Below are 42,316 nucleotides of genomic sequence, written 5' to 3'. Positions count from 1 at the left end.
AATGATTTGAGACAGGCTGGGCTGCAATTTAGTGGAGGATGCGGCTCACCTGACGATTGAGTTTCAGCGGCGGTCATTTGATGTTGCAACCATCGATTCTCGATTGTGATGCGTTTGATCCTTCTCTTTCGAGCGCGAGATTGTTCGAGCTCTCGTGATAGCGACGACGATTGTAGTGATCGACGAAGGCGCTGATCTTCGCATTCAGGTCGCCCGGCAGATAATAGTTTTCGAGCAGGATGCGGTTCTCGAGCTTGATGCCAGCGCTCGATCTTGTTTTGGGTCTGTGGATGCAACGGCGCGCCGACATGAGCGTCGATCCAGTCAGGAAGCGTCTGCGTCCAGCTCGCTCTCGCGAATGTGAGGCTCGACGCGCCCAGCACCGCGACGAATATCTGCCCCATGCGCACTTCGCCGGTGAGCCTGTCGACGACGACGGGAACGCCGTCGCCGGCGTAATCGACGAACAGGCGCTCGCCGGCGGCGTGGGTCTGCCGCATGGTGACGGACAACGTCCTCGCGAAGGCGCGATACAGCTCGCAAGAGCGCGAATAGCGATAGCCGCCGGGGTTCTCGGCGATGTATTCGTCCCACAGGATCGTCAGGGTGACATGCTTGCGCTTCAGCTCGCGATGCACGTTTGCCCAGTCCGGCTCTTCGACGCGCCGGTGACCACGCTTGCTGCGCCGGTTGCCGTAAAGCGCCGCCTCCAGCGCGTCGTCGTTCATTCCCTCCGGCAGCGGCCAGGAGAGCCCGGCGCCCTCCGCGCGTTTGAGCGCTTCCCGAACCGTCGAACGCGGCATGCCGAGACGCCGGGAAATCTCGTGCGCTGAAACCGACGCGGTCTTCAGCCGAATAATCTCGCGCGCCTGGCGCATCGTAATCCGCTCCGCTGGCATGAATCGCTCCCCCTTGGATTGACAAAGGAGCGACTTGATCAGGCCAACGGCGGCGGTGAGCCACTGCACGAAATCACCCGGGCGGGATCATTCCGTTGCAGGGGGGCGGGATCATCTCCGAATCGGGGGCGCCGTCATTCCGTAACGGGTGGGCGCCTTCATCTCGTTTTAGGGGGCGCCATCAAGCGGAATCAGCACAATTGAGCTACCATGCCGAGAACGGTCATGACGATCCTGCCGGGGAGGCGGCTCACCGAAAGGGACGTGACGGCGGCAAAAGCGTTGCTCGCTGACGGCTGCCTCACGTCCAAAGAAGTGGCCGCCCGCTTCGGGGTCTCAAAGGCACGCTCAACCGCTATCTCGACTAAAATCCGCTATTCCAGAATACATTTTCCTGTTGCAAGAATTTAATTCGAAATTCCAGCGCGCCGCTTTGACTTTTTTGGAAATAAAGAATCATCATGCTGGCGATTCGGATGCGCAGGAGAAAATAATGTCCGACGCCGACAACCAAGCGCTCGTCGCTCAAATATTGTCGTCTTACCTCTCGAATAACAGCGTCAGTCCCGCCGACCTTCCTTCGGTCATCGAAACGGTGAAAAGGGCTTTCGGCGGCGGCGCTGAAACCCCGACAGTTGCACCGACGTCTGAAGAGACAAAGAGCTGGCAACCTGCAGTTCCGGTCAAAAAGTCAGTCGCGCCCGACGCCATTACCTGCCTGTGCTGTGGCCAGAGGTTCAAATCTCTCAAGCGCCATCTGAACGCTGAACACAAACTCACGCCGGACGAATATCGGGCGGCTTTCGGCCTTAAGGCGGATTATCCGATTGTCGCGCCGAACTATGCCGCACAGCGCTCTCAACTGGCAAAGTCCCTCGGCCTCGGACGTGTCGCCGGACAAAGGCGCGGCGCAGGCGCAAAAAAGTCAACTCGAGCCGCAGCGAAGAAGGCCGCCGAGTAGCGCATGAGAGGGACAAAAAGCGTGGTTTCGCCTTATTTTCTCGGCGACTCCGCGCTTATGCAAAAGCTTTGATTTTCGCACGAGGCAGACTAGGAATAGGCCCCTATCGAAGTCCCCACATTTCTGCTGCGTTCGGGTCAGTCCGCTTTAGTATCCGAGCCTGCTTCTCTCCGTGCCGGATCATGCGAAGCAGGACTCTCGTCCGCTCACGACCATCTTCAGTATCAGCCTCCCCAGCCTCGCGCCTTAGTGCTTCTATGGTTCGGCCTTGCGGGTAAGATTCCAGCGCCCTCCTTAGACGGCGTCTCATCAGCCAGTTTGTTGTTGTCGACAAGCCGAACGAATGAACATGTTTCAGCCATCCCCAATCCATTTTCGTAGCCCTCTTGCTGCATTCGCACAGTGCCGAGATACTCTATCTTCGCCGGCCCCATGATGGCACATCGCGGGAACACTTTAATGGTCAAACAAAACAAGGCTTGGGTTGCTGAGCAAGCTGACGCGAGGCTCACAATTTCGGTCGTCTCACTAATTAAGAAAGCGTCAAGGTTGCTCTCGCTGATTTTTATTGCTCCACTTATTTTACAAACAAAAACTGTCATGGCAAATGAAATGGAATGGGAGAAAGTTCCTGGAATGGACGCCGTATCTCCAAACGCATATTATGTAGATACTAAAAACATACAGAAAAATGGAAACAAATCTTTTGGATTACTGCTTGTAGATTTTACAAATTCAAAAGATAAGCAAAAGTCTGGTGTCTTCTATTTAGAATTTGACTGCGCGAAAAACACGGTCGCTACCAAGCATGTAGCTCTATTTACAGGGCATAAGGGCGAAGGCGAGCGTTTTTTGAGCATGCCTCGCAATACTGAGATACCTGTTGCAGCGGGCTCGGAATACTCCTACTTCCAATACAAGTTTTGTTCAAAATAAGTTGGCCTACGCTCCTGCCCCGCCGACCCCGCCAAGACGCTGCCGCGAGGCAGGCAAAGGCGACGCAAAGCGCTTCATGAAAACGCGAAAGGAAAAGCGGCAAGAAAAGCTGAAGCAGCTCTACCCGAACAATTCAGAACGGCTTTGTGAATCCCCGATTTGCGCGGGCGGCCGGCGGGCAAGATCATTGTGCGCGCTTTCGGCTGATTCTGTCCGAGCATTACAGATTGGCGATTGACGGACAGCGACGATGGCGATGGGTCGTGAGAGCGAGGTCCAGGGCGACCTCATGGTGACATGGAAAGAGATGCCTCGCTCGCCCGGCCATGTGTTTTACGACCGTCTCCAGCAGCTGTTGGCCGACGCCGGCTTCGACGCTTTCGTCGAAGAGACCTGCACGCCATATTACGCGCCGAAGATGGGCGCTCCGTCGTTGCCGCCTGGTCGTTATTTCCGCATGCATATGATAGGTTATTTCGAAGGGCTCGACAGCGAGCGCGGCATTGTCTGGCGCTGCTCGGATTCGAGATCGCTGGGAGATTTCATTCGGCTCGGCAAGCGCGACAACGTTCCCGATCATTCCTGGTTGTCGAAGACGCGCAGCCGTCTGCCGCACGAAGTGCACAAGAAGGTGTACGCCTTCGTCCTGAAGCTCGTCGCCGAGCATGGTCTGGTGAAGGGCGAGCGGCTCGGCGTCGACGGGTCGACGATGGAAGCCAACGCGGCGAGATCGTCGAACGCAGTTTCGCCCATGTTCTGGAGCGCGGCGGCATGCGCCGAACATGGTTGCGCAGTCGCGAAAATGTCCACAAGCGCTACCTCGTTCATGTCGCCGGCTACAATCTCGGCGTTTTGATGCGCGCGCTGTTCGGCGCCGGCACGCCGAGGGAGGCCGCAAACGCCAGATTTGCGTTCCTGGTCATCATTCCAGCCGCCGACATGATCGCATTCGTGATCCTCGCCGCGTCCGACGCGGAGACGGCGGCGCTGATCGTCGCCGTAACATGCGAAGCCGACTGATCAAATCCCGACATTTTCAACGGGCTGATAAGGCCCATTATGGAACCCGAACGAAGGGCTGGAAATGGCGGATTGTGTTGAAAAACTCGATTGTTGCCGGGAGCCGTGGGTCGTGATTTACTTTCTCTGCTGATTTGCAGGAGAAGCGGCGATGATGGGGACTCAGTCAGCAGCCGCTCGGTTTTTCTATGATTTTTGCCTCGACGATCATGTGCCGTAAGCGCCTTTCCCATCACCTATGCGGCGAGGGTTGACGCGGCGACGAAGCTCCACGGCGTCAGTTCGTCGATGCGGCTTTGAGGATGTCCGTCGAGAATGGCTTGCAGCGTTTTGGCGATGTAGGCGACGGGATCAACGTTGTTCAGTTTGCACGTCGCGACGATATCGGCGTGCGGCGTTCGTTGGGGATCATCGTCGAGGCTCAGCGGAACGAACGCAGGCGACGCGACATCTTCCTTCGGCGCGGCCAAAAGACCACGCCGAAAGCGCCGGCGCCAATCGTAGGATCTGCCAGCGCGTCGGTCCGTATCGGCGAGCGAACTCGGCCACGATGGCGTTCGGCGTCAGACTCTCGGCGGCGATCCGAGCCTTCTCCGCCTCAGAGCGTCGCCGACGGCCCGTCGGGCCGGCAAGCACCTCAATCTGTCCCGCGTAGCCTTCCTTCGAGACGCCCAATTGGGCGTCCAATTTGACGTCTCTGGTCATATAGCCACCCTCGAAAGCAGAGGCTTCTTCGCATGATCAGAAAATTTTCGGCAGAAGGGGATCGGCTAAGCGCTTACGAAGCACCATGCTCAAACTGGCTTACAACTCGGTTCGACCGGCTGTGGGCTGATCTTTAAGGATTTCAGTTCTGAAAGGAGCGGCCACGGCCCTTCGTCGGCGCCCTCTTTGCTGACTTGTTGTCGGTTTGCGGAAAAGCGGCCCTCACTAAGTCGGAATACATTTCTGCGATCTTTGTGCTCTGAGCAACGTAGTCTTCATATGCAGACTTAGCGAAATCAGACTGAAGCTGAACCGCGTCCTCGACGGTCGCTACCCCGGCCAACCTTTCGAAGTGATCGCGGCCCCTTTCGAATGACTTCTTTGTATAATCCGTCGTTTCGGCACTGATAGCCCCAAACTTCGTAGCTGCTTCTCTTGTTGGTTTCGTGAACGCCTCAAAGGGGCTCGCGAAGGGGTCAGAAAAGAGTGACTGCATATCTTTGAAGTTATTAAACATACGACATCCTTTTTCTAGGGCACGGCACCCAGGAGGCATTAGGAACCCCGTATTTAGGTGCGTTGCACAAAAAATTCAAGAAACGTGCTGCGATGCAAAAAGTCAATTCTAGGCAAAATGAGAAAAAAGGCTCGCGCCCAGGCGGCCTTCCAAAGCCGGCAGAGATTGGAACGAGCATGCGCCCAGGCTAATTCATGCGCCCTGGTAGAATTTCCAACTCGAAAGCTGCGCCAGTTCATCCTCCGTCAATTTCCATTTTTCGGTTTGGCTGGTCAACTCGGCAAGGTTCTCGTGCAAAATGCTTCGCGCTACCTTGGTTATGTCTGCTTCATCATATTCGTTCTTCTTTACCAGAACCGGGAAACCAAAGCTGCCGGATCCGTTGTGAATGCGGAATGTCACCTGAGCAAAATCCCCATCTGTGGCGGGAATTGTCTCAATTCTAGAGACCCTAATTTTGAATTGTCTCTTCATGTCGTCCCTGATTTTTTGTGAGCGATTTTGGGGGTCTCGAATCAGTCTAACGCGTGCTGTTTCTGCCCTCCGGTGTAGCGGATTGAGCCCATCTGGCGACGAGAGATGCCGAAGGCTCCAGCCAAGCAACCAAAGAGAAACGGGCCTCTGCCTAGCGACCACGATGCATGGTTGCTGCGGGTACCGGACAGTCTGCTCCTGGCCAGCGCAACTGCAATCGTGCGGCTGATTTGCCCAAGTGGGAATGAGAACGCTGCGTCGAAAGCATCGTCGAGAACGTCATGAGCACGGTGCGGCGCGTCTGCCGAAACGTCAAATACTGGCGCTCGCCATCGATGGCCATGCGCTGGCCGCCGCCACCATGCAGGAAGCAAGGAAAGGCTTCCGGCGATTGAAGGCGCACAAGCATCTGGAAACTCTCCGCGCCGCTCTCGTGCAGTGAAACGCAAAGGCCGCGTCAGCGGCGCACCTTGTTCAAACTGCAGAGAAGCTATTGAATTTCGGTGAAGCGGCGACGCAGCATCCTACCTTCGCCCAGGAATTACCCCGCTTTGTGGCTGAGGTGAGAAGCATCTTCTCACCAGAGGAGCTGCATTCGGAAATCGACCGCGTTACAACGCCATCTTAAATTTTTTATTTCAGTGGCACCAGAATTATGCACCGGAAAAGCCCTTAAATTTCAACGGCAAACATTTTGTGCATAATTCTTGATTTAATCCAATGAGGACGCAAACCGAAAATGTTGGCGTTGCCCATCAGGGCTGGTCCTCGCCATCAAAGTAATCGAGCATGCTGTCATAGATGGTGATTCGGCGCGCTGCTCGCGGGTCAAGTCATATAGCGCGTGCGAGGCGCCTCTCCTTCGACAGACTCGGTGAGGTCAGCGCCTCGCAGATCAATCCAGTCATTCAGCGGGGCGAAGCCCGGGTTCGCGGTTATGAGTTAAGGCCCAGCGCAGGGCGGCCATAAGGCCCACGAACCCGATGGCGTAGAGGATGTAGTCGATCTGATTCCAGAACGTCGCCAGCCCAATTGTCACCGCCTTCTCGCCCGTGAACGCAAGCCCCGTCTTGTCTAGAACTGTCACGACGACCTTATATCTACCAGCGGCAGGGACGTCGCGCTCGACGGTTAGGATGCCGTTAGTATTCGGCTTTGGCTCGACGGCGAAGACAATACCTCTCTTCTCATCGACCAGTTTCAGTCCAAGCGGCAGATCGCGCGCGTTGGAGTCTACAGGCGTTAACCCAAAGACTGTCGCACCAGTTTTGAAGATGTCGTCACAGGCTTCCTGTTCCTCACCGTAGCGCTGATATGCGCTGAAATGGACCGCGTAGGGACCTGCCTGAACCGTGCAGAAGTCCTTTTCCAAAGCGACCCCGTCATGCGCCCAAGCGCTGGACGCAAAAAGCATGGCGGCGACTGCCATGAAGATGGTTTTCATGTTGCACTCTCATCGTCTCAGACACCCATTTCCGAGCGTCGACGACACGTGGATGTCGAAAAAGGATATCGCTATCGTCACGTTCGTTCGCAAGGAGCCTGTTTGTCGCAGAGAAATGCTCGTTGGCGCAGGCAGCCGCGATCCAAGCCGCCTGTAGTTTTTCGTAAGCCACTCCGTGGATGACCTCCCGATTTGCGGGACGGCGTGCGGCATGGCGCCGGCGCGGCAGTGATGATCACCGATGAAAATCCGACTTTTCGACAGTTGAAGCTAAGGAATCATGAGCAATCTTGAATGATCGTCTATTAGCTCTCCACTAAAGAGGTGCGAGGTCGCTCAAGGAGCTAATCCGAATCTCGAGCCGACGGCTTGCTCCTCGCGTTCGCTGGCAAGAACGCGATAGACGTGCATCCGAGAACAACCTAACGCCTTCGCAATCGCAGCGGCCCCGTGCCCGGCGTTGGCCATGCCGACAAGCTGCTTACGGTCGAGTCGACGTTTGCCTCCTCGGTAAACGCCGTCAGCTTTCGCCTTTTCAATACCTTCGCGCTGACGCTCTTTGATGAACCGCCGTTCCAATTGAGCCACCATGCCGAGAACGGTCATGACGATCCTGCCGGTTTCGCCTCGCGTCGTCACGTGTGGATCGAGCACAGTGACGAACGCCTGCCGCTGATCGCACTCATGCACAATGTTGAGCACGTCTCGGGTATCGCGCCCCAGCCGGTCGAGTCGGGTAACGACAAGTTCGTCGCCTGGCCGCAGGAATTCGATGATCGTCATCAGCTCGGCGCGGCCTTCGCGGCTGCCGCCTGATACTTTCTCAGAGCGGATAACGCCGCAACCCTCGGCCTTGAGCCTGACAAGTTGCGTGTCGAGGTCTTGGTCAATCGTGCTGACGCGGGCGTAACCAACTCGGGCCATGGCGTGTCACCTCAAGGTTTAGGCCCGACCCTACAGTGTCACAAATAGTCGCCGTCAACCCGGATGTTACATAACGGTGTTCGCCCCGGGTTACGTCGTATCAGGGTATACCTTGAGGTTGCTCGCCAACTTTGGGGCCCGAGCTCTTAATAGACTTTTCGCCGCCTGACGACGAAATTACAGCATGGAGGACGGATAGCCGAGGGAAGAGATGATTATCTGGCAGATGACTCGTGAAGAGTTTCTTACGCCTGGTCCCAATATGTCTAGCGACGTGGCGGTGTCACTGGGAATGTTCCTGGACACCTTAGAGTCGCCGGGAGGGCATGAGGGCACTGAGGTAGAGATCGAATCTCATCCAGGATTTGCGACCGCCGCAGTAAAGCAGCCTGGCATGCCGGCTCATGTCAACGGCGGAGAAACCAGGCCAGATGAACTTTCCGCGGTCGAGTCGCTTGGCGTAGAGCGACAGGCCGATCCCGTCATGCCAGAGGATTTTGGCGAGATCGCCGCGGCGCCCGCGGAAGATGTAGAGATCGCCCGCATGCGGGTCGCGCTTCAACTGCTCTTGCACCTGAAGGGCAAGACCCGCGTCGCATGTCGGTGTGGCCGGTCGCGATCCAGACCCGGCAGCCCGCTGGCAGCGGGATCATCGCCGCAGCGCCTTCACGACCCGCGACAGCGCTGCTGCGGCGAGCAGGTTTGGTGAGGAACGCCTGTCCTCGTCTTGATGTGCGGGCAGTGTATGACTGGATAGAGAAGAAACGTCCAGGATTACCCTAACATGACCGGTTTCCATGCCGAGCCTTGAGCACAGCGGCGCCACACAGCAAAGCGACGAACTTGCCTTGTGCTCGCCGCCGTGGGGGAAGCTCGGCCAAAGCTCGCTGCTCGGACGCGAGCAGTCGCTTGCGGGCCATTGCCGGGACGTCGCCGCCATCTTCGTCGGACTACTTCGGCTCGAAGGAATCAGGAAGCGGCTCGCCCGCCTTGCGAAGGTGGACATATTTCATGACGTCTGGATAGAGCGGCTCGGCTGGTTCGTCTTCCTGCATGACCTGGGCAAGGTAAACACAGGCTTCCAGGCGCGCCGCGACCCCAACGCGCCTCGCGTCGGGCACATAGCCCCAATCGCCGGCGCGAGCGAAGAAATTTTCGCGCGACTGTCGCCTGAAAGGCTCATGAAATGGGGTGAACAGACGCTGTTGAGTGAGTTCTTCATCGCAGTTCTTTCTCACCACGGCAAACCTTGGGTGCCCACCCAGGACAAGAATGAGGTCGCGAAATTTTGGAAGTACTGGGAGCGCAAGGCCGATTACGACCCGCTGAAGGAAGTGGAAGCCTTGCGCCTCGTTGCGGATGCGATGTTCTCAGGCGCTTTGACAGATGGCGGCCCACCTCTGCCGCTCACCAATCCTCTCATCCATGCGCTCGCCGGGCTCACAATGCTCGCCGACTGGATTGCCTCTTCCGATTGGCCGAACAGTCCCTCGGGGCACGTCGTTGAATCATGGGCCAAGGGATGGCTCTCACGCATCGGTCTCGACCCCGCTCATTGGCGAAAGGCGCTCTCCGATGAGCCAGTTGATTTCGAGCGGGCGTTCGGCTTCGCTCCCCGGCCGGCGCAAGCCGCATTTTTTAATGTGGAAGGCCCGTTCGCAATCCTCGAATCCGAAACCGGTTCGGGAAAGACCGAGGCGGCTCTCTGGCGGTTCGTCGAACGTTTTCGAGCCGGCCGGGTGGATGGGCTTTACTTTGCGCTTCCGACGCGAACCGCGGCGGTCCAACTCTTTTCGCGCGTGGATAAACTATCCCGCGCTCTCTGGCCGACATGCCCGCCTTCCTGCGTTCTGGCCGTTCCCGGCTATCTCGATGAGGGTGGCGAGGGCGTATTGCCGAACGCCGCCGATGGGTTGGACCAAGTTGAGGGCGATGCGCGCGGCGCTCCCGTTTGGGCGACGGAGCATCCAAAGCGATACTTCTCCGCGCTCATATCGGTTGGGACCATCGACCAAGCCCTGCTAGCGACGCTCAGGGTCAAACATGCGCATATGCGCGGAGCCGCGCTAATGCGGCACATGCTAGTGGTCGACGAGGTTCACGCCTCGGACGCCTACATGTCGGGTGTCTTAGGGCAATTACTCCGAGCCCATCGCGCGGCCGGCGGCGAGGTGGCGCTCCTCTCGGCCACGCTCGGCGCCGAGGCCCGCATGCGCTACCTCGCGGTTGGCGAACAGACAAACCTCGCTGACTTCCGCCCTCCAAGTCTGACCGAGGCGATAGACGCGCCTTATCCAGCCATTAGCGTTCCCGCAAGACTCGCGGGGGTGAAGGCGGGAGAGCGCACCAAGACGATTTCCATTGCGGTCGCCCCACAAATTGATGACGTTGGCGCCATCGCCGCCACAGCGCTCGAAGCAGCAAGAGCAGGCGCGAAGACGCTCGTCGTCCGCAACACGGTGATCGGCGCAATCGCCGTGGCGGAGGCTCTGGAGACCCTCGCGGGCTTGGACGCACCGGAATTGTTTCGCGTCAACGGCGTTGCGACATTGCATCACGGCCGCTTCGCTCGGGAGGACCGGCGGCTGCTCGACCGAGAGGTGGAGATAGTGGTTGGCAAGAATCGACCACCCGGAGGTCTCGTTCTCGTCGGAACGCAAACTCTCGAACAGAGCCTCGATATCGATGCGGATTTTCTAATCACCGACCTCGCGCCCATGGATGTGCTCTTGCAGCGCATGGGCCGCTTGCACCGTCACATCGCCGAGAAAGACGGTGCGCCTCGCCGTCGCACGCAGGAGTTCAAAGAGCCAAGAGCCATCATCCTGACGCCCGTCGACGGTCTGTTCAGCTTTCTCAGTAAGCTGACGAAGGGACGACGGCGACATGGCCTCGGACCGAATCGAACCGACGGTGTTCCGCGCGGCGTTTACCCCGACCTTCTCACGCTCGAAGCGACCCGCCGCCTCTGCCTGCAAAGACCTGTCTGGCAAATTCCCGTGATGAACCGAGAGTTGGTCGAAATGGCGGTTCACCAGGATGCGCTCATAGCGCTCATCGAGACTTTGCCGGCGGGCGAAAGGGCAGAGTGGAAAAAGCACTTCAATGAAATCGCCGGAGCGAAGCACGCCGACAACGTGTTCGCCAACCTCGGCGTCCTGAACCGCGAGTTGTCGTTCACGGACGAGAAGAACCTCTTCTTGGATGACGAGCATATCGCCACGCGCCTGGGCGACCAGAGCATGATTGTCAACATGACTGAGGGCGTCATCGGGCCCTTCGGAGAGAAAATTCAGAGACTGAACATACCGGCATGGTGGCGCCCGGCAACCGGCGCGACCCCGGAAAATTTGGTGGTGGAAAACGGTTCGCTCCGGTTTGAGTTCGGATCCCTGAGGCTGTGTTATGGTCGCAGAGGGCTAGACAGGGCGTGAGGATATAGGTGCTGGAACTTAATCTCCTGACTGAGGCTTTTCTCACGACTTCTGCGGGCGGCGCGGGCAAAATCCGGCGGACCCTGCCTGGGGTTTTTGCCGCCCTGACGCGCGGTGAAATCGATGACTTTCCCCGCGTCAGACCTCACCAGCGCCATGTCTGGCACGCTTTTCTCGTCCAGGCGGCGACGCTCGCTCTCTCTGGAAGCTCGCGGAGCGCCTTACCCGATGATGAAGAGACATGGCGTAACCTCCTCACGGGCATGAGCCCTGATGATCCGCACGGCGTGGCTTGGTCACTGGTCTCCCCACCTAACCGGCCCGCGTTCTTCCAACCACCCATCCTTGGCGTCGACCTATCCGGCTACAAACGGGTTTTCGAAACACCTGACGAGCTGGACATGCTTGTCATGGCCAAAAATCACGACCTCAAGGCGGGAGCGTTGCCCTCCGATGACCCGGAGCTCTGGGTCTACGCGTTGGTGAGTCTGCAAACTCAAGAGGGGTTTCTCGGGCAGGGAAATTACGGAATCAGCCGAATGAATGGTGGGTTCGCCAGCCGGCCAGCTCTGGGGGTGGGCCCAGATGGCGGGGCTTCCGAACGATTTCAACGCGACGCCAAACGATTGTTGAGCCTGAGGGCCGAATTGAGCGCTCGATATGGGTACCCTTCCAAGGGCGGGCTTGGCCTGCTTTGGCTAAATCCCTGGGACGGGACAACGTCGATGTCGCCAAAGGACCTCGACGTGTTCTACATCGAGGTCTGCCGGCGGGTGCGGCTGGATCGGCAAAACGGGCAATTGCTGGCGCGGGCCGCCGGCTCAAAAGTCGCTCGCATCGAGGCGAAGGCGATGAAGGGCGTCACGGGCGACGCCTGGACGCCGTTGGTCATCGAAAAAAATGACGCCAAGGCCCTCACGCTCGATGCTCGCGGCTGGACCTACCAGCAACTCGTCCGGCTCCTTTTCCCTCACCTAGACGAGAAAGGTGCGGGGGTAGAGAGCTCTCCACTCCAATCCATCGCTCCGACTGACCCCGAGAAGGGGCTCTCATTTATCGCTCGCGTCCTCGTGCGCGGACAGGGAAAGACGGAGGGCTTCCATGAACGCCGAATCCCGGTCTCAAAGGAACTGCGCGGTTTTCTCGGGACCGCCAAGGCGATGGAGGAGGCGGCTAAGGTCGCTCATGACCGCGTTGGGGACGCCGGTAAGTTCGCTCGCAAGGTTCTCTATCCCGCCATCATGACCGTCTTCACGGGCGCTCCGCGCACAGACGCCGGCGAGCGGGCGCGCGACGACCAGTCGGCTAAGGACCGCGCTAATGCGGCTCTAAAGCGCTACGACGCTTGGCTGGACCTGCGTTTCTTCGAAGACCTCGACAAGGAACTCGCCGTTCTCGATGAAGAGGGCGAAGCCGTCCGTGTGCGCGCCTATTGGATTAGGGACGTGCTCAAACCTCTCGGGAAGGATGTCTTGGACGACACAATTGCCGCCGCCCCAGACGCCGCCGCTCGCCACTGGCGCGTGAGGGTGCGCGCCCAAGAAGTGCTCAACGCCTGCTTTCGTAGGGCGTTCAATGACCAAGTAGAAGCCGCCCTGGGGAAGGAGCCGAACAACGCGTTGGAGGACGAGAGTACATGAACCACAATCCCGAACGCCAGCAGATCACATTAAGGGCGCGCATAGCGAAAATAGGCGCCATTGTCTCTAGCGAGCACTTCGGCCCCGGTAATCTCGCTAGCCTCCGGCGCAACGACCGATTTCAGGTGGCGGGGCAACCGGCGTTTCATCGGCTCTTGGCCGATATTGACCAGTGGGCGAGCGAAGAGGAGGCCCCACGCTGGGCCACCTTGGTTCATGTCATCGCCATTACAGCACGAAATGCTCGCAGCCTACCCGCCGGCAAGGCGCTCGCGGCCGCCAATTTATCCGAAGTCCGTTTCGCTAAGTTGATGGCGGCCAGGAGCGAGGCGTTCCTCGACCAGCTCGCCATCGTGGCTCGCTATGTCGCCGCCAAGCAAACGCCCATCGATTGGGCCGATTTCGGCGAACTTCTTTTCGCGGAAGGGCGAAACGAAAAATGGGCGGAACGGCTTCGGTTTCGAATAGCGCAGGACTACTACCGAGAACTCGCCAAAGGCGACCGACAACAGAAATCCGCTTGATACGTTTTCAGAGAGAAGTCCATGACGACGCCGCGTTTCCTGCAAATTCATTCACTCGTTTCGTATCCCGCCGTTCTTCTCAATCGTGATGACGCCGGGCTCGCAAAGCGGATATCCTATGGTGGCGCCGTGCGCACCCGCGTCTCGTCTCAATGCCTAAAACGACATTGGCGCACGACAGAGGACGAATGGAGCCTCGCCCATACCGGGCTCGAACTCTCCGTCCGTTCCCGCGAGATTTTTGAATACGAAATCCGGCCCAAGGTCCTCAAGGCTCTGCCTGAGGCGGACGAGGCCGCCGTGGATATGGCAGGGAAGGCGCTCTCGCGAGCAATCTATGGCGAAAAGGCGGACGAGGTTCGCAATCGGCAGGCACTCCTGCTTGGCTGGCCCGAACTTAACTTCCTGACCCGCGAAGTCGTCGAACTCGTGCGCGCCCATGGGAGCGCCGAAGCAGTCGCAAAGGCGGCAGAAAAGCGCTTCAAGGGCAAGGACGCCAAGGCGAATTTCGCAGCTATGAAAGCGACTGCTGGGTCGCTCGCCGCCGGCCTTGAAGCAGCGCTCTTCGGCAGGATGATCACGTCCGACCCGTCCGCCAACACCGACGCTGCTATTCATGTCGCTCACGCGTTCACGGTGAACGCGCAAGAATCTGAAACTGACTATTTCACGGTCGTCGATGACCTAAAACAGCGCGAAGAAACGGAGGACTCCGGCTCCGCCGGCATTTTCGATACGGAGCTGACCTCGGGTCTATTTTACGAGTACGTCGTAGTCGACGTGCCGCTGCTCATCTCCAACATCACGGGCGTGGAAGCCACAGCCTGGAACGCGGAGAACACCGAGCGCGCCATGCCGGCCAAAGTGGTGGAGCATCTCATCCACCTCATCGCAACTGTTTCGCCGGGCGCGAAGAAAGGCTCTACCGCGCCATATGCCTACGCGCGCACGCTCCTGATAGAAGCGGGCTCACGCCAACCCCGTTCACTCGCCTCGGCGTTTGAGGCGCCGGTTCGGGCTGACAGAGATGGAAGCCTCACCGCCAAAGCCGAAAATGCGCTCTTCGACCAGTTCGCTGCTTTCGACAACTCTTACGGCGCGCAAGAGGCGCGACGTTATCTCTCGGTGGGCGGTCACGCTCGCGACGGCGTGACGGGGCCCGAAAGCCTCGACGCACTCGGCGTCTGGGCGAGGGAAGTCGTCGAACGTGCCGAGGCATAAGCATGCCACGTTTCCTCATTTTGCGCCTGGAGGCACCGCTTGTCGCTTTCGGCGATGTGATGGTTGATGCCTTTGGTCCGATATCCGACCTGCCCTCGGCGTCCCTGTTGACCGGCCTTATTGCGAACGCCCTTGGTTACCAACGGAAAGAGCGGACGCTCCATCAACGTCTCCAGGACCGACTGGTTTACGCCGCGCGGCTCGACCGGAGAGCGGGACGATTTACCGAGTTCCAGACAGTTCAACTGGAAAAGTCCGATAAAGGTTGGACCACTCGCGGCAAGCCAGATGAACGCGCCGGCGGCGAAGGGACCTATTCCGCCCCGCATATCCGTTATCGCGACCACGACGCCGACGCGAGCGCACTCGTGGCTATCTATCTCACTCCATTAGACGAGACGCCCGACATTGACGCGATTGCGGCCGCTCTCAGGGAACCGTTCCGGCCCCTCTTCATTGGGCGAAAGCCCTGTCTTCCCTCAGCGCCGATTTTCGACCGCTTCGTGGAGGCGGACACACTGCTCGACGCCTTGAAAACCGTTCCTTTGGCGCCGGAACGCAGGGGCCGAGAGACCGACGTCCTCGTCGAATTACCAGCGAGCGATCATCGGCCCGAGCGGTTCCGCGCCATCCACCGTTGCGACAGTCGCGACTGGGTTGCGGGCGTCCATGCCGGCGACACTGTGCGCTGGTCCGGCAGCCTGCCACGAACGGCATTTACCGGCGGATAGAGTTTGATGAGCCTTCATCTCCTCTCCTTCCGCCCCGACTTCGGCCGACTGGCTCGCCTCGCGGCGCGTGAACGCCTCCTCCCGCCCGGCGATGATGCGGGTTACGCCGTGCACGCAGTCTTCGCCGCGAGTTTCGGTGACAGAGCGCCGAAACCATTCCAGCTCTTTGCGCCGGGGGAACCAGGGGGCGGCCCCTCTGGTCGTCTTCTCGCGTATTCCTCCGCGTCTTTGGAAGATTTACGCGCTCATGCTGCCGCTTTCTCGGACCCGACCTTTTCGGGCGTTCTGAATCTCGATGAGGCGGAGGCCAAAGTCATGCCGCACGACTTTGCCCCTGGAACGCCTCTGGGATTTCGGGTCCGCATCCGTCCCGTGCGACGAACAGGTCGTTCGCGAGATGGGCAAACGGCGGCGAAGGAGCGCGACATCTATTCGGGCGTGCGGGCGGGAGAAGCAGCGTCTGCTACGCGCGGCGACCTTTATGGTCGCTGGCTCAAAAAGCAATTCGCGCGCTCAACTGCGGCCGAGGTCGAGACCTACCAAATAGAGGCGCTGCGCCAAACGCGGCTAATGACGCGGAATCAGGGTGAGCGAAGGTCGGTCAGCATTTTGGTCGGACCGGACGCGACGTTTTCGGGCGTCCTGCGTGTGAAGGACAGCTCCGCATTCGCGGAATTACTCCGACGCGGCATTGGACGTTTTCGTGCTTTCGGTTTCGGGATGTTGCTACTGAAACCGCCGTAAGGAGAATGTGTCAGTGCTTCTCGGACGCCTCGGGTTGGAATCGGCCCGTCTCCCCCATTCGGACCGGCATGGACTTATATTTCTCGACCGAGGCGGCCTTTCGGTGGAGGATGGTTGCCTGCGTTTCACCTCGGCCGGTGGAGGAGCAGTTCAAGCCGGCGAATACACGATTCCCCATCAGTCGATATCGCTTGTCCTCCTAGGGCCCGGTTCGACCGTAAGTCATGACGCGTTGCGGTTGCTGGCGCGCCACGGCGTTGGGCTGGCGGCGGTCGGAGATGACGGCGTGCGGCTCTACACGGCGCCTCCGCTCCTGCCGGATTTCTCCAATCTCGCGCGCAGGCAAGTGACGCTATGGTCAGATGAGAAACGCGGGCGGCTGCACGTGGCGCGTCGGATGTACGCTTGGCGACTTGGCGAGATATTACCTCATCGCGACATCGCGGTTCTGCGCGGCATCGAAGGGGCGCGAGTGAAGGCGCTCTACTCAAGTCTGGCTAACCGCTATGGCGTCGAATGGCGGGGACGGCGCTATGACAGAACCAACCCTAACTCCGCAGATGTTCCGAATCAGGCCATCAATCATGCAGCGAGCGCAGTGGAAGCCGCAGCGGCCATAGCAGTGACGGCGACCGCGACCGTTCCCCAGCTCGGTTTTATCCACGAGGACTCCGGCCAAAGCTTCGTGCTGGATGTCGCGGACCTGTTTCGAGACACCATCACGATACCGGCGGCCTTTAGGGCGGCAGCCGCATTCAAGAAAGCACGCGAGTTAAGCGTCGAGCGCCTTGCGCGCCGCACGACCGGAGAAATCCTGCGCCGGCAGACCGTAATCTCATCGATGATAGACCGGATTAAGGAACTCTTCGAAGGAAGTGCGGAAGGCGAGAGTGGCCCTCGCCGACCCCGAAAATCTACCCCGGCCAATTTGGCCTGTCTTCAAGCCGATGTCGAACAGAGTATCGGAAATGCCGACGACGATAATCGTGACCCGTGACGTCGCGGACCGCTATCGCGGTTTTCTCGCATCCGTGATGCCCGAAGTCGCTCCGGGCGTCTATGTTTCGCCGGAACTTAACAAGGGGGTGCGCGACAGAGTGTGGAGCGTGCTGACCGATTGGTGGCGCACCTTGCCCGGCGGTTCGGTCGTGATGGCTTGGAAGGACAACGCGACGATAAGTGGGCTCGGACTTGAGACCCTCGGGTTGCCGGCTGTGGACTTGGTGGAACTCGATGGGGTTATGGTCGTCAAGCGCCGGCCGCCAAAGACTAAAGACCGGTCTATTTCGACTTAACGCTCCCGGAGCGTCGCGCTATCGTGCGTCGCGTGTTGTTTGAAATCGTGAATGATGCGAATAACTTGGACCCAAGAGGCGCCCCCGCATGCGCGGGGATGGACCCGTCATGACGAGCATCTTCGCGAGCCTTGTTAGGGCGCCCCCGCATGCGCGGGGATGGACCCACCTCGATCACGCTGAAGGTCTCGGACAAGAAGGCGCCCCCGCATGCGCGGGGATGGACCCCGCAAGGGCCAAGTTCCCTACACGACGCGCCCGGCGCCCCCGCATGCGCGGGGATGGACCCAATACAGCCAACTGCTCCTCACTATTCCTAACGGCGCCCCCGCATGCGCGGGGATGGACCCTCAACGGACGTGTTTACGTTGGGCATGATCGAGGCGCCCCCGCATGCGCGGGGATGGACCCGCGTAGTTGATCGTCGTGTGATTGCGGTTGAAGGCGCCCCCGCATGCGCGGGGATGGACCCGCCACCTGACGCTGACCGCTCAGAAACCTTGGGGCGCCCCCGCATGCGCGGGGATGGACCCTTGTTCTTGCCCCAAGACTGCATGTCGGCGTTGGCGCCCCCGCATGCGCGGGGATGGACCCGCATAGCCACTGCACATAGCCCAGCGCCGCAGGGCGCCCCCGCATGCGCGGGGATGGACCCGCCCCATACTCGCGCCCAGCGTTGTAGAGCGCGGCGCCCCCGCATGCGCGGGGATGGACCCCCACCAGGACCGCGCCGGGGCGGCAGAAATCCGGCGCCCCCGCATGCGCGGGGATGGACCCTCACGCTGCGCCAGTTTGGGAAGGGAATCGAGGGCGCCCCCGCATGCGCGGGGATGGACCGTAGACGATTTCCGCCGCCGTTCCCTTGCCGGAGGCGCCCCCGCATGCGCGGGGATGGACCCGTATCGCTGATCCGGGGCGCGAGCATCGCCATGGCGCCCCCGCATGCGCGGGGATGGACCCCTCTCCACCTCTGCCACATACCACGCGACGCCGGCGCCCCCGCATGCGCGGGGATGGACCCGTCATATCTCTGAAATCAGGGTCGCCGAAGTGGGCGCCCCCGCATGCGCGGGGATGGACCCGTCGCCTTCGACGGCAACTCGTCCAACGTGCTGGCGCCCCCGCATGCGCGGGGATGGACCCTGTTCATGCCCTGTCGGCGTTTCCCCCAGCCCGGCGCCCCCGCATGCGCGGGGATGGACCCGTCGGGAAAGAACTCGCAGCGGCGCAGAAGGAGGCGCCCCCGCATGCGCGGGGATGGACCCGCCATGATGATTACGAAACAGGCCAGCGGGACGGCGCCCCCGCATGCGCGGGGATGGACCCTACATGCACGTCTCCTATGTCGAGCCGAGACAGGCGTCCCCGCATGCGCGGGGATGGACCCACGCCTGCCGGCTATGAAGTGCGCGGCGGCAGGGCGCCCCCGCATGCGCGGGGATGGACCCGCGACGCTACCGTGGGTCTACGACGTGGACGAGGCGTCCCCGCATGCGCGGGGATGGACCCTGTTCAGGTCGCGGAGCTGTTGCATGATCAGCGGCGCCCCCGCATGCGCGGGGATGGACCCTTCAACGTGCTCTTGTCCGCGCTGATCATGCAGGCGCCCCCGCATGCGCGGGGATGGACCCGATTGGAGTTACGCCGCAGCGAGCGGAGGCATGGCGCCCCCGCATGCGCGGGGATGGACCCAGCGTCTGTGCAGCGTGCCCAAGTGGCCGAATTCATCCGGTTCAGTCCAGGAAGAAATGTTGGTTAAAATGTTGGCTCAACGATTTTAATGTTATTGAATACCATATTATTACAACAGTATACGTAGGAGATCGACAGTCCACACGTCCTACGCGTCCTCTCTCCGATCTGGCTATCGAAACCCGAAACGGCGCGCCGCGTCCGTCAGCGGATAGGCACCATATTGAGCTAGGCGGGGGCGGCGGCGCAGAACCAGCCGGAGCCGAAGGGTAACTAGCGGGAGCCGATGGAGCGGATCGCGGCGCGGAGTATTTAATGCTGCGAATTTGTGTTACCCTATCGTTACCCCTAAGATCAAAAACCGGGAGATCGATACCGTAACTAATTGAAATATCTGGCGGTCCCGAAGGGATTCGAACCCCTGACCTTCGGTTTAGGAAACCGCTGCTCTATCCTGCTGAGCTACGGGACCGCGTCGCCCCTCTCTAGCACAGGGCGCGTTTTAGAAAAATTCCCGCATGCAACCTTCTGCCGTCGCAGGTGGGACCCATTGCGCCTCAGGAAATATTCCGCGCCACTTCTTCGAGCTGCGCGATGCAAGCGCCCCAACCGTCATAGAACCCCATCTCTTCGTGCCGCCGGCGTTCGGCGTCGTCCTTGTGCATGACGCGCGCGACGTAGCGCGTGCCGGGCCCCTCGTCGGCCATGGTCAGGATCGCCGTAAATGCGAGCCAGGGCGAGGCGGGACGCCAGCCGCCGATCAGCATGGAAGTGAAGACGATGCGCTCCTGTGGCGTGATGTCGAGAAAGCAGCCGGGATTATCGCTTTCTCCGCCATCCGGCCCGCTCATGAAGGTGTGGAAGGCGCCGCCGGGGTGGAAGTCGAAGGCGCGGACCTCGGTCTTCCAGGGCCGCGGGCACCACCATTCCTTCAAGAGCGTCGGGTCGGTCCAAGCCTTCCAGACGCGCGCGCGGGGGGCGGCCACCAAGCGGGAAATTTCAAGATCGAGTTTTTGATCGCCCATCCTTAATCCTCGCTTTTCTCCAGGAACGCGTCCAAACGATCGAAGCGCGCCTCCCAATGCGCGCGTTGGCGCGCGAGCCACGCCTGAGCGGCGTCGAATCTTTTTGGCTGGATGCGGCAAGTGCGCACGCGCCCGACCTTTCGGCTCGTCACAAGCCCGCTCCGCTCCAGAGTCTGCAAATGCTGCATGACCGCAGGCAGCGACATGTTGAGCGGCTTGGCCAAGTCGCTGACATTCGCCGGCCCGCGCGCAAGGCGCTCGATCATGGCGCGTCGCGTTGGATCGGCGAGCGCCGAGAACATGCGATCGAGGCTATCCGAACGCTTAGGCATGTGCTTAAGTATCGTTCCGCAGGCGCGAGGACAAGAAAAACTTCATCACTCACTTAAGTTTTTTGATCGACGATCAGTCGCCGCGCGCCATGAGGCGCTTCTCCCACTCCAGCGCCTGGCGAACAATCTCGTCGAGGTTGTCATGCTGCGGCGTCCAGCCGAGCGTCCGGCGAATTCTCTCGTTCGCCGCGACGATCGCCGCGGGGTCGCCCGGCCGTCGCGGCGCCATCTCGACGTCGAAATCAACGCCCGAAACCCGCTTCACCGATTCGATCACCTCGAGCACGGAAAAGCCGCGCTCATAGCCGCAATTGGCGGTGAGATTGGCGCCGCCGCCGCGCAGATGGCGCAAGGCGTCGAGATGGGCGCGCGAGAGATCGGTGACCTGGATATAGTCGCGCACGCAGGTGCCGTCAGGCGTCGGGTAATCGTCGCCGAACACCTGCAGTTTTGGGCGCAGGCCGAGCGCCGTCTGCACGGCGACCTTGATGAGATGCGTGGCCTCGGGCGTCGATTGCCCCGAACGCCCCTTCGGATCCGCGCCGGCGACGTTGAAATAGCGCAGGGCGACATAGGCAAGACCGTGCGCGCGCGCCGTATCCTCCAGCATCCACTCGACCATGAGCTTCGATCGCCCATAGGGCGAAACCGGCTTCAACGGCTCGTCCTCGCTGACCGGATTTTGCAGCGGGTCGCCGTAGACGGCGGCGGTCGAAGAAAAGATGAAGCGCTTGACGCCACGCGCCACCGCCGTCGCGAGCAGGGTGCGCGCTTTCGCCGTATTGTTGAGATAATAGCCGAGCGGATCAGCGACGGAGTCGGGAACGACGATCTTTGCGGCGAAGTGAATGATCTCATCGACGCCGTGGCGCTCGATCAGATCGGCGACGAGATCCGCGTCGCCGAAATCGCCGACGACGAGAGGCGTCCCCTCCGGAACCGACCAGCGAAAACCGGTGGATAGATCGTCGAGCACCACGGGCGGACCTTCGCCGGCGTCGAGCAGTTCGAGAACCGTATGACTGCCGATATAGCCGGCGCCGCCCGTAACCAGAACCGTCATGCCGCTACCTTCCTCTCGTATCCGCCGCCTGGCGTGAACGCCGCAGCCTGAAGCTCCTCAATGCCTTTGCGCCGTTCGCGTCGCGAACTCTACGATCCAGCCAAATCGTGCTAAACGGCCGAGTTTCAAGCCGCCTTCGGTCGACGCTGCGACGAGTCGCCTCCGGAGCGATTCGCCGCTATCACCCCTTCGCCGTCTCACCTCTCAACGGGCTTCTCCATGAGCAAACGCATTCGCAAGGCTGTTTTCCCTGTCGCGGGCCTCGGCACGCGCTTCCTGCCCGCCACCAAGGCCGTGCCGAAGGAAATGCTGACCGTGGTCGACCGTCCGGTCGTGCAGCATGTCGTCGATGAAGCGCGAGAAGCTGGCATAGAGCATTTCATTTTCGTCACCGGCCGCGGCAAGGGGGCCATCGAAGATCACTTCGACATGGCCTATGAGCTCGAAGACACGCTGCGCCGCCGCAACAAGACCAAGGAATATGAAGCGCTGATGTCGGACTTGCCGGCCGCCGGCGCCACGAGCTTCACCCGTCAGCAGGCGCCGCTTGGCCTCGGCCACGCCGTATGGTGCGCGCGCGACATCATCGGCGACGAGCCCTTCGCGGTGCTGCTGCCCGACATGATCACGCTTCCGGCGCGGGGACAGAGCGCGCGCTGTCTCGCCGAGGCGGTCGCGGCTTACGAAAAACACGGCGGCAATATCATCGCGGTCGAGGAAGTGAAGCCGGAAGAGACGCATCAATACGGCATCGTCGCGAGGGGCAAGGATTACGGCTCGACCTTCGAGATCACCGGCATGGTCGAGAAGCCGCCGCAGGGAACCGCGCCCAGCAATTTCATCATTTCCGGTCGCTATATTCTGGAGCCGGAAATTTTCGGGCTGCTCGAAAAGCATGAAAAAGGCGCGGGCGGCGAAATTCAGCTCACCGACGCCATGATCCATCTTGCGAAGACGCGGCCCTTCCACGCCGTCCGCTTCGACGGACGCACCTATGATACGGGCTCAAAGCTCGGATTTCTCACGGCCAATGTGGCTTTTGGGCTGGCGCGGCCGGACGTCGCGGAGGGCCTGCGCGCCGAGCTGAAGAAGATGCTCGAATAGAGTGTATATCCAAAAAAGACAGCGGCTTGTGCGCGTCTCGGGCGAGCTGCGGCTCTTGTCCGCGGCCGGGTTCCCCGTTTGACGCGGGCGCGCGCCTCATTAAACCTTCAAACGATTCTTAAGATCGGCGCGTCGCCGCGCGTGGTTGAAATCAAGCAAAGGATTGAACATTGATGCCGCAACAGGGCGCCGCGCGTAGAATTGTCATTACCGGAATGGGCGCGGTGTCGGCCGCCGGCGTTGGCGCGACGCCGCTGTGGCGCGCGGCGCGCGACGGCGTGTCTTGCGTGCGCCCGCTGAAATCCGAGCGCCCCTATGTGGGGCGAATCAAGATCGCCGCGCAGGTCCCGGATTTCGATCCCGCCGCCTATCTCGAAGCCGAACTGCTCCCCTACTGCGATCCCTTCACCCAATTTTCCATCGTCGCCGCCGATGAAGCGCTGGCGCAAGCCGGGTTCGAGCGCAAAGCGGCCGGCGGGCCACGCACCGCGGTCATCATCGGCACCGGCATCGGCGGCGCCACGACCATCGATAACAACGCCTATCTCGAATATAAGCTCGACGGCCGCCCCGACACGTTGACCGTGCCGCGCCTGATACCGAGCGCCGCGCCGACGACTCTCGGCATGCGCTACGGCGCCAAGGGACCGACCTTCGCGCTCGCCTCCGCCTGTTCCTCGGCGGCGCAGGCCATCGGCGAAGCCTTTGAAATGCTGCGCGCCGGGCGCGCCGACCGCGCCATCGCCGGCGGCGCGGAAGCCTGCGTGATCAACGGTTCAATTCGTTCGTGGGAGGCGCTGCGCGTTCTCACCCCGGATCTCTGCCGCCCGTTTTCGTCGAAGCGCAACGGCATGACGCTTGGCGAAGGCGCCGCTGTCTTCATCCTGGAGACGCTGGAAGGCGCGCTGGCGCGCGGCGCGACGCCGCTTTGCGAACTCGCCGGCTATGGCACGACAAGCGACGCGTTTGATCCGCTGCGCGCCGATGTCGAAGGTCCGTCGCGCTGCATGCGGCTTGCGCTCGACAGCGCCGGATTGGAGCCCGGAGACGTCGACTATCTCAACGCCCATGGCACGGCGACCTACGCCAATGACATCACCGAGTCCCTGGCGATGCGCGCCGTCTTTGGCGATGCGCCGCCGCCGGTTTCGTCAACCAAACCCGTTCATGGCCATGCGCTCGGCGCGAGCGGCGGGCTGGAGCTCGTCGTGACGATTTCGGCGCTGCGCGATCAAATCGCCCCGCCGACGATCAATTTTCTTGAGCCGGACCCCAAGTGCCAGGTCGACGCCATTCCCAATGTCGCGCGCCAAATGCCGATTCGCGTCGCGCTCTCGAATTCTTTCGCCTTTGGCGGCATCAATGCCACGCTCGCCGTGCGGGCGATGACTTGATCGGGTAGGGCCCTAGAATCGCAGGAGTTTGCAAGAGGGGCGGTCGACGCGATGACCCAGAACGACGAGCAGGGCAGGAGGGGCGCCCCAAAAGGGGCGGATTTTAGCCCGAAGTCTAACAGCGAGCCGAAGAAGAAGGCGGCGCTTGCCGCCGCCTTGCGCGCCAATCTTGCCCGTCGCAAGGCGCGCGAGCGCGCGCTGCGAGACCAGGCGCCCGCGAAACACGGCGAGGACTCGAAAACCGACAGCGAGGGGTGATGGATAAGATCAAGATCGTCGGCGGGACCAGGCTCAATGGCGTGATCCCGATTTCCGGCGCGAAGAACGCCGCCTTGCCGTTGATGATCGCATCGCTCCTGACGCGCGAAACCGTGACGCTCGCCAACATGCCGCTCCTCGCGGATGTGATGCTTCTCGAGCGCATTCTCGGCAATCATGGCGTGGATTACGCCATCGCCGGCAAGCGCACCGGCGAGTCCGTCGACGCCGGCCGCACCGTTCACCTCACCGCGCGCGAGATCGTCGACACCACCGCGCCCTATGACCTTGTCTCGCGCATGCGCGCCAGCTTCTGGGTGCTCGCGCCGCTTGTCGCGCGTTGCGGAGAGGCGCGCGTATCGCTGCCGGGCGGCTGCGCGATCGGCACCCGCCCTGTCGATCTTCTTCTCATGGCGCTGGAAAAGCTCGGCGCCAAACTCGACATCGAAAATGGTTACGTCGTCGCCTCGGCGAAGAACGGTCTGGTCGGCGCCGAGATCGACTTTCCTAAAGTCACGGTCGGCGGCACGCATACCGCGCTGATGGCGGCGTCGCTCGCGCGCGGAACCACCGTGCTGCGCAACGCCGCGCGCGAACCGGAAGTCGTCGATCTTGCCGACTGTCTCATAAAAATGGGCGCGCGCATTAAGGGCGCCGGCCAGTCGACGATCGAGATCGAGGGCGTGGGTACGCTTTACGGGGCAAGACACGCGGTCATGCCCGACCGCATCGAAGCCGGCACTTACGCCATGGCGGTGGCGATGACGGGGGGCGACGTTCTGCTCGCCGGCGCGCGCGCCGATCTTCTGCAGGCGGGGCTCGACGCCCTCGTGCAGGCGGGCGCCAGCATCACCGAGACGAATGAAGGACTGCGGGTGACGCGTAACGGCGCCGGCATTTCGCCTGTCGATGTCACGACGGCGCCGTTTCCAGCCTTCCCGACCGATCTGCAGGCGCAGTTCATGGCGCTGATGACGCGCGCCAAGGGCGTTTCGCGCATCACCGAGACGATTTTCGAGAACCGCTTCATGCATGTGCAGGAGCTCGCGCGGCTCGGCGCTCAAATCAAGCTTGAAGGGGATACGGCGATCGTGACGGGAGCCGATCACCTCGATGGCGCGCCGGTGATGGCGACGGATCTGCGCGCCTCTGTCTCGCTCGTTATTGCGGCGCTCGCCGCGCGCGGCGAGACGACGATCAATCGCGTCTATCATCTCGATCGCGGTTTCGAGCGCCTGGAGAAGAAGCTGCGCGGCTGCGGCGCGGAAATCGAGCGCATCACCGCGGCGGGGTGAGGGGCGGACGTCGTTCTTCGACGATCCACATTCCTCGCATCAGCGTGAATGAACTTGCCGCGGTCGCTGGCGGCGACCGGGAAGAGTAAATCACGCGCGAGAGAATGGTCATGTCATCCTCGACAACTGACTCGATGCTGGCGATCGTGATGACGGCCGGCGAAGAATTTCCGGGCAATGCGGTTTTGGCGCAGGCGATAAAGGCGCGGGTTCCGAATATCGTTATCCCCGAAGACATCGTCGCCGACGCGAACGGAACGCTCGTTTTCCTCTATGAGGACTACATGTTCGCTGTCGGGAAGGTCGACGCGCCATGCCCGATTTCGAACGATGATCCCTGCGTGCAATTCGCCTGGTATTGGCCGGACGCCTGGGAGGCGGTTTCAAAACACAAGGCGCATCTGCTGGCGAGCGTCAGTGGCGGCGCGGACGCCAAGCGCCGCGCGGCGTTGCACGGGCAGCTGGTCGCCGCAGTCGTTGACGCGACGAGAGACGCTCTGGCCGTGCATTGGGCGAGTTCCGACTCGCTTTGGCCGGCGCCGCTTGTCGCAGAAAACATCGCGCCCGGCGAGCAGAAGCCGCCCGTTGCGTTTTGCGTCGCGATCAAGCTCAGCCGCGACGCCGACGGCGGCGTGTCGGGCGTGACGCGCGGACTCGCCGCCTTCGGCCTCATGGAAATCGAAGCCGCAGGGTTCGCGGGCGATCCGCGTAAGCTCAACGGATTGATGCTCGATCTCGCCGGCTATCTGATCGAGACGGGGCCTGTCATCAAGGACGGCGACACGATCGGGCCGGACGCGGCGACGAAGATTGTCGTGCGGCATGAAACGTCTGGCTTCATCCCCGGAGAGTCGGTCTATCGCCTTCATTTTCAGGGGAAGGGCGGCGCATGACGCAGTCGGCGGCTGAAGTTCCGGCGGAGACTCGGCGCCTGCGCGGACGAAAACCCAAAGCGCCTCAATATTACAGGTTCCGCGCGGCGCTGACTGTGCGCCCGCCTTTCTTCGAGTTGGCGAATAGGGAGCGCTCGCAGGCCTGCGGTTCGATCCTCGCCCACCCGGCCTGGCCGGATGGCTATGCGCAGCTGCCGCGTCATCCCTGGCGGCTTCCGGACTATCGCGAGCCGCCGCTGCTTATGTTCGACAAAAAAATCGGCCGCCCGGCGCGGGACGTCGAGGCGCAGGACGGTCTCTGGTTTGTCACATCCGCGATGAAAGCCTTTTTGGAGCGGGTCGATCCGGGGGCCTGCGAGTATCGCAAACGCGACACCGAATGGTCGTCGGGCGAAGCGGGGCCGGAATATTGGCTCTGTTCGGTCACCCGAATGCTTTTCGGAGGGGACGTGATCGACGTCGGCAAGTCGACGAAAGTCAAGGTTCGAACCGAGCCGGACGGTTTTCCGTCGTATCCGATTGTTTCTGAGCGTTATGTGCACCTCAAGCCTGAAGCGGTTGGCGCCGCGCATCTATTCCGAATTGTCGAGATGGACGGGCGCGTCTACTGCGACCAGTTCGTGAAAGATTCCTACAAAGCGGCCGGCCTGAAAGGCGCGGACATCTACAAGATTGGCGTCGATTGAAGCCGGTCCCTTCCATTCGTGGCGTGCGCAGGCTGCTTATCGCGAGAAGCAGGATTGATGGCGCCCAAGCGTCACTCGATCACGATCTTCACCGTGCGCGACGCGATCGGCGCGAGCGCAAGCCGCGCCTGAATGCGATGTCTGCCGGGCGTCATCGGCCAGAACACGGTCTCGTTCGCCTGCGCCGTGGCGAAAGGTTCGCCGTCGATCGTCCAGACGATCTGCGCATCCGCGCCTGAGGGCGCGAGTTTCAACGCGAGTCGGTTGAAGCGCTCGGGCTGCTCCGGGTTGCGCCAGATATGCGTGTTGTGTTCCGGCGTCGCGATGACGAGCGGCGCGACGCTCATTGCTTGAGGGTTGCACGTATTATCCGCTGCGCCTGAAAGGCGCGCCTCGAAGGCTGGCGGCGCGCAGAGCGCTGTTTCCGGAACATCCTTCGAGACGCCGCTTCGCGGCGCCTCAGGATGAGGACGCGGATGTTGCGTCTGGCTCCAACCGGCGTCTTCCGGCTTCACCCATTCGCGCAGCGTCTGCGCGCAGTCGGCGCCATCGCCAGCGCGACAGAGATCGATGGCGATGCGACCCGGCGGCGGCGCAAATATTTCCGGCGCGATGTCTCCGGGCTTGGCGTCATGGAGCTTTACGAGCACGGCGTGGGCGAGCCGCGCCGCCGATGATACGCCCGTCATCGTGCGCATCGCGCCGGCGTCGCCGCGCCCGAGCCATACGCCGACGATGAATTTCTGCGAAAAGGCGATCGTCAGGGCGTCGCGATAGGCTTGTGACGTGCCGGTCTTCACGGCGACGGCGAACGGATATTCGAGCGGCCCATAGCGCGGAAAGGACGGAAGCCGCGCCTGCGGGTCGGAGAGCATCGAGGCGATCAGCCGCGCGCTGTCGACCGATAAGACGCGCCGCGCCGGACGTCGCGATTCGTCGCGGGTGAACGCAAGGTCGTGCATGATCCCGTCGTCGGCGAGCGCGGCATAGGCGCGCATCACATCCTCGAGCCGCGCCGGCAGCGCGCCGATCGCCATCGAAATTCCGAAACTCTCCGCCGGTGTGTCGAGATCGTGCAGGCCGAGGTCGCGAAGGAAGTTGAAATTCGCCTCAAGCCCGACGCGCCGCAGCAGATTTGTCGCCGGCACGTTGCGGGAATTGGCGAGCGCCTGACGCGCCGTCAGTGGTCCGAGATAGAGTCCGTCGGCGTTCGATACGCCGGAGGCGCCTTCGGGAATATCGTTCAAGAGATCCGTCGTCTTGAGAACGCCGCGCTCGAACGCCAGCGCATAGATGAAGGGTTTTAGCGTCGAACCCGGAGAACGCCGCACGCGGGTGAAATCGAACGCCCCGGCCTGCGGGTCGTTGTAGTCGGAGGAGCCGACGTCGGCGATGACGGCGTTGGCTCCCCGCTCGACGACCATCACCGCGACCTGCCGCGCGCCGCGGCGGCGGAAATTCGAAAGATAGCGGCGGGCGAGATGCAGCACGTCCTGTTCGACCGCCAGATCGATCGTCGCAGTGATGCGTCGGTCGCCCTCCGCGACCGGCCGAGCCACGCCGTCGCGCGCGAGCGTTTCGTAGCGCAGCGCCAGATGCAGAGTCTCGGGACGCCGCTTGGCGTCGAGCGGGCGCATATGATCGAGTTCGGCGCGGGCCAGCGCCGCCTGCGCGGCGTCGAGCGCGCCTTCGTCTTCGAGCCGCGCGAGCGCATGCCGCGCGCGCGCCGTCGCCAGTGTCAGACCGCTCTCGCGGGAGATGTTCATCCGTCCTGGCGATTGCGGAATGGCGGCGAGCAGCGCCGCCTGCGCCCAGGAGAGGTCTTCGACCGGCTTGTCGAAATAAAAACGCGCCGCGTAGGCGACGCCATGTCCGTTGAGACCATAAGGCGCGAGCCGCAGATAATGCGCGAGCGTCGCTTCATGGCCGTGACGCGCGATGATCGCGAGCGCTGTTCCCGCCTGCATCAGCTTTTCGGCGAAGCTGCGCGGGCGCTCCGTCTGCATGCGCGCGACCTGCATGGCGATCGTCGAGGCGCCCTCGCGTCTGCCGCGCGTCGTCATATTGCGCCATGCGGCGCGCGCCAGCGCGCGCAGGTCAACGCCGGGATGATCGTAAAAGCGGCGGTCTTCGAGAGCGAGCGTCGCGCGCGCCACGCGCTGCGGAATTGAGGCGAGCGGCCAATAGCCGTAATCGACGCGCAGGGTTTTGGTCGCAGGATCGCGAGTCTTCTCGCCGATTTGTGTGAGAAAGGCGCCGTTGCGATCATAGACGATGGCGCTGGCGCGCGGAGAAATAAGCTCGGCGCGCGACAGCGCTTCATACGAGAGCCAGGCGGCGGTTGCAATGAATGTCGCGATGAGAGCAAGAAAGATTGGGCGCGCGAACCCTCTCCCGCTTGCGGGAGAGGGTGGCCCCGCGAAGCGGGGTCGGGTGAGGGAGAACCCAGCGACCCTCATCCGTCATGCTTCGCATGACGCCTTCTCCCGCAAGCGGGAGAAGGCGCGCGTCGGCGTGACGTCGCTAACTTTCATTGCTTCCCAATCTCCACGCGCCCCCCCGCGCTCGTCGCGCGAAGGCCCTTCTTGTACATCGCTGCGACAATCGCCGGCGGCTGCGTATAGGCGCCCGCCGTTTGGGCGCGGAGGCGAAAGGCGAAGCGGTAGGCTCCCTTCGGCAGCGAATCATAGGCGTAGAACACCCGGTCATCGCCAAAGGCGACCCATGTCGGCTGCAGCGTCGGCGCCATTGAGGGCTGCGCTTCGGCGGGCGCCGTGGCCAGATTGGGATTGAGCGGCTCGAAGCCCGCGGCGAGCGGGATCGAAATCGCGATATGCGTGCGATCCTCGGGATTGACCACTTCCGCCGTCTCTTCGATGAGGTCGCCCTGCTTCACCTGCAAAACGCCGTCGCGAGCTTCGATCTTTTCTGGGGCTTTGCCGCTTTCGATGCGCCAGCCCTGCCGCGTGATCGTAAAGCCGTCGCTCGTCGCCTGCGCCTTTGCGCCCGGCTCCGCCGGCATGTAGCTTGTCTCGATCATCGCGACGAGCGGCGTGTTGGAGCCGTTGGCGATCTTCAGCGGCGCGTCGCTGCTGGAGACATGGCGGACGACCGGCGTATTGGCGTCGAGCGTCAGCGCGCGATCCTGTCCGCCATCGTTGAAGGTCACGCCGATCGGCGCGGTCGGCCGCCGCCACCCCTCGGCCAGCGCTTCGATCGCCGCGGCGTCAGCGTTGGTCGTTCCCCAGCCGTCGCCTTCGCCCAGCCGCAGCAGCGCATCGCGCAGCGCATTGGCGCGCGGATCCCCTGAGGCGGTGAGCGCCGCGGCGCGCACCATTTCGGCGAGGCTGCGAGTCTCGGAAGGCAGAATGATCGGCGAAGCGCTCTCCGCCGCCTGTCCGGCATAGACCTGCACGCCGTTGCGGCTGGCGAATTTCACGCGGCTCCACATCGTATCGATCAGCGCCGCGACAGCCCGCTGATCGACATTGGGCAGAAGCGCGGCGGCGGAGGCCATCTGCGCGACGCTGATATTGGGCAGGAAGTCGGCGCGGCGCGAAAATTCAGCGACATAGGAGTCGTCGAGCTTGCCGCCTTCAGCCAGCGCCGAAAGCGCCTCGACGCGCTCGCGCAATTCATCGCCCGACAGCAGTCGCGGATAATCCGAGCGCAATGACAATTTCAGGATATTGGCGAGACGATCCAGTAGCGTCTTGTCGATCGGCTCGCCGGCGCGTTCCGCCCGCGCAAGGAAATCATAAGACCAGGCGGTCAGCGAGACCGTGCCGCGCGAACGCGGCCAGAAGGCGACGAGCCCGTCGGCGTCGATCGACTGGTCGATGATCTGCGCCGTCGATTTCACATTGGCGGAGACGCGATCCTCGAGCCCCGCCGCGGCGAGAATCGGCCCGAAGCTCTTGAGCGCAAGTCCGCCGCGCGCGAGCGACAGCCGTTGCTCGGTGCAGCCATAGGGATATTCGACAAGCGCGTTGAGTCCGGCGACGAGCTTCACGATCGACGGATCGGCGGCGACGATCGTCTCGCGCGAGAAACTGCCCGGCCGCGCCTGCGCGCCAGCAGGAGCAATCGTCTTGGTTTCGCCGGGCGCGATCTCGACCAATTCGAAGCGTCGCGTCGCTTCGCGATCTCCCTTCACCGGCAGAGCGATCTCGACCGCGTCTTTCGCATGGTCGGCATCGCGCTCGATGCGGAAGCCGAGCGTCGCGTCGCCTGAAAGCCCAGCCGGCGCCGCAGCGCGCAGATCGACGCGCACCGGCTTGTTCTGCGTCCATTCGATTTTGCGGCTCGTCTCGCCCGAGAGCGTCAGGGCCGGCGCCGTAATCGACGCCTTGCCTGCGCCGCCGGGCCCTTCGACGATACGCGCGACAAGACCGATGTCGAAAGCGTCGCCCGGTCGGATGAAGCGCGGCAACGCCGGCTGCGCGACGAGCGCCTGACGGATCAGCAGTTCGCCGCCGGCCGCGCCGAAACGGTCCGGTCCGCTCACCGCCTTGGCGCGCAGCTTGAACACAGTCAGCGTATCGGGAAGCTGCACCTTGATTTTAGCGACGCCGTCGGGGCCGATCTTCACGCTCGGCAGATAGATCGGCACGGGCGTGAAATTCTTGCGCACGGAAATATTGTTCTCGGCGCCCCATTCCTGCAGGTCGTCGCCGTCGCCGCCGGCGATCTCCTCCAGCGGAATGTCGCCGAAAGCCATGTTGCGCGTGTCGCGCGCCGCCATTTTGGTTTCGCGCTCGACGATGAAGTCGGGCAGGGGATCGAGCGGTCGTTCCTTTGCGAGCGACAGCACCGCCTGATCGACCATCCAGAAGGTCGCTTCGCCGGATAGCGGCTTGCCGGCGTCGTCGGAAAGCCGCAGGGCGACCTCGACCGCGTCGCCCGGGCGCGCCTTGGCCGGATGGTCGATCTTCACATTGACGATGTTCTTGACCGGCGTCACCTCGACCCATTTCGTCGCCGCGATGGTGACAGGCTTGCCCTGATCGAAACTCGCCGTCGGTTGCGGCGGCGCATCCTTCAGGCGTCCGCGCATGATCAGGAAATGCACGGCGAGCTTCGGCGTCTGCTCTTTCCTGACCGGCACGGCGTAGCGGCCGAAACCGTTGGCGATGTCGACGAACTCATAGTCGTAGACGCCGTTCGGTTGCTCGACGATGGCGAGCGCGCGGGCATTCTGGAACGGCGACTGAATGATGAGCGTCGCTGACTCGCCGGGCGCATATTTGTCCCTGTCGGTCGTGATCGTCGCGGATTCGGCGGGCGGCCGCGCGAAGGTGACAGGCGTATCGCCGCCGACGAAGAAGTCGACGCTCACCTGCTGCCGGCGCTTGAGCCTGTCATAGGCTTCTAACTGCACGACATAGACGCCGGCGTCGCGCGTCGCCAATTCGACTTTCTGCGCCTCCTTGGCGCTCGTCACCTTGCGTTCGATCAGGACGTCGTCCTGCGTCTGCGTGACGTATTTCGCCGCGCCCTGCGCGAAGTCGGACGCCTGCAGCGTCGAAATCCAATTGCGCTTGATGAGCCGCAGCGTCATCTCGAGGCCGACGACCGGCTCGCCCTTGCCGTCAATGGCGATGAGCTCCGGCGTCACGGCGCCGGGGCGCTCGACATAGCGCGGCGTCTTCACGCCGAGCACGAAGGGCGGCAGCGCGATGACGTTCTGCACATTGCGCACTTCGATGCCGTCGTCGCCCGTCACCGTCGCTTCGATCGAGTAGCGGCGCGGCTGCGCCGTCGGCTCGATCGCGGTGTCGAAGGTCATGCGCGCGGCGCCGCCGGCGTCGGTGCGTTGATCGCGCTCGAGCACGGCGGTCGATTTGAACTTGCCGTCGCCGGAGAAGCGCGCGTCGGTCGAAAACAGAAAGCCTTCGCGGCCTGGCGGCGTGAAGACATGCGGAAATTGCGCGGCCCGCCATTTGACGGGACGCTCCGCCGCAAGTCCGCCAGCGAAATAACGGGCGAGAAGATCGACGTCGAAGGTCCCGTCGAGCGCAACGGTCTGCGGCGCATTGAGCACGACCTCAAACGTCGGCAGTCGATAGGCTTCTTTCTTAAACGTGAACTGGCCGCAGGAAATGTCCTGAGCGGGCTCGGCGGCTTCGTTATCTCCCTCGACCGCTTCGTCCGATTCGGCTTTCTGCGCTTCGGCCTTCTTCGCCTTTTTCGGCGCATCCGGTTCGAACCGCGCCGAATAGTCGCCCGTCGCCTGAGTTTGCGCATCGAACTTGTGATAGAAGCCGCCGGCTGCGTCGAGCTTCACCGGAATGCGCCATTCCTGATTGGCGGGCCCTGTCACGACAAGCGTTCCGCCGGTCTTCGTCAGGCTGAGGGCGCCGCCGCGGTAGCTGCGCACGAAGCCCTTGATGTGCGCGAATTCTTCCGGCCGATAAATGGGCCGCTCCGAGAAGAGATGGCAGAGCGTGCGCGGCTTTTCGGCGCGCGGCTGGTCAGCCTCGCTCGTCCAGGCGAGCCATTCCGATTCCGGCTTCGACCAGATTTCCCGCGAATATTCCGATGGCGCGCTGTTGGGGTCGATGACCAGCGTGTCGAGCCCCTTGTTGGCCACGATGCGGCGCGCTTCGCCGGCGCCGCGCTTGTCTGGCGTCCAGGAGAAGAAGCCGGAAGCGTCGGTCGTTCCGCTCGCGAGCGTGACGAATTTTTCGTCCTTGATCCCTTCGACGCGGATTTGCGCGCCGCTCACGGGCTGCGTCGTCGACAGCGACGTGACCGCGAAACGCACCCGCGTCGGCTCTTCGATGGCGGACAGCGAGAGATCGGTGATCTGCACGCGCAGCCAGCGGCGCTTGTCGTCATCGACGGCGCGCAGACCGACGAGATAGGTTCCCGGTTGATCGCGACCGCTGACCTTGGCGAAATCCTCCTTCAGGTCGACGCCGAATTTCGCATCGGGGCCATTACGGCGGATCGGCAGATCGACGAGCCGCGACACCGCGGGAGATCCCAGCGACTTGACGCGCTGCTTGATCGCCTCCGCCTCGATGTTGGCGATCTCGCTCCAGGACTTCGGCTCGTTGCCGGGCAAGGGCGGCGCGTCGGAATCGCTCGTGTCGACGCCATGCGCCGGGAAGGGAAAAAAGTCGCGCGACAGCGGATCGATGGCGTGGATGCGGATGTCGGCGCGGTCATAGCCGCGGCCGCGCAGCGGCAGCAGTTGCGGGCCAAAACGCTCGGCGACGCCATAGCCGGCATCCCATTGCAGCGCCGGCGCGTCGCGGGTGAAGGCGAAGCGCTGCGAGAAGGCGTTCGCCAGCGCGCGTCCTTGCGAGTCTTTCAGCGCGCTTGCGGCGATGGAGAGCTCGTAAACCTGGTCCGACAGGAACTTCGCGACGATGCGCAGCCGCCTGCCGTCGATCTCGACGGCAAGATCGTCGACGGGCGGCGTGATCCGCAGCGCCTCGCGCGCGCGCAGAATGTCGATCGTCTCGGGCGTCGCATTAAAGGAGAGTGTGAGCTGCCGTTTGCTCGCCGGCGCATAGGGGATGGCGGCGGCGTCGCCTTCCTCTTCGCTGCTCTCGGGCGTCGTAAGATAGGATGCGCAACGCAACACGTTTTCGGCGCGGTCGTCGTTCCAGCCGTGGCCGCAGCTGGCCTCCGTGGCCGCGAAGGGCGGGGCGGTGCGCAGCCGCAATTCATAGGTCTGGTCGTCGAGTCCGGCTTCGTCGGAAAGCCGCAGCCGCAGGATGGCGACGCGGCCGTCGGCGATCCGTTCACGGAAACGGATGACGTAGGTCTGCTCCTCGGCGCGCTCGCCCCGCTCCAGCGCGCGGATCTCATAGGCGGAAGCGCTGAGCAACTGTCCGCCTTGCGGCGAAACGCCCGGCGCGGGACGAATTTCGATCGTCAGCAGCCGCGTGAGCGCGGCGACGTCGACCGGCTCGGCGAAGGTGAGGGCGATCTGCGTCAGTTCGAGCTGCGGATCGGCGCCCTCGGCGGGATTCGTGGAACGCGGCGTCGGCAGCAGCGCGACGAGTTTAATCTCCGTCGCGCCGAGCTTCACGTCGACGCGCGATAGCGGTTTCCAGGCGTCGGCGGGACGAAATTGCAGCGCGCGCGGACCGAGCCAGCGCCATTCGCCGGTGGGCTGCGGCGTCATCGCCACATATTTTTGCGGCGTGTCTTCCGCGCCGCCGGCCTTCGGCCCCGTGTCGCTCGAAAAGAACACCGTCACCGGATCAAAGGCGCGCAAAAACCGATCCGGCGCGACGCGCGCGCCATCGGCGCGCTGCGCGCGATCGAACACGGGCGGGGCCTCGGCGTGCAGCGGCGCCGTCGCGGCAAGGAGCGCGCAGAGAGAGAGAAGCAGAATGTTTTTCATCGCCGCGCCTTTCGCAATCATTGCGCCTTGCTTTTCTTCATGCCGGCTTTGTCGAGCAGTTCCGCGACGATCTCCGCCGGCGGCGCGTTCGCTGGCGGCGACAGTCCGACGATCGCGACGCGAATCGTCGTCGCCGGCGCGTCGGCGGGCGTGCGCGCCTCGATAAAATACCGGCCGGGCGAAAGCGTCATCGTTTGCGCGACGCCGTCGCCGAGCGTCTTGCCTTGCGCATCCATGAGCCGCGCGCTGACTCGGTCGGGTTCCGCGCGCACGCCGAGGCCGATGTTGCGCGCGTCCTTCACCTCGAAGCTGAAGAGCGCGCTCGCGCCGGGCGAGACCGCCACCGCGTCGTTCACGCCTTCATGCGCCTCAGTAACGGGCTGCGTCGAAATATCGAGCATGCCGGACAGTGCGCCTTCGTAGGGCGCGTAAATGTCGAGCGTCGCGTCGCCCGGCGTCATGTAGCGATGAAGATCGACGCCATTGGCGAAAGCGAGCGTCTCCCGCCTGCCATTCTGCGTGAAGCCGACGATCGCCGGCGCGCCGCCGGTCGCTCTCAACAGCGCCGGCTTGTCGCCCTTGATCGAAAAGCGCATCGCCGCGCCCTCTAACGCCACGCGCTGCGGCGGATTGAGCGCGCGCGCCGAGACCGCGGACCAGGGCGTGGCGCCGGCGCGCTCGATCCAGAAGGCGACGAGCCCGGGTCCATGTTCGATGATCGCTTCGCCCGCCCCATCAAGCGCAATGTTCTCGCCGCGTGAAACACGGCCGCTGTTCGATATGACCGTCGCCTGCGCGCCGCTGACGATCAGCCTGTCGTTTTGCTGCGCGTCGAGCGGCAGTACGATTTGCCCCGCAGCCGGGAAGAAGCGCGTAAATGCGCGCGTTGCGCCGAGCCGTCTGTTCTCGCCCGGCTCGCGCGCGATGCGCGCCGGCAGCGGCGCTTGCGTCATGTTGACGAGAAGCACGCGCGATTTGACGCCGTGCAGAATGCGCGACGTGGCGGCGCCATCGCTGAAGACGACGCGCGGCTGCGCGAAGGCGGCGAGCCCTCGGGCGAGATCGAGCGCGAGCGGCCCGGCGGCTTCATCCATATCAATGGGTAGCGCGCTCATCGGCGGGACGATTCCCGAAAACAGCGCGCCGCCTTTGATCGCCGGCAGCGTCTCGACGTCAATGGCGCCAAGCGCGACGCGCATCGGCGCGCTGCCTTCACCGTTCCAGAGCGCGAGCGGCGTGTCGCCGGCAAGCGCCAGCGCCGCGCCCTTCGCCACGCCGACGCCGCGTCCGCCATCAAGCGCCGGCTGCGTAAAGGCGGATCGCGCGAGCCATAGACGCAGCTTGCCGGCGGCTGGCGCGAGCGGAACGAGATGCGCGCGCTCGCCTTCGCCGATGTCGAGCGAAATCTCGGCGCCCTTCCAGTCGAAAGCGGCGACGCCGACCGGCGACGCGCAGTCGCCGCGCCCCATCAGCCACAGTTCTTGCGCTTGCGGCGCGAGCGGTCCGGAGCGCGCCGCGCGCAATAATGTTCCCGCCATCGAGCCGGCGGCGATGTCCTCCTTCGACGCTAACGTTACGAGGGCCGCGTCGGGGGTTGCGATCTTGGCGACGCAGACCCCCGCGACGCCGTCGACGGGGTCAAGCGCGACTTCGCCAAGCTTGCGCGCACGGCGTTCGACGGCGCGCGCGGCGAGCGTGATTGGCGCGTCTTCGCCGCCGATCGCCCAAACGACCGCGCGCAGTTCGACGTCGCCGGCCGCAGGCCAGGCCGCAACGGGCGCGCGTCCGCGCTCGACGCCGATCGCACGCCATTTGCCGTCGGCGTCGCGCCGTTCGATCGAGATCGCGACGTCGGCTTCGGAGCGCGCCGCAATGAGCGCGAGACTCGCCGAGGGAGCAGGCGGCAGAGAAAGGATATGTGCGCCGGCGCCGTTCAGCGTCTTGTCGCCCGAGAGCGCCAGTGCGCCGTCATTCTTCTCGGCAGGCAGCGCGAGGCGAAGCTCGACGCCGCTGAGAGGCGCATCCTCGCTTTCCGCGACGTCCCCTTCGCTGGAAGGTTCTTGCGCTTCCTCGCTCGGCGCTTCTTCAGTCTCCACTGGGGCGCTTGGCTGTGCGCCGAGTCGTTCGAGTTCGAGCCGGTAATTTCCCGCTGGCAGCCGCCGCGACAGCGCGACATTCCAGTCATCGGCGCGTGGCTGCAGGCGCTCGATCACGTCGCCCCTACCGTCTTTCAGCACGCCGATTGTTTCGATGTCTCCGAAGCTCGCAAGGTCGACGACGCTGTCCTTCGCCAGCGCGAAATCGACGTGCGTCGGCGGCTGAACCGCGCGTGGCGCATCGGGCTGCAATTCCTTCGAGTCGAGCGAAACGTCGTAATCGAGGCGATCGTCATGGGCGAGGCTTCGCGCCTCAACTCGATAGTCGCCCGCCGACAGCTTCGATTTGAACGGCCTGCCCGCAGCGACTTTGCCGACGCTCTCCTTCTCGCCTTTGAAAATTTCGCCAATCATGCCGTCGCCGATCGAAAGATTGATCTCGGCGTCGCCATGGAGCGCGAAGCGCCAGACGTCGGGCGCGCGCGGCGCATCGCGCGCCTGCGGTTCGCGCCATTGCAACCTCTGGGCTTTGCCGAAGGGCAGGGGATGCGGACCATGCCCTTCCAGCGCCGTCGCGGCGACGATCGGCGTCAATCGCGCGACCATCCGCGCTTCGACGTCTTTCGGCATGACGACGAGCCGATAGACGCCTTTCTCGAACCGCCGTGTGACTCGCTGCATTTCGCCCGGCGCCGCGAGCGGCCAGCCGTCGGCGTCCTCCAATCTCGCGCGCCATTTCTGTTTCACGCCGAGTAGCTCGATGCGATAGTCGCTCTCGCGCGTGATCTCGATCGGCACGATCGCGCCCCTGCCGGAATCGAGGGTCGCGCGCGCGATTCCCGTATCGACGAGTTTCGCCGTCGGCGCGAGTGTCGCAGGGGAGACGGCAAGGCCGAGATGGCCGGCGGAGTCTTTCGCGGTGACAGCCGCGCGATAGGCGCCGGCGCGCAGAAAGGCCGTCACCAGCGCATTGTCGCCGGGTCCGTTTGCTTCACCCTCGCCGAGCCGCGGCGAGACGTTCGCGCCGACGCGCAGCGCCGTCTTCATGCGCCCCAGCGTTTCGACTCGGAAAAGCCCGCCTTGCGCGACGTCGAAGCGCAGACGCTTCGTTTCGTCGCGGGCGAGATCGAAGAAGGCCGGACGCGCGACTGAGGCTGAAAGTGGGGTGGACGCAGGCTTGCCTGCTTCATCCATCTTTGCCGGCGTCGGTTCGGGAACGAAGATGAGTCCGAGCGCGCGCGGCTTTTCCGCGGCCGCGATGTTTATCGTCGTCAGACGTTGCGCGTTCTCTTCCTTTGGATCGGCGAAGCTCAGCGCGACGTCGGCGCCATGCGCATCGCGCGCAATCGCCTTGCCGGTCTTGGGAAGCCGCACCGGCAGCGCGACGTCTTTGCCGGCGTCCTGCCAGAGCGCCAATGGCGCCTTGTCGAGTTCAACGGGAAGCGCGACGACGCGCGGGCCGGTTAGGAGTTGCGGCGCGACATTCGCCAAAATCAGATAGGAGCCGTCCCTTTCGAGAGTCTGCGTCCCGAAGGAAATAGTGGAGCGCGAAGGCGCCGCCGCAGGCGCTGCAACAGAAAGTCCGGGCGGCCCGAGCGTCACGTCGATGACGCCGCCGGAATCGCCTTTCGGCTCGAGCTTGAGAAAATAATAGCCCGCCTGGAGATCGTAGCGCGCCGGGTTCTTTCCATCTGCGCGGGGCGCCAGCGCGCCAAGCGCCGGTTCGATCGAAGCGTCGACCTTGACGCCTTTCGCATCGATGGCGACGAGCCCGTCGCGCGTCGCCTCGAAGAGAATCGACGTCGGCCCGAAGAGATTGAACTTTCCCCGCCACGCCTTTCCGGCGCCGATGCGCGGCGCGTCCGAGGCGATCACCCGCGTCTTGCCGTCCTTCTCGATCCGCGCAAAGAGCGCCGTCGCCGGCGCTTCGTCGCCGCCGTCGCCGGCAAGATCGACGCCGACAAGATGCGGACCTGACGCTTCGAATGTTTCGCGGTCGGACTGACGTAGACCGCGCAGCGTGAACGCCTGACCCTCGTAGCCGGAGACTTCAAGACGCGCGTTTGTCTTGCCGTCGGACGCCAGCCTTACGTTTGCGGACGGCGTGCGGCTGGTCTTCGAGATCGTCGCGATTTCTCTCGATACGTTGCGCCGCGCTTCAAGCCGCGCCGGCGTCGTCTGCGCGAGGTCGAGACGGAAAGCGTCATAGCTTGCCGGCGCGTCGAAACGCTCGGCGCCGAAGGGGCCGATCACGCCCTCGGCGACGCCAGCCGCCAGCAGCGCCGGCGCGTCGAGCCGCATCAGGAAGGGCTGCGCCGCATCGCCTTGCGCCCAGACCAGCTTCTCGCCGCCATAGGCGGTGACGACATAGCGGCCCGGCTCCAGCGCGCCCTCGACACGCAGCCGAGTCATCGCGCGGCCCGGCTTTGTCTCGACCGTCTCCTGCTCGAAGGCGAGATCGACGAGTTCGCCGTCGCTACGCCAGACGCGCAAGTCGCTGAGCGCCCGGCCGATCGCTTCAAGGCTCACGCGACCCTCTGCGCCGACGTCGAAGGAATAGGAGCGTTGCTGCAGATCGCCGAGTTCACCGCTTTGGATGCGCCCTGGCGCGAGCGTCGGCTTCGACGGGCCGGCTTCGACGAACGCCTGCGCGAAGAGCGCGGCCTTGCCGCTCGCGCCTTTCACGCCGAAAACCCGTAGCTTGTAGACGCCCTTATCGAGCAGCGCGTCGATGCGTCCGTCGCGCAGGCCGGGCGCGCCGCTTGAGTCGAGCGGGCCGGCGATCATGTCGACGAGTTCGATGCGCGCGCCGGAGGGACTTTTTGCACGAATCGAATAGCGGCCTGGCGCCGGCACGGCGATGAGGCTCGCCCCGTCGCGATCCGCCGCCAACTCGCCTGGCGTAAAGCTGATCGAGCTTGGCTTGGCTCTTGTCTCGGCGATGGCGTTCTGCGTGGCGCGCCACAACGGCTGCGCAAAATACGCCGCAAAGGCGGCGACAAGAGAAAACGCGATCCGCCGCATGAGCGCACCGTAAGCCAGCGGCGGACTTGCCGGAAAGGCCGCGCCGCCGCTGGAGTCAAGCATAGGCCGCGCGCCGCGCCTGAGTCGAGAGCCACGCGCCTCTCGTTGCGCCGACGATTCGTCCATGCCGCTGTCCCACGCGCTTGTTTGGCCGGCGCCATTTGGAGCCGACGGGAATATCTTTTAGGTTAGGTTCTGCGTCTGGGGATTGCGCGAGCGCACATCAAAACCAGGGAAGTCGGCATGCGTCGGTCGCTATTCGCCTTTGTTCTTTTCGGCGCGCTCTCCTGCGCTCAGCAGGCGGCGGCGATAAAGCTGACGCTCGCCTACCCGGCGGTGCTGCGCGCGGGTCCAGAGGAGAATTATGCGGCGATCACGACCGCGCCGGCTGGGACGGAGGTCAAAATCTTGCGCGACGATCCAAGCTGGACGCGCATCGCCATCGACAAGAAGCGTTTTTTTGTCGCGACCCTAGAGCTCGTGTTCATGTCGTCTAGGGTCACCCAGACGTCCGGCTGCGATTTCGGCTATCCCTATTCGGGCAGCACGCAATATTTTGCCGAGCCGCTGACGGAGCTGCGCCACAGCTGGCCGCTGGGCGAACTCCTCGGCTCTCATAACCGCTTTCCTTGCTAGATCACAGGCTGTCGCCGGCGCGCGCCAGTTCGACTTGCGGCGACCGCGTTCCCGTATCCTCGAACTTCGCCCGATAGACGACGAAATTCTCCATCACCCGCTGGACGTAATTGCGCGTTTCGGTGATCGGAATCCGCTCGACCCAGTCGATCGGATCGACATTGGGCTTGCGTGGGTCGCCATAGGCGTCGATCCATTGCTTCACCCGACCGCCGCCGGCGTTGTAGGCGGCGAAGGTGAGGAGATAGGCGCCCCGATATTCGCCCAGCAGAATGCCGAGATGCGCCGCGCCGAGCTGAGCGTTGAAGGGCGGGTCGCTCAGCATCCGCGACATGTCGAAGCTGACGCCGCGCATAAAGGCGGTGTGCCGCGCCGTCGAGGCGATCATCTGCATCAGGCCCATGGCGCCGGCGGAGGAGACGGCCTTGGGATCGAAGGCGCTTTCCTGGCGCGCGACGGCGAAGACGATCGAACGGGACGCGGAGCCAGGAAGCGCGTTGAAATCGGGAACGCCGTAGGCGGGGAAGGCGACGTCGTCGAGCGCGATTCCCCTATAGGAGGCGGCTTTGCCGAAAATGAGCGAGAGTTTCGCGTCGCCCTGGCGCGCAATGACCTCTCCGAGCGCCGCGACCTGCGCCTCGTCCTGCAAATATTTTGCGCTATCGAGCGCAAGCGGCGCCGCGACCTCCTTCTGGCCCACGGAGAACAGCAACTCCGCGACGCGAACCGCTTCGGCTCGGCTGTCGCCCGCGGCGGCTGTCGGCGGCGGGCGAAGCGGGCGCTCATCGGCGCCGAGGCGGGAATTGGCGAGCTGACCGTAGAACGTCGTCGAATGCGCAGCCGCCTGGAGATAGAACTTGCGCGCTTTGGAGTCGTCCTCGGCGTGCGCGGCTTCCGCCGCACGTCCCAGCCAATAGTACGCGCGAGACTTTTGCAGCGGAGTCTCGGCGACCTGCGCAAGCCGCGTGAAATGGCGCTCGGCCTTGA

General features: G+C 63.0%; 32 protein-coding genes, 1 tRNA gene, 5 pseudogenes and 1 CRISPR repeat array (1 of these 39 running past the window's edge). Of the genes and pseudogenes, 22 read left to right on the top strand and 16 right to left on the bottom strand.

Annotated elements, in window-relative coordinates:
- Nucleotides 1–65 precede the first annotated feature (65 nt).
- Nucleotides 66–332 (bottom strand): annotated as a pseudogene (locus tag IYY11_RS22870) (integrase core domain-containing protein); the annotation flags it as partial.
- Nucleotides 306–878: pseudogene (locus IYY11_RS22865) on the bottom strand (IS21 family transposase); the annotation flags it as partial. The pseudogenes IYY11_RS22870 and IYY11_RS22865, both read right to left, overlap by 27 nt.
- A gap of 246 nt (nt 879–1,124) precedes the next feature.
- On the opposite strand from IYY11_RS22865, the gene IYY11_RS05445 reads away from it, so the two are divergent.
- The 5 genes from IYY11_RS05445 to IYY11_RS22385 all read left to right on the top strand — a co-directional run bounded on the left by IYY11_RS05445 (nt 1,125) and on the right by IYY11_RS22385 (nt 3,816).
- Complete coding sequence (locus IYY11_RS05445; RefSeq protein ID WP_196402984.1) at nt 1,125–1,310, top strand: hypothetical protein; 186 nt, start codon at nt 1,125–1,127, stop codon at nt 1,308–1,310.
- Between the two features lie 82 nt (nt 1,311–1,392).
- A complete protein-coding gene (locus IYY11_RS05440; RefSeq protein ID WP_196402983.1) occupies nt 1,393–1,860 on the top strand; it encodes a MucR family transcriptional regulator in 468 nt (155 codons plus the stop codon).
- 459 nt (nt 1,861–2,319) lie between these two features.
- Nucleotides 2,320–2,796: a surface-adhesin E family protein gene (locus IYY11_RS05435; RefSeq protein ID WP_196402982.1), complete on the top strand. Its 477-nt coding sequence runs from the start codon at nt 2,320–2,322 to the stop codon at nt 2,794–2,796.
- Nucleotides 2,797–3,046: 250 nt separating this feature from the next.
- Entirely contained in the window at nt 3,047–3,652 is a 606-nt protein-coding gene (locus tag IYY11_RS05430; protein WP_210331246.1) for a transposase, read from the top strand.
- A complete protein-coding gene (locus IYY11_RS22385) occupies nt 3,652–3,816 on the top strand; it encodes a hypothetical protein (RefSeq protein WP_210331245.1) in 165 nt (54 codons plus the stop codon). Before IYY11_RS05430 ends, IYY11_RS22385 begins: the two co-directional genes overlap by 1 nt.
- Nucleotides 3,817–4,052: 236 nt before the next feature.
- Here the strand turns inward: IYY11_RS22385 and IYY11_RS05425 are convergent, their stop codons facing one another.
- The 3 genes from IYY11_RS05425 to IYY11_RS05415 form a co-directional block, all read right to left on the bottom strand.
- Nucleotides 4,053–4,286 (bottom strand): transposase domain-containing protein, encoded by a 234-nt coding sequence (locus tag IYY11_RS05425; RefSeq protein ID WP_196402981.1) that lies wholly within the window; start codon nt 4,284–4,286, stop codon nt 4,053–4,055.
- 377 nt (nt 4,287–4,663) lie between these two features.
- On the bottom strand, nt 4,664–5,038 hold the full coding sequence (locus IYY11_RS05420) for a phasin family protein (RefSeq protein WP_246719648.1): 375 nt from the start codon (nt 5,036–5,038) through the stop codon (nt 4,664–4,666).
- 192 nt (nt 5,039–5,230) lie between these two features.
- The gene (locus IYY11_RS05415) at nt 5,231–5,512 is read right to left on the bottom strand and encodes a hypothetical protein (protein ID WP_196402980.1); all 282 of its coding nucleotides are present in this window, start codon (nt 5,510–5,512) and stop codon (nt 5,231–5,233) included.
- Nucleotides 5,513–5,775: 263 nt separating this feature from the next.
- Between IYY11_RS05415 and IYY11_RS22860 the strand changes: the two are divergent.
- Nucleotides 5,776–5,954 (top strand): annotated as a pseudogene (locus IYY11_RS22860) (IS256 family transposase); the annotation flags it as partial.
- A gap of 462 nt (nt 5,955–6,416) precedes the next feature.
- On the opposite strand, the gene IYY11_RS05405 reads toward IYY11_RS22860, so the two are convergent.
- The 3 genes and pseudogenes from IYY11_RS05405 to tnpB all read right to left on the bottom strand — a co-directional run.
- A complete protein-coding gene (locus IYY11_RS05405; protein WP_196402978.1) occupies nt 6,417–6,956 on the bottom strand; it encodes a hypothetical protein in 540 nt (179 codons plus the stop codon).
- A gap of 336 nt (nt 6,957–7,292) precedes the next feature.
- Nucleotides 7,293–7,880 carry a recombinase family protein gene (locus IYY11_RS05400; RefSeq protein ID WP_196402977.1) on the bottom strand — a complete coding sequence of 196 codons (588 nt, stop codon included), beginning with the start codon at nt 7,878–7,880 and terminating at the stop codon, nt 7,293–7,295.
- Nucleotides 7,881–8,187: 307 nt separating this feature from the next.
- Nucleotides 8,188–8,457, bottom strand: a pseudogene (gene tnpB, locus IYY11_RS05395) (IS66 family insertion sequence element accessory protein TnpB); the annotation flags it as partial.
- Nucleotides 8,458–8,677: 220 nt separating this feature from the next.
- Here tnpB and cas3 point away from each other — a divergent pair.
- The 9 genes and pseudogenes from cas3 to IYY11_RS23750 form a co-directional block, all read left to right on the top strand.
- Nucleotides 8,678–11,314: a CRISPR-associated helicase Cas3' gene (gene cas3, locus IYY11_RS05390; protein WP_196402976.1), complete on the top strand. Its 2,637-nt coding sequence runs from the start codon at nt 8,678–8,680 to the stop codon at nt 11,312–11,314.
- A gap of 725 nt (nt 11,315–12,039) precedes the next feature.
- Nucleotides 12,040–12,954, top strand: a complete 915-nt coding sequence (locus IYY11_RS05385) for a hypothetical protein (RefSeq protein WP_196402975.1) — start codon at nt 12,040–12,042, stop codon at nt 12,952–12,954.
- Nucleotides 12,951–13,478 carry a type I-E CRISPR-associated protein Cse2/CasB gene (casB, locus tag IYY11_RS05380; protein WP_196402974.1) on the top strand — a complete coding sequence of 176 codons (528 nt, stop codon included), beginning with the start codon at nt 12,951–12,953 and terminating at the stop codon, nt 13,476–13,478. Before IYY11_RS05385 ends, casB begins: the two co-directional genes overlap by 4 nt.
- A gap of 21 nt (nt 13,479–13,499) precedes the next feature.
- Nucleotides 13,500–14,699: a type I-E CRISPR-associated protein Cas7/Cse4/CasC gene (cas7e, locus tag IYY11_RS05375; protein ID WP_196402973.1), complete on the top strand. Its 1,200-nt coding sequence runs from the start codon at nt 13,500–13,502 to the stop codon at nt 14,697–14,699.
- Between the two features lie 2 nt (nt 14,700–14,701).
- Nucleotides 14,702–15,430, top strand: coding sequence for a type I-E CRISPR-associated protein Cas5/CasD (cas5e, locus tag IYY11_RS05370; RefSeq protein WP_196402972.1), 729 nt, complete (start codon nt 14,702–14,704; stop codon nt 15,428–15,430).
- A 6-nt stretch (nt 15,431–15,436) separates the two neighbouring features.
- Nucleotides 15,437–16,174 carry a type I-E CRISPR-associated protein Cas6/Cse3/CasE gene (gene cas6e, locus IYY11_RS05365; protein WP_196402971.1) on the top strand — a complete coding sequence of 246 codons (738 nt, stop codon included), beginning with the start codon at nt 15,437–15,439 and terminating at the stop codon, nt 16,172–16,174.
- Between the two features lie 7 nt (nt 16,175–16,181).
- The gene (cas1e, locus tag IYY11_RS05360; RefSeq protein ID WP_210331243.1) at nt 16,182–17,171 is read left to right on the top strand and encodes a type I-E CRISPR-associated endonuclease Cas1e; all 990 of its coding nucleotides are present in this window, start codon (nt 16,182–16,184) and stop codon (nt 17,169–17,171) included.
- Nucleotides 17,143–17,469 (top strand): type I-E CRISPR-associated endoribonuclease Cas2e, encoded by a 327-nt coding sequence (cas2e, locus tag IYY11_RS05355; protein WP_196402969.1) that lies wholly within the window; start codon nt 17,143–17,145, stop codon nt 17,467–17,469. The genes cas1e and cas2e overlap by 29 nt, the downstream gene beginning before the upstream one ends.
- A 77-nt stretch (nt 17,470–17,546) precedes the next feature.
- Nucleotides 17,547–19,161: direct repeats of the CRISPR family, unit length 29 nt; unit sequence GGCGCCCCCGCATGCGCGGGGATGGACCC.
- A gap of 127 nt (nt 19,162–19,288) precedes the next feature.
- Nucleotides 19,289–19,387, top strand: a pseudogene (locus IYY11_RS23750) (phage integrase central domain-containing protein); the annotation flags it as partial.
- A gap of 169 nt (nt 19,388–19,556) precedes the next feature.
- Here IYY11_RS23750 and IYY11_RS05350 read toward each other — a convergent pair.
- The 4 genes from IYY11_RS05350 to galE form a co-directional block, all read right to left on the bottom strand.
- Nucleotides 19,557–19,633: transfer RNA gene (locus tag IYY11_RS05350), tRNA-Arg, on the bottom strand.
- Nucleotides 19,634–19,718: 85 nt separating this feature from the next.
- Nucleotides 19,719–20,186, bottom strand: a complete 468-nt coding sequence (locus IYY11_RS05345; RefSeq protein ID WP_196402968.1) for an SRPBCC family protein — start codon at nt 20,184–20,186, stop codon at nt 19,719–19,721.
- Nucleotides 20,187–20,188: 2 nt separating this feature from the next.
- Nucleotides 20,189–20,518, bottom strand: coding sequence for an ArsR/SmtB family transcription factor (locus IYY11_RS05340; RefSeq protein ID WP_196402967.1), 330 nt, complete (start codon nt 20,516–20,518; stop codon nt 20,189–20,191).
- A 73-nt stretch (nt 20,519–20,591) separates the two neighbouring features.
- The gene (galE, locus tag IYY11_RS05335; RefSeq protein ID WP_196402966.1) at nt 20,592–21,581 is read right to left on the bottom strand and encodes a UDP-glucose 4-epimerase GalE; all 990 of its coding nucleotides are present in this window, start codon (nt 21,579–21,581) and stop codon (nt 20,592–20,594) included.
- Between the two features lie 219 nt (nt 21,582–21,800).
- On the opposite strand from galE, the gene galU reads away from it, so the two are divergent.
- The 6 genes from galU to IYY11_RS05305 all read left to right on the top strand — a co-directional run bounded on the left by galU (nt 21,801) and on the right by IYY11_RS05305 (nt 27,211).
- Entirely contained in the window at nt 21,801–22,685 is an 885-nt protein-coding gene (galU, locus tag IYY11_RS05330; RefSeq protein ID WP_196402965.1) for a UTP--glucose-1-phosphate uridylyltransferase GalU, read from the top strand.
- Between the two features lie 173 nt (nt 22,686–22,858).
- Nucleotides 22,859–24,079 (top strand): beta-ketoacyl synthase, encoded by a 1,221-nt coding sequence (locus IYY11_RS05325; protein ID WP_196402964.1) that lies wholly within the window; start codon nt 22,859–22,861, stop codon nt 24,077–24,079.
- Nucleotides 24,080–24,130: 51 nt separating this feature from the next.
- Complete coding sequence (locus IYY11_RS05320; RefSeq protein WP_196402963.1) at nt 24,131–24,337, top strand: hypothetical protein; 207 nt, start codon at nt 24,131–24,133, stop codon at nt 24,335–24,337.
- Nucleotides 24,337–25,632 (top strand): UDP-N-acetylglucosamine 1-carboxyvinyltransferase, encoded by a 1,296-nt coding sequence (gene murA / locus IYY11_RS05315; RefSeq protein ID WP_196402962.1) that lies wholly within the window; start codon nt 24,337–24,339, stop codon nt 25,630–25,632. Before IYY11_RS05320 ends, murA begins: the two co-directional genes overlap by 1 nt.
- Before the next feature lie 110 nt (nt 25,633–25,742).
- Entirely contained in the window at nt 25,743–26,525 is a 783-nt protein-coding gene (locus tag IYY11_RS05310) for a DUF4261 domain-containing protein (RefSeq protein WP_196402961.1), read from the top strand.
- The gene (locus tag IYY11_RS05305; protein WP_196402960.1) at nt 26,522–27,211 is read left to right on the top strand and encodes an imm11 family protein; all 690 of its coding nucleotides are present in this window, start codon (nt 26,522–26,524) and stop codon (nt 27,209–27,211) included. The genes IYY11_RS05310 and IYY11_RS05305 overlap by 4 nt, the downstream gene beginning before the upstream one ends.
- 71 nt (nt 27,212–27,282) lie before the next feature.
- Here the strand turns inward: IYY11_RS05305 and IYY11_RS05300 are convergent, their stop codons facing one another.
- From IYY11_RS05300 to IYY11_RS05290, 3 genes are all read right to left on the bottom strand, one after another.
- Nucleotides 27,283–29,670, bottom strand: a complete 2,388-nt coding sequence (locus IYY11_RS05300; protein ID WP_196402959.1) for a transglycosylase domain-containing protein — start codon at nt 29,668–29,670, stop codon at nt 27,283–27,285.
- A 71-nt stretch (nt 29,671–29,741) separates the two neighbouring features.
- Nucleotides 29,742–35,594 carry an MG2 domain-containing protein gene (locus IYY11_RS05295; protein WP_196402958.1) on the bottom strand — a complete coding sequence of 1,951 codons (5,853 nt, stop codon included), beginning with the start codon at nt 35,592–35,594 and terminating at the stop codon, nt 29,742–29,744.
- Complete coding sequence (locus IYY11_RS05290) at nt 35,591–40,756, bottom strand: hypothetical protein (protein ID WP_246719645.1); 5,166 nt, start codon at nt 40,754–40,756, stop codon at nt 35,591–35,593. The genes IYY11_RS05295 and IYY11_RS05290 overlap by 4 nt, the downstream gene beginning before the upstream one ends.
- Before the next feature lie 180 nt (nt 40,757–40,936).
- On the opposite strand from IYY11_RS05290, the gene IYY11_RS05285 reads away from it, so the two are divergent.
- Nucleotides 40,937–41,329: an SH3 domain-containing protein gene (locus tag IYY11_RS05285; RefSeq protein WP_196402956.1), complete on the top strand. Its 393-nt coding sequence runs from the start codon at nt 40,937–40,939 to the stop codon at nt 41,327–41,329.
- A 1-nt stretch (nt 41,330) separates the two neighbouring features.
- Here IYY11_RS05285 and IYY11_RS23250 read toward each other — a convergent pair whose 3' ends face one another.
- A protein-coding gene (locus tag IYY11_RS23250) for a lytic transglycosylase domain-containing protein (protein WP_196402955.1) crosses the window boundary here: on the bottom strand, nt 41,331–42,316 show its 3' end. 1,267 nt of this gene lie beyond the right edge of the window; only the last 986 of its 2,253 coding nucleotides appear in the window; its start codon lies off the right edge, out of view — the gene reads right to left on this strand; it ends in the stop codon at nt 41,331–41,333.

This window comes from Methylocystis sp. H62, assembly GCF_015709515.1.
In the GTDB taxonomy this organism is placed as follows: Bacteria; Pseudomonadota; Alphaproteobacteria; order Rhizobiales; family Beijerinckiaceae; genus Methylocystis.
Note: the sequence above shows the minus strand (reverse complement) of the source record. Positions and strands in the feature narration are given on the sequence as shown.

What these genes read in the sequence shown, in the direction of transcription:
- casB (WP_196402974.1), top strand. Translation starts at nt 12,951, where the DNA reads ATGAACCACAATCCCGAACGCCAGCAGATCACATTAAGGGCGCGCATA.
- IYY11_RS05325 (WP_196402964.1), top strand. Translation starts at nt 22,859, where the DNA reads ATGCCGCAACAGGGCGCCGCGCGTAGAATTGTCATTACCGGAATGGGC.
- IYY11_RS22385 (WP_210331245.1), top strand. Translation starts at nt 3,652, where the DNA reads ATGCGCGCGCTGTTCGGCGCCGGCACGCCGAGGGAGGCCGCAAACGCC.
- cas5e (WP_196402972.1), top strand. Translation starts at nt 14,702, where the DNA reads ATGCCACGTTTCCTCATTTTGCGCCTGGAGGCACCGCTTGTCGCTTTC.
- IYY11_RS05300 (WP_196402959.1), bottom strand. Translation starts at nt 29,670, where the DNA reads ATGAGGGTCGCTGGGTTCTCCCTCACCCGACCCCGCTTCGCGGGGCCA.
- IYY11_RS05435 (WP_196402982.1), top strand. Translation starts at nt 2,320, where the DNA reads ATGGTCAAACAAAACAAGGCTTGGGTTGCTGAGCAAGCTGACGCGAGG.
- IYY11_RS05420 (WP_246719648.1), bottom strand. Translation starts at nt 5,038, where the DNA reads ATGTTTAATAACTTCAAAGATATGCAGTCACTCTTTTCTGACCCCTTC.
- IYY11_RS05445 (WP_196402984.1), top strand. Translation starts at nt 1,125, where the DNA reads ATGACGATCCTGCCGGGGAGGCGGCTCACCGAAAGGGACGTGACGGCG.
- IYY11_RS05310 (WP_196402961.1), top strand. Translation starts at nt 25,743, where the DNA reads ATGTCATCCTCGACAACTGACTCGATGCTGGCGATCGTGATGACGGCC.
- IYY11_RS05345 (WP_196402968.1), bottom strand. Translation starts at nt 20,186, where the DNA reads ATGGGCGATCAAAAACTCGATCTTGAAATTTCCCGCTTGGTGGCCGCC.
- IYY11_RS05385 (WP_196402975.1), top strand. Translation starts at nt 12,040, where the DNA reads ATGTCGCCAAAGGACCTCGACGTGTTCTACATCGAGGTCTGCCGGCGG.
- murA (WP_196402962.1), top strand. Translation starts at nt 24,337, where the DNA reads ATGGATAAGATCAAGATCGTCGGCGGGACCAGGCTCAATGGCGTGATC.
- galU (WP_196402965.1), top strand. Translation starts at nt 21,801, where the DNA reads ATGAGCAAACGCATTCGCAAGGCTGTTTTCCCTGTCGCGGGCCTCGGC.
- cas6e (WP_196402971.1), top strand. Translation starts at nt 15,437, where the DNA reads ATGAGCCTTCATCTCCTCTCCTTCCGCCCCGACTTCGGCCGACTGGCT.
- IYY11_RS05340 (WP_196402967.1), bottom strand. Translation starts at nt 20,518, where the DNA reads ATGCCTAAGCGTTCGGATAGCCTCGATCGCATGTTCTCGGCGCTCGCC.
- IYY11_RS05305 (WP_196402960.1), top strand. Translation starts at nt 26,522, where the DNA reads ATGACGCAGTCGGCGGCTGAAGTTCCGGCGGAGACTCGGCGCCTGCGC.
- IYY11_RS05400 (WP_196402977.1), bottom strand. Translation starts at nt 7,880, where the DNA reads ATGGCCCGAGTTGGTTACGCCCGCGTCAGCACGATTGACCAAGACCTC.
- IYY11_RS05415 (WP_196402980.1), bottom strand. Translation starts at nt 5,512, where the DNA reads ATGAAGAGACAATTCAAAATTAGGGTCTCTAGAATTGAGACAATTCCC.
- IYY11_RS05405 (WP_196402978.1), bottom strand. Translation starts at nt 6,956, where the DNA reads ATGAAAACCATCTTCATGGCAGTCGCCGCCATGCTTTTTGCGTCCAGC.
- galE (WP_196402966.1), bottom strand. Translation starts at nt 21,581, where the DNA reads ATGACGGTTCTGGTTACGGGCGGCGCCGGCTATATCGGCAGTCATACG.
- cas2e (WP_196402969.1), top strand. Translation starts at nt 17,143, where the DNA reads ATGCCGACGACGATAATCGTGACCCGTGACGTCGCGGACCGCTATCGC.
- IYY11_RS05290 (WP_246719645.1), bottom strand. Translation starts at nt 40,756, where the DNA reads ATGCTTGACTCCAGCGGCGGCGCGGCCTTTCCGGCAAGTCCGCCGCTG.
- IYY11_RS05430 (WP_210331246.1), top strand. Translation starts at nt 3,047, where the DNA reads ATGGCGATGGGTCGTGAGAGCGAGGTCCAGGGCGACCTCATGGTGACA.
- cas3 (WP_196402976.1), top strand. Translation starts at nt 8,678, where the DNA reads ATGCCGAGCCTTGAGCACAGCGGCGCCACACAGCAAAGCGACGAACTT.
- IYY11_RS05320 (WP_196402963.1), top strand. Translation starts at nt 24,131, where the DNA reads ATGACCCAGAACGACGAGCAGGGCAGGAGGGGCGCCCCAAAAGGGGCG.
- IYY11_RS05295 (WP_196402958.1), bottom strand. Translation starts at nt 35,594, where the DNA reads ATGATTGCGAAAGGCGCGGCGATGAAAAACATTCTGCTTCTCTCTCTC.
- cas7e (WP_196402973.1), top strand. Translation starts at nt 13,500, where the DNA reads ATGACGACGCCGCGTTTCCTGCAAATTCATTCACTCGTTTCGTATCCC.
- IYY11_RS05440 (WP_196402983.1), top strand. Translation starts at nt 1,393, where the DNA reads ATGTCCGACGCCGACAACCAAGCGCTCGTCGCTCAAATATTGTCGTCT.
- IYY11_RS05285 (WP_196402956.1), top strand. Translation starts at nt 40,937, where the DNA reads ATGCGTCGGTCGCTATTCGCCTTTGTTCTTTTCGGCGCGCTCTCCTGC.